Annotated in this window: 52 protein-coding genes (2 of these 52 running past the window's edge); 27 read left to right on the forward strand and 25 right to left on the reverse strand. The window is 69.6% G+C overall.

Translation table 11 applies throughout. The features are described 5' to 3' along the window. The 5 genes from AB0B61_RS13890 to AB0B61_RS13910 all read left to right on the forward strand — a co-directional run. Positions 1–258, forward strand: the 3' end of a protein-coding gene (locus AB0B61_RS13890; RefSeq protein ID WP_358431646.1) for an adenosine deaminase. The gene continues 816 nt to the left of window position 1, outside the view; the window shows 258 of its 1,074 coding nt (coding positions 817–1,074); its start codon lies off the left edge, out of view; its stop codon occupies positions 256–258. Next, the gene (locus AB0B61_RS13895; RefSeq protein WP_358431647.1) at positions 255–866 is read left to right on the forward strand and encodes a PH domain-containing protein; all 612 of its coding nucleotides are present in this window, start codon (positions 255–257) and stop codon (positions 864–866) included. Before AB0B61_RS13890 ends, AB0B61_RS13895 begins: the two co-directional genes overlap by 4 nt. An 84-nt stretch (positions 867–950) precedes the next feature. Next, positions 951–1,769, forward strand: a complete 819-nt coding sequence (locus AB0B61_RS13900; RefSeq protein WP_358431648.1) for a MerR family transcriptional regulator — start codon at positions 951–953, stop codon at positions 1,767–1,769. Continuing rightward, positions 1,730–2,749 carry a sigma-70 family RNA polymerase sigma factor gene (locus AB0B61_RS13905; protein ID WP_358431650.1) on the forward strand — a complete coding sequence of 340 codons (1,020 nt, stop codon included), beginning with the start codon at positions 1,730–1,732 and terminating at the stop codon, positions 2,747–2,749. Before AB0B61_RS13900 ends, AB0B61_RS13905 begins: the two co-directional genes overlap by 40 nt. A 14-nt stretch (positions 2,750–2,763) precedes the next feature. Further along, on the forward strand, positions 2,764–3,249 hold the full coding sequence (locus tag AB0B61_RS13910; protein ID WP_358431651.1) for a GyrI-like domain-containing protein: 486 nt from the start codon (positions 2,764–2,766) through the stop codon (positions 3,247–3,249). A 130-nt stretch (positions 3,250–3,379) separates the two neighbouring features. Here the strand turns inward: AB0B61_RS13910 and AB0B61_RS13915 are convergent, their stop codons facing one another. After that, entirely contained in the window at positions 3,380–5,032 is a 1,653-nt protein-coding gene (locus tag AB0B61_RS13915; RefSeq protein WP_358431653.1) for a phospho-sugar mutase, read from the reverse strand. Continuing rightward, entirely contained in the window at positions 5,029–5,832 is an 804-nt protein-coding gene (locus tag AB0B61_RS13920; RefSeq protein ID WP_358431918.1) for a purine-nucleoside phosphorylase, read from the reverse strand. The genes AB0B61_RS13915 and AB0B61_RS13920 overlap by 4 nt, the downstream gene beginning before the upstream one ends. A 110-nt stretch (positions 5,833–5,942) precedes the next feature. Between AB0B61_RS13920 and AB0B61_RS13925 the strand changes: the two genes are divergently transcribed. Beyond that, positions 5,943–7,139 (forward strand): transposase, encoded by a 1,197-nt coding sequence (locus tag AB0B61_RS13925; protein WP_358431919.1) that lies wholly within the window; start codon positions 5,943–5,945, stop codon positions 7,137–7,139. A gap of 44 nt (positions 7,140–7,183) precedes the next feature. Here AB0B61_RS13925 and AB0B61_RS13930 read toward each other — a convergent pair whose 3' ends face one another. Continuing rightward, the gene (locus AB0B61_RS13930; protein WP_358431655.1) at positions 7,184–8,488 is read right to left on the reverse strand and encodes a M20/M25/M40 family metallo-hydrolase; all 1,305 of its coding nucleotides are present in this window, start codon (positions 8,486–8,488) and stop codon (positions 7,184–7,186) included. Continuing rightward, positions 8,485–9,465, reverse strand: coding sequence for an Lrp/AsnC family transcriptional regulator (locus AB0B61_RS13935; protein ID WP_358431656.1), 981 nt, complete (start codon positions 9,463–9,465; stop codon positions 8,485–8,487). Before AB0B61_RS13935 ends, AB0B61_RS13930 begins: the two co-directional genes overlap by 4 nt. Positions 9,466–9,576: 111 nt before the next feature. Here AB0B61_RS13935 and AB0B61_RS13940 point away from each other — a divergent pair, with 111 nt between their 5' ends. Then, positions 9,577–10,881: an MFS transporter gene (locus AB0B61_RS13940; protein ID WP_358431658.1), complete on the forward strand. Its 1,305-nt coding sequence runs from the start codon at positions 9,577–9,579 to the stop codon at positions 10,879–10,881. On the opposite strand, the gene AB0B61_RS13945 is transcribed toward AB0B61_RS13940, so the two are convergent. Continuing rightward, positions 10,878–11,330 (reverse strand): gamma-glutamylcyclotransferase, encoded by a 453-nt coding sequence (locus tag AB0B61_RS13945; RefSeq protein ID WP_358431660.1) that lies wholly within the window; start codon positions 11,328–11,330, stop codon positions 10,878–10,880. The genes AB0B61_RS13940 and AB0B61_RS13945 overlap by 4 nt on opposite strands. 71 nt (positions 11,331–11,401) lie before the next feature. Between AB0B61_RS13945 and AB0B61_RS13950 the strand changes: the two genes are divergently transcribed. After that, on the forward strand, positions 11,402–12,796 hold the full coding sequence (locus AB0B61_RS13950; RefSeq protein ID WP_358431662.1) for an NAD(P)H-quinone dehydrogenase: 1,395 nt from the start codon (positions 11,402–11,404) through the stop codon (positions 12,794–12,796). A 136-nt stretch (positions 12,797–12,932) separates the two neighbouring features. Here the strand turns inward: AB0B61_RS13950 and AB0B61_RS13955 are convergent, their stop codons facing one another. From AB0B61_RS13955 to AB0B61_RS13965, 3 genes are all read right to left on the reverse strand, one after another. Continuing rightward, complete coding sequence (locus tag AB0B61_RS13955) at positions 12,933–14,318, reverse strand: hypothetical protein (RefSeq protein ID WP_358431664.1); 1,386 nt, start codon at positions 14,316–14,318, stop codon at positions 12,933–12,935. A gap of 138 nt (positions 14,319–14,456) precedes the next feature. Continuing rightward, complete coding sequence (locus AB0B61_RS13960; protein ID WP_358431665.1) at positions 14,457–16,202, reverse strand: biotin carboxylase N-terminal domain-containing protein; 1,746 nt, start codon at positions 16,200–16,202, stop codon at positions 14,457–14,459. A 64-nt stretch (positions 16,203–16,266) separates the two neighbouring features. Further along, the gene (locus tag AB0B61_RS13965; RefSeq protein ID WP_358431666.1) at positions 16,267–16,986 is read right to left on the reverse strand and encodes an SDR family oxidoreductase; all 720 of its coding nucleotides are present in this window, start codon (positions 16,984–16,986) and stop codon (positions 16,267–16,269) included. 122 nt (positions 16,987–17,108) lie between these two features. Between AB0B61_RS13965 and AB0B61_RS13970 the strand changes: the two genes are divergently transcribed. The 3 genes from AB0B61_RS13970 (at position 17,109) to AB0B61_RS13980 (ending at position 20,828) form a co-directional block, all read left to right on the forward strand. Continuing rightward, positions 17,109–17,381 (forward strand): WXG100 family type VII secretion target, encoded by a 273-nt coding sequence (locus AB0B61_RS13970; RefSeq protein ID WP_214633406.1) that lies wholly within the window; start codon positions 17,109–17,111, stop codon positions 17,379–17,381. Between the two features lie 97 nt (positions 17,382–17,478). After that, a complete protein-coding gene (locus tag AB0B61_RS13975) occupies positions 17,479–18,648 on the forward strand; it encodes a S8 family serine peptidase (protein ID WP_358431667.1) in 1,170 nt (389 codons plus the stop codon). Between the two features lie 104 nt (positions 18,649–18,752). After that, complete coding sequence (locus AB0B61_RS13980) at positions 18,753–20,828, forward strand: hypothetical protein (RefSeq protein ID WP_358431668.1); 2,076 nt, start codon at positions 18,753–18,755, stop codon at positions 20,826–20,828. Between the two features lie 62 nt (positions 20,829–20,890). Here AB0B61_RS13980 and AB0B61_RS13985 read toward each other — a convergent pair whose 3' ends face one another. After that, complete coding sequence (locus AB0B61_RS13985) at positions 20,891–21,319, reverse strand: YbaB/EbfC family nucleoid-associated protein (protein ID WP_358431669.1); 429 nt, start codon at positions 21,317–21,319, stop codon at positions 20,891–20,893. A 125-nt stretch (positions 21,320–21,444) separates the two neighbouring features. On the opposite strand from AB0B61_RS13985, the gene AB0B61_RS13990 reads away from it, so the two are divergent. Both AB0B61_RS13990 and AB0B61_RS13995 read left to right on the forward strand, forming a co-directional pair. Then, a complete protein-coding gene (locus tag AB0B61_RS13990; protein ID WP_358431670.1) occupies positions 21,445–21,771 on the forward strand; it encodes a hypothetical protein in 327 nt (108 codons plus the stop codon). Next, on the forward strand, positions 21,768–22,667 hold the full coding sequence (locus tag AB0B61_RS13995) for a hypothetical protein (protein ID WP_358431671.1): 900 nt from the start codon (positions 21,768–21,770) through the stop codon (positions 22,665–22,667). The genes AB0B61_RS13990 and AB0B61_RS13995 overlap by 4 nt, the downstream gene beginning before the upstream one ends. Here AB0B61_RS13995 and AB0B61_RS14000 read toward each other — a convergent pair. Both AB0B61_RS14000 and AB0B61_RS14005 read right to left on the reverse strand, forming a co-directional pair. Beyond that, positions 22,664–23,827, reverse strand: a complete 1,164-nt coding sequence (locus AB0B61_RS14000; RefSeq protein ID WP_358431672.1) for a WXG100 family type VII secretion target — start codon at positions 23,825–23,827, stop codon at positions 22,664–22,666. The genes AB0B61_RS13995 and AB0B61_RS14000 overlap by 4 nt on opposite strands. Continuing rightward, entirely contained in the window at positions 23,824–24,138 is a 315-nt protein-coding gene (locus tag AB0B61_RS14005) for a hypothetical protein (protein ID WP_358431673.1), read from the reverse strand. The genes AB0B61_RS14000 and AB0B61_RS14005 overlap by 4 nt, the downstream gene beginning before the upstream one ends. 87 nt (positions 24,139–24,225) lie before the next feature. Here AB0B61_RS14005 and AB0B61_RS14010 point away from each other — a divergent pair, with 87 nt between their 5' ends. Beyond that, positions 24,226–24,528: a hypothetical protein gene (locus AB0B61_RS14010; RefSeq protein ID WP_358431674.1), complete on the forward strand. Its 303-nt coding sequence runs from the start codon at positions 24,226–24,228 to the stop codon at positions 24,526–24,528. Positions 24,529–25,152: 624 nt separating this feature from the next. Here the strand turns inward: AB0B61_RS14010 and AB0B61_RS14015 are convergent. Together AB0B61_RS14015 and AB0B61_RS14020 are read right to left on the reverse strand one after the other, a co-directional pair. Beyond that, positions 25,153–27,429 carry a WD40 repeat domain-containing protein gene (locus AB0B61_RS14015; RefSeq protein WP_358431675.1) on the reverse strand — a complete coding sequence of 759 codons (2,277 nt, stop codon included), beginning with the start codon at positions 27,427–27,429 and terminating at the stop codon, positions 25,153–25,155. A 10-nt stretch (positions 27,430–27,439) separates the two neighbouring features. Next, entirely contained in the window at positions 27,440–27,622 is a 183-nt protein-coding gene (locus AB0B61_RS14020) for a hypothetical protein (RefSeq protein WP_358431676.1), read from the reverse strand. A gap of 458 nt (positions 27,623–28,080) precedes the next feature. On the opposite strand from AB0B61_RS14020, the gene AB0B61_RS14025 reads away from it, so the two are divergent. Then, positions 28,081–32,349 (forward strand): hypothetical protein, encoded by a 4,269-nt coding sequence (locus AB0B61_RS14025; RefSeq protein WP_358431677.1) that lies wholly within the window; start codon positions 28,081–28,083, stop codon positions 32,347–32,349. A 70-nt stretch (positions 32,350–32,419) separates the two neighbouring features. Here the strand turns inward: AB0B61_RS14025 and eccCa are convergent, their stop codons facing one another. Continuing rightward, a complete protein-coding gene (gene eccCa, locus AB0B61_RS14030; RefSeq protein WP_358431678.1) occupies positions 32,420–36,397 on the reverse strand; it encodes a type VII secretion protein EccCa in 3,978 nt (1,325 codons plus the stop codon). A 97-nt stretch (positions 36,398–36,494) separates the two neighbouring features. Here eccCa and eccD point away from each other — a divergent pair, with 97 nt between their 5' ends. Then, positions 36,495–38,012 carry a type VII secretion integral membrane protein EccD gene (gene eccD, locus AB0B61_RS14035; protein ID WP_358431679.1) on the forward strand — a complete coding sequence of 506 codons (1,518 nt, stop codon included), beginning with the start codon at positions 36,495–36,497 and terminating at the stop codon, positions 38,010–38,012. Between the two features lie 44 nt (positions 38,013–38,056). Next, complete coding sequence (locus tag AB0B61_RS14040) at positions 38,057–38,500, forward strand: YbaB/EbfC family nucleoid-associated protein (protein WP_357948728.1); 444 nt, start codon at positions 38,057–38,059, stop codon at positions 38,498–38,500. Between the two features lie 3 nt (positions 38,501–38,503). Here AB0B61_RS14040 and AB0B61_RS14045 read toward each other — a convergent pair whose 3' ends face one another. Beyond that, positions 38,504–39,241 (reverse strand): hypothetical protein, encoded by a 738-nt coding sequence (locus AB0B61_RS14045; protein WP_358431680.1) that lies wholly within the window; start codon positions 39,239–39,241, stop codon positions 38,504–38,506. A 13-nt stretch (positions 39,242–39,254) separates the two neighbouring features. Beyond that, positions 39,255–40,718 carry a hypothetical protein gene (locus tag AB0B61_RS14050; RefSeq protein WP_358431681.1) on the reverse strand — a complete coding sequence of 488 codons (1,464 nt, stop codon included), beginning with the start codon at positions 40,716–40,718 and terminating at the stop codon, positions 39,255–39,257. 312 nt (positions 40,719–41,030) lie between these two features. Here AB0B61_RS14050 and AB0B61_RS14055 point away from each other — a divergent pair, with 312 nt between their 5' ends. The 6 genes from AB0B61_RS14055 to AB0B61_RS14080 all read left to right on the forward strand — a co-directional run bounded on the left by AB0B61_RS14055 (position 41,031) and on the right by AB0B61_RS14080 (position 45,604). Next, positions 41,031–41,381 (forward strand): WXG100 family type VII secretion target, encoded by a 351-nt coding sequence (locus AB0B61_RS14055; protein ID WP_225293532.1) that lies wholly within the window; start codon positions 41,031–41,033, stop codon positions 41,379–41,381. A 34-nt stretch (positions 41,382–41,415) separates the two neighbouring features. Beyond that, the gene (locus AB0B61_RS14060; protein WP_225293530.1) at positions 41,416–41,730 is read left to right on the forward strand and encodes a WXG100 family type VII secretion target; all 315 of its coding nucleotides are present in this window, start codon (positions 41,416–41,418) and stop codon (positions 41,728–41,730) included. Between the two features lie 98 nt (positions 41,731–41,828). Beyond that, positions 41,829–42,212, forward strand: coding sequence for a hypothetical protein (locus AB0B61_RS14065; RefSeq protein WP_358431683.1), 384 nt, complete (start codon positions 41,829–41,831; stop codon positions 42,210–42,212). Further along, complete coding sequence (locus AB0B61_RS14070) at positions 42,212–43,624, forward strand: hypothetical protein (RefSeq protein WP_358431684.1); 1,413 nt, start codon at positions 42,212–42,214, stop codon at positions 43,622–43,624. The genes AB0B61_RS14065 and AB0B61_RS14070 overlap by 1 nt, the downstream gene beginning before the upstream one ends. A gap of 19 nt (positions 43,625–43,643) precedes the next feature. Then, complete coding sequence (locus tag AB0B61_RS14075) at positions 43,644–44,813, forward strand: type VII secretion target (protein WP_358431686.1); 1,170 nt, start codon at positions 43,644–43,646, stop codon at positions 44,811–44,813. Then, positions 44,810–45,604 carry a WXG100 family type VII secretion target gene (locus tag AB0B61_RS14080; RefSeq protein ID WP_358431687.1) on the forward strand — a complete coding sequence of 265 codons (795 nt, stop codon included), beginning with the start codon at positions 44,810–44,812 and terminating at the stop codon, positions 45,602–45,604. The genes AB0B61_RS14075 and AB0B61_RS14080 overlap by 4 nt, the downstream gene beginning before the upstream one ends. 1 nt (position 45,605) lies before the next feature. On the opposite strand, the gene AB0B61_RS14085 is transcribed toward AB0B61_RS14080, so the two are convergent. The 3 genes from AB0B61_RS14085 to eccB all read right to left on the reverse strand — a co-directional run bounded on the left by AB0B61_RS14085 (position 45,606) and on the right by eccB (position 48,910). After that, positions 45,606–47,057 carry a hypothetical protein gene (locus AB0B61_RS14085; RefSeq protein WP_358431688.1) on the reverse strand — a complete coding sequence of 484 codons (1,452 nt, stop codon included), beginning with the start codon at positions 47,055–47,057 and terminating at the stop codon, positions 45,606–45,608. Continuing rightward, positions 47,054–47,398, reverse strand: coding sequence for a hypothetical protein (locus AB0B61_RS14090; protein WP_358431689.1), 345 nt, complete (start codon positions 47,396–47,398; stop codon positions 47,054–47,056). The genes AB0B61_RS14085 and AB0B61_RS14090 overlap by 4 nt, the downstream gene beginning before the upstream one ends. A gap of 81 nt (positions 47,399–47,479) precedes the next feature. Further along, entirely contained in the window at positions 47,480–48,910 is a 1,431-nt protein-coding gene (gene eccB, locus AB0B61_RS14095) for a type VII secretion protein EccB (protein WP_358431690.1), read from the reverse strand. Between the two features lie 131 nt (positions 48,911–49,041). Here eccB and AB0B61_RS14100 point away from each other — a divergent pair, with 131 nt between their 5' ends. Then, entirely contained in the window at positions 49,042–49,455 is a 414-nt protein-coding gene (locus tag AB0B61_RS14100) for a hypothetical protein (RefSeq protein ID WP_358431692.1), read from the forward strand. A gap of 8 nt (positions 49,456–49,463) precedes the next feature. After that, the gene (locus AB0B61_RS14105) at positions 49,464–50,834 is read left to right on the forward strand and encodes a hypothetical protein (RefSeq protein ID WP_358431693.1); all 1,371 of its coding nucleotides are present in this window, start codon (positions 49,464–49,466) and stop codon (positions 50,832–50,834) included. A 32-nt stretch (positions 50,835–50,866) separates the two neighbouring features. On the opposite strand, the gene AB0B61_RS14110 is transcribed toward AB0B61_RS14105, so the two are convergent. The 3 genes from AB0B61_RS14110 to AB0B61_RS14120 form a co-directional block, all read right to left on the reverse strand. Then, positions 50,867–52,069, reverse strand: a complete 1,203-nt coding sequence (locus AB0B61_RS14110) for a Cmx/CmrA family chloramphenicol efflux MFS transporter (RefSeq protein WP_358431694.1) — start codon at positions 52,067–52,069, stop codon at positions 50,867–50,869. 186 nt (positions 52,070–52,255) lie between these two features. Then, positions 52,256–52,831, reverse strand: a complete 576-nt coding sequence (locus AB0B61_RS14115) for a TetR/AcrR family transcriptional regulator (RefSeq protein ID WP_358431695.1) — start codon at positions 52,829–52,831, stop codon at positions 52,256–52,258. Positions 52,832–53,144: 313 nt separating this feature from the next. Beyond that, positions 53,145–53,336 (reverse strand): hypothetical protein, encoded by a 192-nt coding sequence (locus AB0B61_RS14120; protein WP_358431696.1) that lies wholly within the window; start codon positions 53,334–53,336, stop codon positions 53,145–53,147. On the opposite strand from AB0B61_RS14120, the gene AB0B61_RS14125 reads away from it, so the two are divergent. Then, positions 53,326–53,766, forward strand: a complete 441-nt coding sequence (locus AB0B61_RS14125; RefSeq protein WP_358431697.1) for a hypothetical protein — start codon at positions 53,326–53,328, stop codon at positions 53,764–53,766. The two genes, AB0B61_RS14120 and AB0B61_RS14125, sit on opposite strands and share 11 nt — an antisense overlap. A 395-nt stretch (positions 53,767–54,161) precedes the next feature. Here AB0B61_RS14125 and AB0B61_RS14130 read toward each other — a convergent pair whose 3' ends face one another. Then, positions 54,162–54,785 (reverse strand): NAD(P)-binding domain-containing protein, encoded by a 624-nt coding sequence (locus tag AB0B61_RS14130; RefSeq protein ID WP_358431698.1) that lies wholly within the window; start codon positions 54,783–54,785, stop codon positions 54,162–54,164. Positions 54,786–54,818: 33 nt separating this feature from the next. Continuing rightward, complete coding sequence (locus tag AB0B61_RS14135; protein ID WP_358431699.1) at positions 54,819–55,553, reverse strand: SDR family oxidoreductase; 735 nt, start codon at positions 55,551–55,553, stop codon at positions 54,819–54,821. A 144-nt stretch (positions 55,554–55,697) separates the two neighbouring features. Between AB0B61_RS14135 and AB0B61_RS14140 the strand changes: the two genes are divergently transcribed. Next, entirely contained in the window at positions 55,698–56,309 is a 612-nt protein-coding gene (locus tag AB0B61_RS14140) for a helix-turn-helix domain-containing protein (RefSeq protein WP_358431701.1), read from the forward strand. A gap of 140 nt (positions 56,310–56,449) precedes the next feature. Here AB0B61_RS14140 and AB0B61_RS14145 read toward each other — a convergent pair whose 3' ends face one another. After that, positions 56,450–56,610, reverse strand: the 3' portion of a protein-coding gene (locus AB0B61_RS14145; protein ID WP_358431703.1) for an FtsK/SpoIIIE domain-containing protein. Its footprint extends 4,984 nt past the window's final position; the window shows 161 of its 5,145 coding nt (coding positions 4,985–5,145); the start codon falls outside the window, past its right edge; it ends in the stop codon at positions 56,450–56,452.

The following is a 56,610-nucleotide window of genomic DNA, read 5'->3' on the forward strand; positions in this document are numbered from 1 at the left end:
ATCGCCGAGCACCCGATCGGGCTGCTGCGCCGCCTGCACTTCAGGGTGACGGTCAACACCGACAACCGGCTGATGAGCGGCACCAGCGTGTCGCTGGAGTTCGACAAGCTGGTGGAGGCGTTCGGCTATGGCTGGGATGATCTGCAGTGGTTCACGGTCAATGCGATGAAGTCGGCGTTCATCCCGTTCGATGAGCGGCTGGCGCTGATCAACGGTGTGATCAAGCCTGGATTCGCGCGGATGAAGTGGCAGTCGTGAAAGAGACCTACCGTTCCAAGACCGCCTTCGTGCTCGGCTGGGTGTGGCTGGCGTTCGTCGCCTTCAACATCTGGGATCTGACCGCCCGCTACAACGGCAAGCCCTCGCTGGTGGCGGGCGCCGTGCTGGGCGCGCTGACCGCCGTGGTCTACCTGGTCGCGCTCCGCCCCGCGACCGTGGTGACCGAGGAGGGGCTGGTGGGGCGCAACCCGCTCCGCTCGACGTTCGTGCCCTGGGCCTCGGTGAACGACGTGGTGGTCTCCCACACCATCAACGTCCGCTACGGCGCCGAGCAGGTGTTGCGGCTGTGGACGCCGATGAGCACGGCGCGCGAGCGGGCCAGGGCGCAGCGCCGGGCCGCGCCGAGGCAGGAACGCGGTCGCTTCAAGACCGAGCCAACGCTGAGCAAGGCGGAGCAGGCCGCCGCGGAGGCGTTCGCCGGGAAGACGCACGCCGACTGGGTGGGGCAGCAGATCACCGAGCGGGCGGAGTCGGCCCGCCGCCGCGATGTGGAGGCCCCGCCCGCCCGCGCCAGCTGGGCGATCGACTCGTTCGCGGTGCTGGCCGCGGCGATCGCGCTCGTGGTGATGGCGGTCGTGATCGGCTGACCCGGTCAAGCCACGGTCGTGATGGGCTGACCAGCCGAGGTTGTTGACCCTGACACCGTGTCAGGCCCTACACCTGGAGAGGTCATGTTCAGTATCGGAGACTTCGCCAGGCTCGGGCTCGTGTCCGTGCGCATGTTGCGCCACTACGACGCGATCGGGCTGCTGCGCCCCGCGCACGTGGACCCGGCCACCGGCTACCGCTCATACCAGGCGGCGCAGCTGTCCAGGCTCAACCGCATCGTCGCGATCAAGGACCTCGGCTTCACGCTGGAGCAGGTCAGGGCGATCCTCGACGACAAGGTCAGCACGGAAGAACTGCACGGCATGGTACGCCTGCGCCGCGCCCAGCTGGAGGCGCGGATCAGCGCCGACCTGGCCAGGCTGCGCGGCGTCGAGGCGAGGCTCCGGACCATCGAGACGGAGGGTCACATGCAGACGGATGAGGTCGTGCTCAAGGAGATCGCCGCGACCAGGGTCGCCGAACTCAGCGCGCGGGCCGCCAGCTACGAGGGCGAGGACATCGGACCGGTCATCAAGCCGCTGTTCGTCGAGCTCTGCCGGCGGCTGGAGACGGCGCGGGTGGCCATAGCGGGTCCCGGCATCGCGTACTACATCCCCGAGGACGACGGCGCGGTCATGGTGCACGTCGCGTTCCCCTTCACGGCAGAAGAGCGGGACGGGTACGACGTCCAGTTCGTCACTTTGCCGCGCATCGAGACGGCGGCGACGATCATCCATCACGGCCCGATGGAGGAGGTGGGCCCGACGTTCCAGGCGCTGGCGCACTGGATCGAGGCGAACGGCTACCGGTCGAGCGGCCTGGCCAGGGAGATCTCCCTGCACTGCCCGGACGACCTGGCCGAATGGGTGACGGAGCTCCAGATCGAGGTGGCCCCGGTCTAGTGGAGGAGCTGGAGCGGCACCGTGCCGAGCTGACCGGTTACTGCTACCGGATGCTCGGCTCCGGGTTCGAGGCCGAGGACGCGGTGCAGGAGGCGCTGGTCAAGGCATGGCGCGCCCTCGACCGCTACGACCCTGACCGGGCGCCGCTCCGCTCGTGGCTCTTCCACATCGCCACCAACGTCTGCCTCGACATGCTGCGGGGCGCTCAGCGGCGGGCGCGGGCCATGGACCTCGGCCCCGCCGGGTCACCGGGCCCCGACCTGGGCCCGCCGCTGACCGGCCAGGCCTGGCTCCTGCCGATCCCCGACAGCCGGGTGCTCACCGCCGATCCGGCCGAGCTCGCCGTCGAGAGGGAGACGGTACGGCTGGCGTTCGTGGCCGCGCTGCAGCGCCTCCCACCACGGCAGCGGGCGGTGCTGATCCTGCGCGACGTGCTGCGCTGGAGCGCGGCCGAGGTGGCGGAGCTGCTGGAGGGCAGCGTCGCCTCGGTCAACAGCGCTTTGCAGCGGGCCAGAGCGACGCTTTCCGAGGTGCCCGCCCGCGGTGGTCTTTCCGGGGTGCCCGCCCGCGGTGGTCTTTCCGGGGTGCCCGCCCGCGGTGGCGAGGTGGACCGGCGGTTGCTGGAGCGGTATGTGGACGCGTTCGAGCGGTATGACGTGTCGGGGCTCGTCGCGCTGCTGCACGAGGACGCCACGATGTCGATGCCGCCGTTCGCGTGGTGGCTGCGGGGCAGAGAGGACATCCGCAAGGCCATGCTCGCGGCGGACGCGCCCTGCGGCGGCTCACGCCTGGTGCCGGCGGGCACGGCCAACGGCTCCCCGGCGTTCGGGCAGTATCTGGGGGGCGAGCCGTTCGCGCTGCTGGTCGTCGAGGTCTCGGGAGAGCGGGTCAGGGCGACGACCACGTACCTGGACACGCGGCTGTTCCCGCTCTTCGGCCTGCCGATGAGTTTCGCGGGCCCGCCTCGTACAGGTGAGTGAAGGAGGGCAGAACAATGCCGAACATCATTGACCACCCCGACCGCCCCTACGTGGGGGTCCGCGGGACCATCAGTATGACCACCTTCGGCCTGGTGGCCGACCGCATCGGCGAGCTGATCGGGTGGCTGGCCGAGCGCGGGGTGGCACCCGCCGGGGCGCCGTTCCTCAGGTACCTCGCCATCGACATGCCGGCCGACCGGCTGGAGGTCGAGGCGGGCGTGCCGGTGGCGGCCCCGGTGGCCGGCGAGCGGGACATCTTCGCCGCTCACCTGCCGGCCGGACGCTACGCGACGGTACGCCATCACGGCCACCCCGACCAGCTCAGAGGCGTCATCGAGAACCTCCTGACCTGGGGCGCCGAGCAGGGCCTCAAGTGGGACATGACGCGAGACGGCGACACCGAGCACTGGGGCTGCCGCCTGGAGCTCTACCAGACGGATCCCCGCGTCGAGCCCGACCTCAACAACTGGGACACCGACCTGGAGTTCCGCCTGACCTGACCTCTCCGGCGCCCCCTCTCCGGCGCCCGAGGGGACGGGTGCCGGAGCGGGCGGTGCCTGGAGGGGGCGGCGCCGGAGGGTCGGTGCGTAAGGGGGCGGGTGCCTGGAGGCCGAGCGCCTGAAGCGGTGCCTAGAGGCCGAGTGCGGCGCCGACGTCCGTTTTCAGGGCGTCAAGCTCTCGTACGGCCAGCGTTCGGGCATCCCCCACCGGGCCGATGACCGGAACGACCACCTCCAGGTAGCACTTGAGTTTGGGCTCGGTCCCCGAAGGCCGGACCACCACCCGGGCGTCGCCGGACAGCACGTACCGCAGCCCGTCGGTGGGCGGCAGCCCGCCGTCACCCAGGCTCAGGTCGTCGGCCCGTTCGACCGCCCGGCCGCCCAGCGCGGCCGGGGGGTCGGCGCGCAGCCGGGCCATGGCCCCGGCGATGAGCGACAGGTCCTCGACCCGGACGGACAGCTGCGCGGTGGCGTGCAGCCCGTAGCGTCGGGCCTGGTCGTCGAGCAGGTCGAGCAGGGTACGCCCGGCGCGCTTGGCCGCCGCGGCGATGCCGGCCACGGTCAGGGCGGCGCCGATGCCGTCCTTGTCGTGGACCGGCAGCCCGGCGTCGGAGCCGACGCTGTAGCCGATCGCCTCCTCGTAGCCGAAGACCAGCCCGGGGCCCGCCTTGATGATCCACTTGAAGCCGGTCAGCGTCTCGCCGTAGCGGACGCCGTGGGCGGCGGCGATCTTGCTCAGCAGCGTCGAGGAGACGATCGTGGTGGCCACCAGGCGATCGCCGGACGTGTGCGTGATCACGTGCTCGGCCAGCAGGCCGCCCACCTCGTCACCGGTCAGCATGCGCCAGGAGCCGTCGCCCAGCGGCACGGCCACGGCGCATCGGTCGGCGTCGGGGTCGTTCGCCAGGACGAGATCGGCGTTGATCTTCTTGGCCAGTGCCACGGCCAGGTCGATCGCGCCAGGTTCCTCCGGATTGGGGAACGCCACCGTCGGGAAGTCGGGGTCGGGGTTGCGCTGTTCCTCGACGGCCATCGGCGTCTCGAACCCGGCGGCCAGGAACGCGCCGGTCAGCGTGCCCGACCCGACGCCGTGCAGCGGCGTGTAGGCGACCCGCAGCTCGCGGGCGTCGCCGAGCGGCAGCGCGAGCACCGCGTCGATGTAGTCGTCGATGATGCTCTCGCCCAGGTCTGTGAGTGTGCCGGGCGCGTTGAGCGGCAACTGGTCGACGCGGCCCACTGCCGCGATGGCGGCGGAGATCTCGGCGTCGATCGGCGGCACGATCTGGGAGCCGTCGCCCCAGTAGACCTTGTAGCCGTTGTCACGGGGCGGGTTGTGGCTGGCGGTGACCGTCACACCGGCGTCGGCGCCGAGGTGGCGGACGGCGTAGGCGAGGATGGGCGTCGGCAGCGGGCAGGGCAGCAGCGAGGCGTGCAGCCGGGCGCCGGTCAGCACGGCCGCGGTGTCGCGGGCGAACACGTCGGACTTGTGGCGGGCGTCGTAGCCGATGACGACGTGCCTGCCGGGGCCGAGCACCTGGGCCAGACCGGCCGCGGCCCGCATGACGGTCACCCGGTTCATCCGGTTGGGGCCCGCGCCCAGCTCACCGCGCAGACCGGCCGTACCGAACTCGAGCCCGGCGCCGAAGCGGTCACGCAGCGCCTCGACGTCGCCGGAGTCGAGCAGCGCGGACAGCTCGGCCCGGGTCTCGGGATCCGGATCCTGCGCCAGCCAGAGCCGGGCCGCCTGGACCAGGTCGGCGGCTGTGCGAGCAGTGGTGGTCACAGACGGTCCACGATCTTGGCCAGGAGGGTGCCCATGCGGGCGGCCGTCGCGCGGCCGACCTGGAGGACCTCTTCGTGGTCGAGCGGCGCGTCCGCCAGCCCCGCCCCCGGGTTGGTGACCAGGGAGACGCCCAGCACCTCGAGACCGGCCTCACGGGCCGCGATGGCCTCCAGGACGGTGGACATGCCGATCATGTCGCCGCCCAGCGTGCGCAGCATGCGGATCTCGGCGGGTGTCTCGTAGGTGGGGCCGCGGAAGGCCACGTAGACGCCCTCGGCGATGGTCGGGTCCACCTCCTGGACGAGCGCGCGCAGCCGTCGCGAGTAGACCTCGGTGAGGTCGATGAACGTGGTGCCGGTGATCGGGTTGGCCCCGGTCATGTTGATGTGGTCGCTGATCAGCACCGGGTCGCCGACCTGCTGCGTCTCGGGGCGCAGACCGCCGGCCGCGTTGGTCAGCACGATCGTGCCGACCCCCGCGGCGGCGGCGGTGCGTACGCCGTGGACGACGGAGTCGACACCGCGCCCCTCATAGAGGTGGCTGCGACCGAGGAAGACGAGCGCGTGCCGCCCACCGGGGGTGCGGAGGATCCGGATCTTGCCGCCGTGCCCGGCCACGGCCGGAGCGGAGAAGCCGGGCAGGTCGGTGAAGGGGATCTCCGTGACCGTCTCGCCGATCGCGTCCGCGGCCGGCACCCAGCCGGACCCCATGACGAGGGCGACGTCGAAGGTGTCGAGGCCGGAGGCGCCCTTCAGCGCCTCGGCGGCGGCTCTGGCCAGGGTGTACGGGTTGTTGGTCACCATGCACCTCCTGCGTGGATGCCTCGTCCGTCCGGGTAGCGAGGAAATGTAGAACGGTCGGGCACGATGGTCTCCTGGTTTTGTCGGTGACAGTCGGTAGTTTGATCGGCGTGTCCCGTTACCGCCTCCAGCCGTCGCCTGGCCAAGAGAGAGCGTTGCTGGAGCACTGCGCGCATGCCCGATTCGTCTGGAATCTGGCGGTGGAGCAGCACGCCCATTGGAAGGCAGGCCGCGTGTCCGCTCCGGGGTTCGCCGAGCACTGCCGCCAGTTGACCGAAGCGAGGGCGGCCTTCGAGTGGCTGCGTGCCGGGTCGATCATCGTGCAGCAGCAGGCGTTGAAAGACTTCGCCCAAGCGATGGCGAATTTCTTCGGCAAGACGCACCGCCGCCCGACCTGGCGCAGGCGCGGCCGCGATGAGGGCTTTCGGATCGTCGCGGTGAAGACGAGTGAGGTGCGTCGCCTGTCGCGGCGGGTGGGCGAGTTGCGAGTGCCGAAGATCGGCTGGGTCCGCTTTCGCTGGTCGCGGGCTGTGCCGGAGGGGGTGAGGTCCTACCGGGTCACCCGTGATGCGCTGGGCCGCTGGCATGTCGCGTTCGCCGCGATCCCTGACCCGATCCCAGCACCAGGGACGGGCGCCGTGGTAGGCGTGGACCGGGGCGTGACGGTGGCGGCGGCCTTGTCCACCGGCGAACTGCTGACTGTGCCAGCCCTGCGCGAGGCAGAGCAGACGCGCCTGCGGCGACTGCGGCGCAAGCTGGCCAAGGCGAAGCGCGGATCCAACCGGCGCGGCAGGGTCAAGCAGGCGATCGCCCGATTGAGAGCCCGCGAGAGCGACCGACGCAAGGATTGGGTGGAAAAGACCAGCACCGACCTGGGCCGCCGCTTCGATGTGATCGCAGTGGAAGACCTGAAGATCGCCGCCATGACGAGGTCGGCAAAGGGCAGCATGCAGGAGCCCGGCCGCAACGTCCGGCAGAAAGCCGGGCTGAATCGGGGCATCCTCGCCAACGGGTGGGGTGCTCTGGTGAAGCGGCTGGAGCAGAAGGCTCCGAGCCGCGTCCGAAAGGTTAACCCGCGCTACACATCGCAGACCTGCAACGGCTGTGGGCATCGCGCGGCGGAATCGAGAGAGAGCCAATCTCGCTTCTGCTGTGTCGCCTGCGGTTGGCGGGACAACGCCGACGTGAACGCGGCCAAGAATGTCCGAGATACCGCCGCAGGGCATGCGGTGGCTGCGCGGGGAGGCTTGCCGCTGGGCGAGCCTGCGAACCGTGAACCTCAGCGTGACCTCCTCCTCGTGGAGTAGACACCGTTGGAATCCCCCACTTTCAAGCGGGGGAGGATGCCAACTCAGTAGTTTAGGAGGAGCCTGTCGAGGACCCGTACCCCGAACTGGAGCGCGTCCACCGGCACCCGCTCGTCCACGCCGTGGAACATCGACGCGAAGTCCATGTCCCCGGGCAGCCGCAGCGGCACGAACCCGAACCCGCGCACGCCCAGGTCGGCGAAGAAGGTCTTGTTGTCGGTGCCGCCGGACATGCAGTACGGCACGGCCCGCGCGGTGGGGTCCTCGGCCTTCAGCGCCGCGATCATCGACTCGACCAGGGCGCCGTCGAACGTGGTCTCCAGCGCGATGTCGTGGTGCACGAACTCGCGGCGGACGTTCGGGCCGATCAGCGAGTCGATCGTCTTGAAGAACTCGTCCTCGTGGCCGGGCAGGAAGCGGCCGTCGATCACGGCGGTGGCCTGGCCGGGGATGACGTTCGACTTGTAGCCGGCGTTGAGCTGGGTCGGGTTGGCGGTGTGGCTCAGCGTGGCGCCGACGAAGCGGACCAGCGGCCCGATCTTGTCCAGGATGGGCGCCGGGTCGTCCTCGTCGAAGGGCAGGCCGAACGCGTCCGCGACCTCGGTGAGGAACTGGCGGACCGTCGGGGTGAGGGTGATCGGCCACTCGTGGGCGCCGACCCTGGCCACGGCCTTGGCCACCTCGGTGACCGCGTTGTCGGTGTTGAGCATCGAGCCGTGCCCGGCGGTGCCGTCGGCGATGAGCTTCATCCAGCCGAGGCCCTTCTGCGCGGTCTCGATCAGGTAGAGCCGCAGGGACGGGTCCACCTCCAGGGAGTAGCCGCCCACCTCGCTGATCGCCTCGGTGACGCCCTCGAACAGCTCCGGGTGGTGCGCGGTGAGGTGCTTGGCGCCGTAGTTGCCGCCCGCCTCCTCGTCGGCGACCCAGGCGAAGACGAGGTCGCGGCGCGGCTTGCGGCCCTCGCGGGTGAGCTGGCGGAGTACGGCCAGCATCATCGCGTCCATGTCCTTCATGTCCACCGCGCCCCGGCCCCAGATGTAGCCGTCGCGCACCTCGCCGCCGAACGGGTCGACGGACCAGTCGGCCGCGTTGGCGGGCACCACGTCGAGGTGGCCGTGGACCAGGAGCGCGGGCAGCGACGGGTCGGTGCCCTCGACGCGGGTGACGACGTTGCCCCGGCCCGGCTCGCTCTCGATGTAGGTGGCCTCGATGCCGACCTCGTCCAGCCTGGCCATGACGGCCTCGGCGGCGGCCCGCTCGCCGGGGCCGGTGCCGTCCCCGTAGTTGCTGCTGTCGACGCGGATGAGTTCGGCGCAGAGTTCGGCGACTTCGTTCTCGGCGGGCGTCATGGTGTCCTCTCCAGGGTGAGCAGGCCGGACTTGTGCAGGTGACCGCGTTTGTAGGCGCGGGTGATGAGGGTGACGTCCAGGTCGGTGACCTCGTCGAGCGGGCCGACGACGCCCGTCAGGAAACGGTAGAGGTCGGCCTCATGGGCCACCGCCACCTGGACGATCAGGGAATGGGTGCCCGAGGTGGCCGCGCAGTAACGCACGCTGGGGTGCGCCGCGAGCCGCTGGCCGACCAGGTCGAGCCCGTGCGGCCGGACCTTGAGCCAGAGCTTGCCCTCCACCTCCAGGCCGAGCAGCGCGGGCTCGACCTCGGCCCGCAGCAGCAGGAGCCGCCGTTCGAGCAGCGAGGACACCCGCCTGCGGGCGGTCGGCACCGAGATGTCGAGCCGCTCGGCGATCGCCGTGAACGCGATCCTGCCGTCACCGGCCAGCAGCTCGGCGATCTCCTGCTCCAGCGGCGAAAGACCGTCCTCGTCGGGAAGGACTTCGAGGACCGGGGGCGGACGCAGTTGGGCCGCCTCCTGCTCGCCGAGGTAGGGCGCGTGCCACTCGGCGACCGTCCTGAAGGTGTGCAGGACGACCTGCGTCTGCGTCTGCAGCACCCCGTCGATCTCGCTGATCTCCGCGGTGAGGATGTCGTGCAGCTCCTCCCGTGACCGGGCGACCAGCTCGCAGGCGAGGTCGGCCGCCCCGGTCAGCGAGTAGACCGAGCGCGTGTCGGGCCGGTCGGCCAGCGCTTTGGCGACCTGCGCCGACGTACCGGGGCGGACCTGGACATGCAGGTGCACGGGTCGGCCGTGGCCCGAACGCAGGTCGTCGTAGATCGCGGTGACGCGCACCATGCCGTCGGCGATCAGCCGCTGTAACCGGCGCGCGACCGTGCGTTCGTGCTCGCCGACGGCCCGGCCGATCTCGCCCCACGACGCGCGGGGACTGATCTGGAGGGCGGCGACCAGGCGCCGGTCGAGAACATCCACGGGGAGCCGTCTCTATGTCGGGTTTGTAAATATGTTGCCAGGCATTTGACTGTTTCGGTCGCCCGAATGCACAGTAGGCCATCATCGCAGTTGTCAGCAAAGGAGCCCCCCGTGGCGACCTCCCCCGTGGCGCCATCGCCACTCGGCATTCCCAAAAGCCGTGTCCGACAGCTCATGGCGGCCAGCATCGGCAACGTCGTCGAGTGGTTCGACTGGTACACCTACAGCTTCCTGACCGTCTACTTCGCCGAGCAGATCTTCCCCAAGTCCGGCACTAACAGTCTGGTCCCGGTGCTGAGCGCCTTCGCGGTGTTCGCGGTCGGCTTCTTCATGCGTCCGCTGGGCGGCCTGCTGGTGGGCGCGTTCGCCGACCGGTTCGGCCGCAAGTCTGCGATGACCTTCACGATCATCCTGATGGGCGGCGGCTCGCTGCTGCTGGCGATCACGCCGACGTACGAGGCGGCGGGCGTGCTCGCGCCGATCATCCTGACCCTGGCGCGGCTGATCCAGGGACTCTCGGTCGGCGGTGAGTTCGCCGCGGCGACCACGTTCCTGGTCGAGTCGGCCCCTCCCGGCCGTCGCGGGTTGTTCTCGAGCTTCCAGTACGTCAGCACCACCATCGGCCAGCTCTTCGCCTCCGGCCTGGCCGCCCTGCTGGCCGCCAACCTCGCCGAAGCCGACATGAGCTCCTACGGCTGGCGCATCCCGTTCGTGGTGGGCGCGGTGATCAGCCTCGTGGGTCTGTGGATCCGCAAGGGCGCCGAGGAGACCAGCGCGGTGGTCAGCGAGATCCAGGAGGGCAAGACCGAGCGTCCGGGCCTGTTCGAGTTCCTGGTCCGCTACCCGACCAAGGCCGCCATGATCGTCGGCATCACCGTGGCGGGCACGGTCGCCTACTACACCTGGACGACCTTCCTGCCGACCTACGCCCAGCAGAACGTGGGCTTCGACAAGGGCCAGTCGCTCACGGTCGGCACGATCTCGCTGGTCTTCTTCATGATCCTGCAGCCGCTGCTCGGCATGCTGTCGGACCGGGTCGGGCGCCGGCCCATGCTGATCACCTTCGGCCTGGCGTTCACGATCCTGCCGGTGCCGCTGCTCGGCATGCTGACGAACTCCTTCTCCAGCCTGCTGTTCATCCAGTGCCTCGGCATGATCTTCCTCGGCTGCTTCACCTCGGTCTCGGCCGCGGTCAACTCCGAGTTGTTCCCGACCCGGGTGCGGGCGGCGGGGGCGGGCTTCCCGTACTCGCTGACCGTCGCCATCTTCGGCGGCACCGCGCCGCTCATCGGCACGGCGCTGAAGGACGCGGGTAACGCGGGGCTCTTCCCGTGGTACATGTCGGCGCTCGCCCTGGTCTCCACGCTGGTGTACGTCTTCGCGCTCAAGGAGACCAAGGACCAGCCGCTCAGCTAGTCGCCGATCGATTTGCAGGGGCGTCCCCGCAGCTCCTTGACGTAGTCGTCGGGGGCGCCCGCCCGCTCGGCGGCGTCGGCCAGGATGCCCAGGTAGCGGGCGGAGGGCAGGCCGCCCTCATAGCCGTCGAGCACGTAGAACCAGGCCACCTGCTCGCCGTCGAGGGTCTGCACCCGCAGCCGCACCTTGTGGTAGAGGCCGCGGACCGCGCCCTCCCACTGGTCGAGGGAGTTGGCGTCCAACTCGGGCACGTCGTAGAGGACCACGAAGACGTGCTCGTCGGGGTCTTCGACGATGGTGGAGAGCGCGCCCTCCCAGCCGAAGTAGTCGCCGCCGAACGTCAGGCGCCAACCCTGCAGCCAGCCCACGCCCCGGATCGGGGAATGAGGGGCGCGCATGGCCATCTGTTCGGGGTCCATGTTGCTGCCGTAGGCCGCGTATACAGGCACAGCTGACAAGAGTAGCGCGCGACCGGCCGCCCCGTTCGTCGTCAGCGCGCGCCATGCGGGACAATAGGCACGTGACGAGGATCGTGATCATCGGTGGCGGACCAGGCGGCTACGAGGCGGCTCTGGTGGCGGCGCAGCTAGGCGCGCAGGTCACCATGGTCGAACAGGACGGGCCTGGCGGCGCCTGCGTGCTGACCGACTGCGTGCCGTCCAAGACGCTCATCGCCACCTCCGTGCGTAAACAGGCCCTCCTCGACGCCCCCTCGCTGGGCGTCGGATTCTCCGGCGGGCTCGATGGCGACGTCGGCGTGGCGAGCGTCGATCTGCCGCTGGTCAACAAGCGGGTCAAGGAGCTGGCGCAGGCCCAGTCGGCCGACATCGAGACCCGGGTCGCCGCCGAGGGCGTCGAGATCATCAAGGCCCGCGGGCGGCTGGTCGACCCGCAGCTGGTCAAGGCGGGCGACCGCGCGATCAAGGCCGACGTGGTCATCGTGGCGACCGGCGCGACCCCGCGCATCCTGCCGGGGGCCGAGCCCGACGGCGAGCGCGTGCTCACCTGGCGCCAGCTTTACGACCTCGACGCGCTGCCCGAGCACCTGATCGTGGTCGGCTCCGGGGTGACGGGCGCCGAGTTCGCGGGCGCCTACCGCTCGCTGGGCGCCGAGGTCACGCTGGTCTCCAGCCGCGACCGGATGATGCCCAACGAGGACGCCGACGGCGCCGAGGTGCTCGAAGAGGTCTACCGGCGCCGCGGCATGAACGTCATGGGCCGCTCACGCGCCGCCTCCGTCAAGCGGACCGCCGACGGTGTCGTGGTCACGCTCGAAGACGGCCGTACGGCTGAGGGCTCCCACGCGCTGATGACGGTCGGCATGGTGCCCAACACGGGCGGCATCGGCCTGGAGGAGGCCGGGGTCCAGCTCGACAGGAACGGCTTCATCAAGGTCGACAAGGTCTCGCGCACCTCCGCGCCGGGCGTCTACGCGGCGGGTGACTGCACCGGCGTGCTCATGCTCGCCTCGGTCGCCGCCATGCAGGGCCGCATCGGGGTCTGGCACGCGCTGGGCGAGGCCGTCCAGCCGCTGCGGCTGGCCACGGTGGCCTCCAACATCTTCACCGATCCGGAGATCGCCGCGGTCGGCGTGGCACAGCGCTCGATCGAGGCCGGCGAGATCGAGGCCAACGTGGTCAAGCTGCCGCTGGCCACCAATGCCCGGGCCAAGATGCAGGGGTTCAACGACGGCTTCGTCAAGCTGTTCTGCCGTCCGCACACCGGGATCGTGCTGGGCGGGGTCGTGGTGGCGCCGCGGGCCTCGGAGCTGATCCTGGCGCTCTCGGTGGCGGTGCAGCAGCGGCTCACGGTGGATCAGCTGGCCCACACTTTCGCGGTTTATCCGTCTTTGTCGGGATCTATCACCGAGGCGGCCCGCCGGTTGATGCAGCCTGAGGCGCAGATCGGGATCTGACCCGGCTTCCACGAAACCGGGCGCGCCCCGAAAGGGATCGCGCCCGGTCAGAAAACGGGCGCTCCGAGAGAGACGCGTCCGATACGAAACGGGCGCGCCCCCCGAAGGGAACGCGCCCGGTCATTCGCTGGTCGTTTTACCAGTCGCCGCCGCCGAAGTCGCCACCACCGAAGTCGCCGCCGCCGCCGAAGTCGCCCCAGCCGCCGCCACCTCCGCCGCCGAAGTCGCCGCCGCCGCTGAAGTCGCCACCGCCACCGCCGTCGGAGACGCCCTCGGCGTAACCGGCGCCGTAGCCGCCGAAGCCGCCGCCGAGCATGCTGCCCATCATGGTGCCGATGAACATGCCGGTCATGATGTCGCCGAAGCCGCCGTAGTAGCCGTAGGCGTAAGGCTGGTAGGCCGGGCCCGCGTCGTAGTAGGGACGCCGCTGACCGTCGACCATGACCTCCCGCATCTGCGGGTCGAAGCCGCGCTCCACGGCCTCCGCGTCGCTCGCGCAGGCGGGCACGTCGCGCACCGCGCCGCCGGGCGGCGCCCAGCGCACGTCACGTACGGACGGACCGTGCTGCGGGTTGAAGAAGCAGGGTGCCCGCCGCTCGGGGACCGGCTGGTTGCCGACCTTGGCCTTCACCACGGCCAGCGCGTAGCGGCCGTCCTCCAGCGTCTGGGTCACCTCGCGCACCTGGTCGGCCCGCTGCACCGCCGCGAGCTGCGTCTTGGCCTTCTCGTAGGAGTCGAGCGCCTGCTGCCACTCGGTGATGTGCTGCCCGCTCTGGCCGGAGAGCGCCACGTCGGTGTCCAGCGCGGTGATCTCCTCGCCGAGCTTGGTGACGTCCTCCTCCACGGTCTGCTTGACCGCGGCCAGGTCCTTGGCGTCCTGGATGGCCTGCTTCTTCTTCTTGTTCTTGGAGTAGACGAAGTAGCCGCCGCCGCCGACCACGACGAGCGCGCCCAGGGCGATCAGCGCGCCGCTGCCACCACCGCTGCCGCCCACCGGGCCGGAGTCGAGCGCGGCCTTCTTGCCCGCGGAGGCGAGGTTGACGCGTTCCACGAAGTCGTTCATGCCGGACACGACGTCGTCGTGGTTACGCACCGCGAGCTGAGACAGCTTGTTGGTGAGACCGGGCTTGCCGAAGTTGGACTCCGCGAACAGGGAGTTGCCGTCGAGCACCGCCACGGTGACCTGGCCCCCACCCTTCGCGGCCGCGGTGGCCTCGCCAAGGGAGGTGACGTACTGCTTGGCGTTGGCCGCCGTCAACGTGCCGTCGGGCAGAGCCGCGACGTAGATGTCACTCTTGGAACCCTTCAACGTGTCGCGGATCTCGGACTGCTGGTCCGAGGTCAGCGGCGATCCCGACTGCACGAATAGCGGATCCTTCTTGTCCTTCCAATAGGACACAACGCTCGATGCGTCAGGGGGTGCGGCCGCCGCGTTGGCGGCAGGGGACAGCGCAAGGACGACGAAAAGACCGGCGATCAGAGCCGCGATCGCGGCCCCTGCTCGGCGCAGCGAATGGGTCATTGGCAGCAAGCCTCCTTCGCCCAGGATGACGAACGGGCACTCGACAAAGTTCCTCTACAGCGCACGTTACCCGTATGGAGTCGGTCGAGCGCGGGGCGTGGTCAAGGATCTTCGAGACTCCGGCACGATCAAGCGAGCTCAAGCGTCCTTGATCTCGCAGATCGTCGCACCCGACGTGACGGTCTGCCCGGCCGCGGCGCTCAGCCCCGTGACGATGCCCGCCTTGTGCGCGGTCAGTGGCTGCTCCATCTTCATGGCCTCCAGCACCACGATCGCGTCGCCCTCGGCCACCGTGTCGCCGTCGGCCGCGACGACCTTGACGATGGTGCCCTGCATCGGGCTGACCAGCGCGTCGCCGCCCGCCGCGGGCTTGTGCGCGCCGCCGCGTCTGGGCTTCCTGGCCGCGGGCGGCGCGGAGCCTCTGGCGGTCGTACCGAGGCTGGAGGGGAGGATCACTTCGAGGCGCTTGCCGCCGACCTCGACCGTCACCGACTCCCGGGCGGCGGGCTCGTCGGCGGCGCCGTCGCCCGAGTACGGCGGGATCGTGTTGTCGAACTCGGTCTCGATCCACCGGGTGTGGACGGCGAACGGCTCGGCGGTGAAGGCCGGGTCCGACACGACCGCGCGGTGGAAGGGCAGCACGGTCGGCATGCCGTCGATCTCGAACTCGGCCAGCGCCCGGCGCGAGCGCTCCAGCGCCTCCGTACGCGTACGGCCGGTCACGATCAGCTTGGCCACCAGCGAGTCGAACGTCTGCGGCACGGTCATCCCGGCCTCGAAGCCCGAGTCGAGCCGCACCCCGGGACCCGACGGCGCTCGCATGACGGTGAGGGTGCCCGGGGCGGGCAGGAAGTTACGGCCGGCGTCCTCGGCGTTGACCCGGAACTCGATCGAGTGGCCGCGCGGCGGCGGGTCGGCGTAGCCGAGCGTCCCGCCGTCGGCGATGCGGAACATCTCGCGGACCAGGTCGAGCCCCGACACCTCCTCGCTCACCGGGTGCTCGACCTGAAGGCGGGTGTTGACCTCGAGGAAGGAGATCGTGCCGTCCTGGCCGACGAGGAACTCGCAGGTGCCCGCGCCGACGTAGCCGGCCTCGCGCAGGATCGCCTTGGAGCTGGTGTAGAGGGTCTCGACCTGCGACTCGGACAGGAACGGCGCGGGCGCCTCCTCCACCAGCTTCTGGTGGCGGCGCTGGAGCGAGCAGTCGCGGGTGCCGACCACGACCACGTTGCCGTCGCGGTCGGCCAGGCACTGGGTCTCGACGTGCCGGGGGCGGTCGAGGTAGCGCTCCACGAAGCACTCGCCGCGGCCGAAGGCGGCGGTCGCCTCGCGTACGGCCGAGTCGTACAGCTCGGCGACCTCCTCCAGCCGGCGGGCGACCTTGATGCCCCGGCCGCCGCCGCCATAGGCGGCCTTGATCGCGATGGGCAGGCCATGCTCCTCGGCGAAGGCGACCACCTCCGCCGCCCCCGACACCGGGTCCTTGGTGCCGGCGACCAGCGGCGCGCCGACCTTCTGCGCGATGTGCCTGGCCTGGACCTTGTCGCCGAGCGCGGCGATGGCGGCGGGCGGCGGGCCGATCCAGATCAGGCCCGCGTCGATGACGGCCTGGGCGAAGCCGGCGTTCTCGGCCAGGAAGCCGTAACCGGGGTGCACGGCGTCGGCGCCGGAGCGCCGGGCGATCTCCAGCAGCTTGCCGATGTCGAGGTAGGTCTCGGCGGGGGACCGGCCGCCCAGCGCGTACGCCTCATCGGCGATCTTCGCGTGCAGGGAGTCGAGGTCCTGGTCGGCGTAGACGGCCACGCTGCCGATCCCGGCGTCCTTGCATGCCCGGGCGATCCGGACGGCGATCTCACCCCGGTTGGCGATCAGAACCCTCTGCACCGACTTACGTCCTTCCCGACGCCCTTCTCCGACAGGAGTGTAAGTGCTCGTTGTCGGTCGCCCCTCAGCGACCCAAGTACGCCCCGCCGTTCACATGAAGCACCTGCCCCGTCAGGTGCCGCGCACCCGGAGAGGCGAGGAACACCACACTGTCGGCCACGTCAGATGGGGTGCCGGGGCGGCCGTTGCGGGTGTTCTCGACGCGGGCCCTGATGCCCTCCTCGGTCAGGCGGCCGCGGAAGAACTCGGTGTCGACCACCAGGCCGGGGGAGACCACGTTGGCGGTGACGCCCCGGGGGCCGAGCTGGGCGGCCAGATCGGCGGTCCACGCCTCGACGGCCGCCTTGGCCGCGCCGTACGAGCCGGAGCCCGTGCCGCGGGCGGCGATCGAGCCGATCGTGATGATCCGCCCGCCCTTGGCGAAGCGCGGCAGCAGCGCGGTCGTGACGAGCACGGCGGACAGCAGGTTGGCGTTGAGGTTGGCCAGCCACCCCTCGGCCACGTCCAGCAGGTCGTCGGACTGCCGCCGGTCGAGGTTGGTGTTGCCGCCCGCGTTGTTGACCAGGACGTCGACCCGCTCGGGCAGGCGGCTCGCCGCCACCTTCACGGCGGCGGGGCTCGCGGCGTCGAAGGGCAGGAAGTCGGCGCCGAGCCGGGACGCGGCCTCCTTCAGGACATGCTCGCGGCGCCCGGTGATCGTGACCCGGTCGCCCGCGGAGACGAACGCCGCCGCGACCGCGTAGCCGATCCCGGTGCCGCCGCCGGTGACCACAACCTCGCGCATGGCCGGCCGCTCCTTAGATCCGAATATTCCTCTGGAAGACCATAGCCGCTCGGCATAACAGGAGCGAGGCGTGAATGACGCGTCTATGTTGAGGGCGCTTTCAGTCGATCCAGGAGGTATGCATGAGCCAGAGCCTGCTCGGTGGCGACCCCGCGGAAATGCAGCAGATGGCCACCCAATTCACCCAGCAGTCCGAGGCGGTGCGCACCACGATGACCGCGCTGGACCGCGAGGCCGCCAAGGTCGGCACCGCTTGGACAGGCCCGGGAGCCGAGCGCTTCCAGGGGGCCTGGCAGAACTACCGGACGGCCTTCCAGCGCATGACGGAAGAGCTCCAGGAGGCCTCTCGGGTGATCAACACCTACCGGGGCAACATCGAGTCCGCGACCCGCTGAGTCTCGCGGAGGGGCCCCGGCCTGACCGCCGGGGCTTCTTTTCGTTCAGGACACCGGGGGTACTTTCGTTCAGGTTGGCAAGCTACGCTTTTCCGCCATGATCGGACGGACTCTCGCGGCGGGCGTGCTCGCCCTGCAGCTCACCTCGGCCCCCGCCCTCGCCGCGGTGCCGGCGGAGAGGTCAGCGCCCGTCGAGTGCAAGCCGCGCAAGGGGACGACGCAGCTGCCCGGCACCGAGCCGTGGGCGCAGCGAAGGCTCGACATCAAGAACGTGTGGCGCCTCACCCGGGGCGCGGGCGTGAAGGTCGCCGTCGTCGACAGCGGCGTCGACTACCAGCACCCGCAGATCCAGATCTCCAAGTTCATCGACATCACCCACACCGGCTACCGCGACTGCGTGGGGCACGGCACCGCCGTCGCGGGCATCATCGCCGGCCGCTACCTCGCCGGGGTCCCCTTCCACGGTGTCGCCCCCGAAGCCCAGCTCATCTCGGTGAAGCAGAGCAACAGCGAGGAGGGCGAGGTCGCCGACCTGGTCAAGGGGATCAAGGAGGCGGTGGACCGCAAGGCGGACGTGATCAACGTCTCGGTGCGGGCCGCCGACCATCCCGACCTGAGGGCGGTCATCCAGTACGCGCTGGCCAGGGACATCGTGGTCGTGGCCGCCGCCGGCAACATCACCAAGGAGGACGGGCCGCCCGAGCCCGCCTACCCCGCGGCCTACGACGGCGTGCTCGCCGTCGGCTCCGCCAACAGCAACGGCCAGCGCGCCGACTCCTCCAACACGGCCACGCCGGTCGGCGTGCTCGGGCCGGGCGTGGACATCACCGCCCCGTGGACGGGCAAGAGCTACATGCGCGGCCTGGAGGGCACCAGCTTCGCCGCGCCGTACGTGGCCGGCGTCGCCGCGCTCATCCGCGCCCGCTTCCCCAAGCTCGACCAGGAGCAGGTACGCCAGCGCATCACCGCCACGGCCGACGGCTCGGTGGGCACGGGCACCGGAGCCGGGATGGTCAACCCGCTGCTCGCCGTCACCGCGTCGCTGTCCTTCGACCCGGCCGGCGCCCCGGTGGTCGCCGCGCCCCCGCCCCCGCCGCTGCCCGCCGACGTGGTGGCCAAGGTCCCGGCGCCCGACGAGCACGCGACGAACGTCTCTCTCCTGGTGACGGTCGGCGCGCTGGCCATCGCCGCCGTGGGGGCGGCCTGCGCGCTGCTCGTCCCGCTGGGTCGCCGGCGCGGATGGCGTCCCGGTCGACCGGCGGCCTGATGTCCTGACGGTTAAATGTCAGGTTGCGTCCGAAACTACTGATGCAAAAGTGACAGGTTTGGTTGAATGTACTGCAGATCGCGTTTTGACTTGAAGGGATAGAGATGCACCCTCTGCGGCCGGGTGATCCAGAGCGTTTAGGCGCTTTCACCCTCTTTGGACGGCTGGACGAGGGGCCGCGCGGAGTCGCGTACCTCGGCAAGGAGTCTGAGGACGGACCCACCCGAGTGATCAAGCTGCTCCCGGCCGTTCCCGGCGCGGGGCCGCAGGACGCCGAGCGGTTCAAGGGCGTCCAGCGCATTTCGAGCGTGTACGTCGCCAGGACGCTGGACGCCGGTATGCACGGCGAGCAGCCGTACATCGTGCGCGAGCACATCGAGGGCCGCAGCCTGGCCGAAACGGTGGCGGCCGAGGGGCCGCTCGACGGCGACACCCTGGAGCGGGTGGCCGTGGGCGTGCTGACCGCCCTGACCGCCGTCCACCTCGCCGGGGTCACGCACCGCGGGCTCACGCCGCACAACGTACTTCTCGCCGCAGACGGCCCGCGCGTGACCGACATCGACCTCGGCGAGGCCGTCGGCGAGCTGGGTTACCGCTCGCCCGAGCAGCTCAGCGGACTGGGTTACGGTCCCTACGCCGACGTGTTCGCCTGGGCCGCCTCGATCGTCTTCGCCGCGACCGGACAGCCGCCCTTCGGGCACGACGCCCAGGCGGTGCTCAACGAGGAGCCCGAGGTCGGCACGCTGGCCGAGCCGCTGCGCCGGGTGGTCCTGTCCGCGCTGTCCAAGGACGTCGCGCAGCGGCCGACCACCTACACGGCGCTGCTGCAACTCCTCGGGGACAAGAGCGGGGCCGCCGCGCCGCGCGTCGGCGTCGTCGCCACCGTGCCGCCGCCGATCGCAGCGCCGGAGGACGAGCTCTTCCCGCCGCAGACCATCCAGCTCCCGCCGTTGCAGGTGCCGGTCGAGCAGCAGCAGCCGCTCGAGGGGGTGCCGGTCCCGCAGCAGACGTGGGGTCCGCCGCCCGTGCCGCAGCAGGGGGCCACGTGGGAAGGGGCGCCCGGTGGGCAGCCGCCCGCCCAGGTGTGGCAGGTACCGGCCCAGGGCGGCGCCGCCGCTCCCCGGCGCAAGTCGTTCCCCATCGGGCTGGCCGCGGCGGTCACGGCCGTCATGCTGCTGTCCGGTGTGGGGCTGTGGGGCGCAGGTCATTACGCCAAGCTGGAGCCCGTCTCCAACTCCGCGTCGGAGGCCACGAAGAGCGGCACCCTCGCGATCGGCGGTGGCGGCGGTGACTCCTCCACGCAGCAACAGCAGCTGCAGCCCGGCCAGCCCGATCCGCAGCAGTCGCAGCCTGACGTGACGGTGCCCTGGGCGTCGGCCAGCCCCGACCCGACCGACGTGGTCCCGCTGGTGCTGCCGACCGACTATCCCTCGCAGGCGCCCACGGCGCCGGAGTTCAGCACGGTCCCGACGCCGCAGCCGATCCTCACGCAGCCGGTGACCCAGCCGACGGTGACGCAGCCCGCCGCCCAGCCGACGGCGACGCAGAGCGCCTCGACCGAGCGCAAGGGCAGGAAGCGGCAGACGCCGACGCCGACGCCGACCGAGTCGAAGCAGGAGCCGACCCCGACACCGACTCCGACACCGACGAAGACCAAGGAGCCGGAGCCGACGCCGGAGCCGAGCAAGACCAAGGAGCCGGAGCCGGAGCCGACGAAGACGACTGAGGCGCCGAAGCCGAAGCCGACGCCGACGAAGACCACTCAGTCGCCCAAGCCGACGCCCACCAAGACCACCGCTAAGCCGACGCCGACGCCGACGAAGACCACGGCCAAGCCGACGCCTACGCCGCCCAAGACGAACCCCTACACGCCGACGCAGGTGTGCGGATCCGGGTTCAGCGTGCAGCGCAGCGGTTCGTTCGCGGGCGGGGTGACCTACCAGCTCTACAACAGCGGCAGCGGTGAGAACTGCGTGGTCACCATGAAGACCACGAACGTGGGTGTGAAGAGCCAGGTCAGCGCCACCCTCGACGTACAGGGCGGGGGGAGCAGGACCGACTCCGGCATGTACGACTACTACGCGGGCCCGGTCAAGCTGCCCGCCAAGGGCAAGTGCGTGAAGTACTCGGGCAGCACCGCCTCTGGCAACACCAGCGCCCCCTACGGCAACTGCGGCTGACACAGCGCGAAAAACGGGGCCGGTGAGGAGCGATCCTCACCGGCCCCGCTGCTGTCCGGGGGTCAGTCCTCCCAGGAGCGCTGGGTGCGGCGCATCCCTTCGAGCCGTTCGCCGGTCTCGCGGGCGTAGGAGTCCTGCAGCTCGTCCAGGTCGCGCTTGAAGGTGCCCAGCAAATCCTGCTCGCCGGGCACCATCCCGAGCCCGAGCAGGTCGCGGGCCTGCCGCTCATGGTCCTCCTGGGCCGCGCGTACGGCCTCGACCACGTCGCGGCCCAGCTCTTCCGGATCCAGCCGCATGGCCCGGTGGGTGATCTGCACGTCGACCAGCTTGCTGTCGGCGTCCACGCGCGCGGAGACCGTTCCGCCACGGCTCTCGCCCGAGCCGGTCAGCTGACGTAGCGCCTGCGTGGCCTGTTCGAGCTCGCGCATCGTCCGTTCGCTGGCCTGTACGAGCCGGTCTAGCTCCTCAAGGCGGGGGTCACTGGAATCCATGCGCCCCACGCCACCGGCAGCAGGTTAACGAACGCCAATCGGGAGCCGTCCAATCGTCTAACTGATCATTAAGACTGCCGCGAGAGCGAGAAGACAAGACCCGACATCGGGAAGAATTCGTACATATGACGATGAAAGCGGCTACGCCGGGACAGGAGATCTACGTCACCTCCACGTCCATCGGTCACCTGCGCGATCGGGTGGACGATGAGCTGAAGGTGGCCATGTCCTTCGTCAGGAGCCTGGTCGGCACGGTCGGGGTCGACTCCCCGGGCTTCGGCGTACTCGGAGAGATGGTGCTGGGCGGCACCTACGACGGCATCTGCCAGTGGGCCGACAAGACGCTGGGCGAGGCGGAGAAGACGATCGACAGCTGGTCGGGGGCGCTCACGCAGGCCGAGCGCAACTGGCACACCGCCGAGAAGGCCAGCGCCGTGAGGTACCGCAAATGAGCTACAACGAAACGAGCTACTACAACAACCTGCGGCACCCTGCCTACAACCCGCCCTCCACCGCGAACACCGGCTACTCGCCCTACAGGTACCCGGGCTACAACGCGCCCAACACGCCGGGCTACAACGCCTACAAGCCGCCCACCTTCGGGCCGCCTCCGCAGGTGCCGGAGCCGATCGGGCCCAAGGTACTGGAGTCGATCAAGCGGCTGGGCCGGATCTCGGCTTGGCTGGTTCCCGCCGTGATCGTCGCGGGTACGGCCATCGCCAACGAGCCGGGCATGGCGCAGGCGGCCGCGAACTGGAAGAACGGCATCTCCAACCGGCTCGATGACGGGGTCAAGCAACTGCTGCCCCAGCTCGTCGCCGCGTCGCGGAGCGGCTGGATCGCCCTCGACCAGCAGGAGTTCGAGCGGGTCGTGTGGATCTTCCACCGGGAGATCGGCTCGCTGCGCGGTGTGCTCGGCGACGTCGGCGGCATGGTCGACGAGGTGGCCGCCGGGTACCGGAGCTACTGGGTCAAGCTGGCCACGCTGGGCGTGACCACGCTCACCCTACTGATGTTCGCCAAGCAGTTGCAGGCGTTCCCGCACACCAAGCTGTACGGCGGGCTGCTGGAGAAGTTCATCGCCTCGGGCACCAACGGCGCGGTGGCCGTGATGACCTTGACGATGGTGTCGGGCCTGCGCGGGGCGGGCGACATCATGTCGACGGTGATCAAGAAGGAGCACCAGTTCGGCTACATCAAGCCGGGCAACGGCGCCGAGATCGACTTCGAGCAGGCGACCATCGACGCCGCGAAGTTCCCGCCGTTCCAGGCTCCGGCGAAGCCCGGTCAGCTGCCTCCGGGCGCCGACAAGTTCGACTGGGTGGAGCCCAACCAGGAGACCACTTAGTAGGGGCGGTACCCGCCGCCCTGCGCCATTGAGGCGAGGCCCGGGTGCCCGTCGAGCGATCCGTACCGCTTGTACGTGTACAGGACCCCGGCCACGATGTTGTCCACCGGCTCCAGGATCTGCTTGTGCCCCGGCAGGCTGTTGGCGGCGAACGTGGGCGGGATGGTCTGCATCAGTCCCTGCGATGGGATGCCGTTCTTGGCGTTGATGTCCCAGTTGTTGATGGCGCTCGGGTTGCCCCCGGACTCGTTGTAGATGATGGTCCAGATCTGCTGGACGACCTTGGGGTCGTTCGGGTCGAGGTCCTGGATCTTGTCCAGCAGCCCTCTTTTCCGCAGCTCGTCGGCCATCTCCGGTGACTTGATGACCCGGAGGGCCTCCTTGATCCACTCCACGACCTCGGCCTTGGGCGCCGGCGCGTTGCCGGCCGAGGAGACGCCGCCGCTGTAGGCGTAGCCGGCCCCGCCGCTCGCGCCGCCGCCGTCGCTGCCTCCGGCGGCGGCCGCCGACTCCAGCGAGGTGCGCTTGTCCTCGAACGGCGTCCTGACCCACTCGACCTTGTGGTCGCCCGGCTCGAAGTCGGCCCCGTCCGGCTGGGGGACCTTGGTGAAGAAGCCGAACTCGCCGTCCGCGCCGAGCTCCTTGGCCAGCGCCTTCTTGGCGTCTTCCAGGTCGCCTTCGGCCTTCTCGACCAGCTTCTCGGCCTTGGTGACGTTGCCGCTGACGATCGTCGTCTTGGCCAGAGCGTCCTCGGCGTCCTGGGCGCTGGCTTTCGGGTTCAGCTTCGCGTACTGGGTCTTGTACTCCGCCGCGCGTTCGACCGCGTCCTGGCAGAGGGCGTTCACCTTGCCGTGGGCGTCCTCCAGCGAGGTGGCCGCCTTGTCGAGGGCGTCGGCGCAGGCCGACAGCGCGTCATTGAGACCGGTGCTCGCCCGCGGGTAGGCGGCCATGTGCTTGGTGAACGCGTCGGCCGAGCCGCCCTGCCAGGCCTTGTCCACCTCGCCGACCGACTTGGTCAGGGAGTTGGTCGACCTGGCGACGTGACCGGCCGCCGTCCGCCACGCGTTCGCGGTGCTCCTGATCGCCTGCGGATTGCCGGTCACCTTGGCGAGGAGCGCGGCCAGCCGGCCGCCACCGGGCAGGTCGCCGACGCCGCTCATCCGCCGGAGGCCTTCGACGCCTTGCGCAGGTTGGTCTCCACCTGGTCGATGGCCTTCTCGACGTTGTTCAGGCGGCTCTTGCCCGCCTGCAGCTCGTCCTTGAGCGCCCGCCAGACCTTGTCGACGTCCGTGGCCAGGTCACCGGAGTCCTTGAGGTCACCGAAGGTCTTCGACGAGGTCCCCCCGGTCGGCGCGGTGGACTTGGTGCCCTCGAACGCGCCGTCCAGGTCGAACATGTTCGCCACTTTGCGGGCCCGTCTCCCACATTCTTCGAGCGCCTGGTAGTGCACGTCGACCCAGCCGCCGCTCATGGGACCCCCAGACTTATTGCTGCGAAGTGCACGAAACATGAGCATAGTGGACAGTTATCGAGGATGTCCCTGAGGAAGGAGAAACTATTGGGGCAGCAAGACGGCTACTCCGCGCACTGGAGAAACATCCGGCACGGGGCCGAAATGGCGCGGGAGGAGGCCGAGCACGTGCGTGAGGTGCGTGAGGAGCTGCGCCAGGTGTTCGTCGCCGAGGGCCGGCCCATGGGTGACGACCAGTACGGCGCGGAGTTCGAGAAGACCTTCCCCAATCGGACGAAGGCCATTTTCAAGGACTTCGACGACTACATCGACGAGCTGGAAGGTGTACGGGACGGGATGCACGTCTCCGCCAACAGGTACGAGGCTGCCGAGATCGATACTCGGGGCTGACGTTCGTGCTGCTCGATGGGATACCCGTGCCTGCTTGGGTCCGTCCGTGGGCGGGCTGGGTGCTGGGGACGGATTGGCCCAAAGGCGATGAGGGCGGTTTGTTCCGGCTCGCCGACGCGCTGGTGAAGGCGGCCCGGGGCGTGGCCGGCGGGGCCGACGGGGACGGCATCCGGCTGTACGCCGACGGGTGGGCTCCTATGCCCTGTTCGGCGACCGGGTCACCCAGGACCGCCTTGACTACACCCGCACGCTCTACGGCACCGCCCGCTCGTTCTATGGCCACGGCCCGGGCGTCCTTTCCGCCAACGACCTGCGCCGCCTGCACGGCCTGGTCGAATTTCTCGGCAGGGGGCCGGACTCGGGATTGCCCGACGCGGCGTGGCTCAAGGCGGAGACCGAGGCGGTCCTGGGCGGCCACGCCGACCCGAGGACCGTCGAGGGTTTGTCAAGACTCGGGGAGTGGTTCGCCCACACCGGCGGACGGTCGTATCCCGGCGAGACCGGAGCGACGGTCTTGCACAGGGCGGCCGGAGAGTTCCTCGGCGAGCCCCCGAACGAGGCCGCCGTCCGGCGCGCCGCGGTCGCGTTCAGCGACGCGGCGGAGTACTCGCCCCCCACCCTGGGTCAGTACGGTCGCGGGGGCGTGAGACGGCTCAGCCCGTGCTGGGTCGCCGCGAACAGATCGCCGGACAGGGCCAGCGGGACGCCGCCCAGGCGGGTCTCGCCGGCCTGCTCGCCGTCCGGCAGGCGCCATAGCCGTACGGTGCCGTCGTCGCAGCCCACGGCCAGCACATCGGGACCGAGGAAACGCAGGCACCGGACCGTGCCCGGGTTGCCGCCGAGTACCACGACGTCCTCGCCCGTCTCGGCGTCACGCACGGGCACCAGCCCGTCATAGCTGCCGGCGGCGAGTACGGCCCGGCCGCCGACCGTGCCGAATGCCAGCGCGTACACCGGCAGCGGGTGCCCGTGCACCACCGACAGCGGCCGGCCCGTCGCCGCGTCCCAGGTCCTGACCGCCCGGTCGTACCCGCTCGACGCGATCGCTACCCGGCCGCCGATCCGGCCCGTTGCCAGGCATGTAACGCCCGCCGTATGGCCGGTCAGGCGGCGCAGCGGCCGGCCCGAGACCGCGTCCCAGGTCCTGACCGTGCCGTCCATGCCACCTGAGACCAGCAGATCGCCGTCGAGGGCGAGCGCGAGCACCTGACCGGTGTGCGGCGTCGGCACCGCGACCACGCCGTCCACCGGATGATGCACGCGGACGGTGCCGCTGTCGGTGCCGCAGACCAGGCCGCCGCCGTCGAAGGCCAGACTTGTGATGCCGCCGTCTCCGGACGCGCCGGGGAGGCCGTCTCCGGGGGCGGCGGTGCCGTCGTCCGCGGACACTATGGACAGGAACTCGCCGCCGGCCGGCCGCCAAAACCGCAGTGTGCCGTCGGGGGACCCGGCTGCCAGAAGCGTCCCGTCGGTGGTGATCGCGTCCGTGGCGGCGTCGGTGAGCTCCCCCAGCAGCGTGCCGTCGGCCGCCCAGACACGGACCCCGTCACCTGCGGTGACCAGCCGCTCCGACGCTGCACTGACCCCGCAGGTCGCCTGTTCTTCGGTCCCGGCGGTCGTCGTCGGCGGCTTCGGCACGGTGGTGATGCCGGCGGCCCAGTCGCCGGACCGCCATCCCGCCAGGAGCGTTCCGGTGTGCGGGTCGTGGACGGCGACCCGGCCGTCGAGCGCGCAGGACGCCAGCGCCGGGCGCCCCGCCACGCTGAGAAAGGCCAGCCCGGTCACGCTCGCCTCGTGTCCCTCCAGTACGCGCATCTCCTGCCCGGTGGCCGCGTCCCAGAACCGGATCAACCGGTCAGAGCCCGCCGACGCGACGAGCCCGTCAGCGGCGGCGACCGCGTTCACCCAGCCCGCGTGGCCGGGCAGCGAGTACAGGGTGCGGCCGTTCGACAGGTCGCTGAGCCGTACCACCCCGTCGTCGGAACCGGCGACCAGGAGCGTGCCATCGACGCACACCGCGTTGATCGAGCCCTCGTGCCGGTCGGCCAGCTCGCCCAGCGATCCCGCGGCGTCCCAGACGCGCAGCACGCCGTCGGCGCCGCCGGTGTAGATCAGCCCGCCGGACGCGGCCAGCGCCAGGACCGGGCCGCCGTGGCCGGCCGTGGCGTGGAGCTGCTGCCCGGTGCCGGTGTCCCAGGCCCTGATGACCAGGTCGTCGGCGCCGGTGGCGACGATGTCCCGGCCACCGGCCGTGCCGAGCGCGATCGCCCGGGTGGGCGCGTCGGTGACGGTGGCGGTGCCTAGTTCCTCCTCGTACGGCAGGCCGTACAGGGCGAAGGTGAGGCCGGGGCGGGACAGCGCGTAGGCGGGCCGCCCGCCCACGGTGCCGAAGGCGGCGGCAGCCGGAGAGCCGGGATCGGGCGGTGGCAGCGTGGGGTCCGGCGCGGAGCGGTGGGCCAGCCTCGGCAGCTCGTTCGCCGTCTCCCTGACGGCACCGTCGCTGACCTGGAGCACCAGCGCGTCGAGTATCCGCAGGACCGGCTCCAGCCCCAGCTCGCCGTCATCACGCCACCCGAACAGGAGCGACCCTGCCAGGTCGCCGTCCCCGCGTTCCCTGGCGCCACGGCTGTCTCCGCCCTCCCCGGTGCCTTCAGTGACGACCATGCTCAGTTCGCGCAGTGTGGAGCCCGGCACCGGCGGGGGCGCCGCCACATCAGGGAAGCCTGAAGCGCGCAGGGCGTCCAGCAGCCACGGCCACACGGCCGGGTCCAGTTCGGCCGTCCAGGCCCGGACGCCGCTCGCGCGCGAGTGCTCCAGCCTGGCCCGCCCGTCGGACAGGACCGTCAGGTCCACGGTGCCGGGGAAGGACATGCCGGTCAGCCGATAGCGCACTCCAGACACGGCTGACAACCTACGGGGTATCCAGGAACGCTGTCTGGATCAGGCGCGCGCCCGATCTCCGGTCCACGGAGAAGCCGCAGTCCTGCGGCTGGATGGTCTTGGGGTCGTCCAGGTCGAGCATGTTGGCCACTTTGCGGGCCTGTTTTCCGCATTCTTCGAGCGCCTGGTAGTGCACGTCGACCCAGCCGCTCATCGGACCCCCAGACGTATTGCTGCGAAGTGCACGAAACATGAGCATAGTGGACAGTTATCTGAGATGTGCTTGAGGAAGGAGAAACTGTTGGGGCAGCAAGACGGCTACTCCGCCAACAGGTACGAGGCTGCCGAGATCGATACTCGGGGCTGACGTTCGTGCTGCTCGATGGGATACCCGTACCCGCTTGGGTCCGTCCGTGGGCGGGCTGGGTGCTGGGGACGGACTGGCCCAAAGGCGATGAGGGCGGTTTGTTCCGGCTCGCCGACGCGCTGGTGAAGGCGGCGCGGCGGGTGGCTGCCGGGGCTGATGGGGATGGTATCCGGCTGCACGCGGATGGGTGGGACGGGCCCGCGCTGCGGGCGTTCACCCGAAAGGTGTCCCAGGAGGTGGGTGGTCGCCGGGCGGCTTTGGTGCGGTCTTTGGTGGATTTGGCGTTGGCGTGCAATGAGCTGGGGGTGCAGCTGCAGTTCACCAAGCGGATGATGCGGTTGGCCGTGCTGTTGCTGGTGGTGCAGTTGGCGTGGTTGACGTGGGCGTTGGTGTCGCCCGCGGGTGGTCTGGCGTTGCGGTTGATCGGGGTTCGTGCGCAGGCGGCGCGGTGGACGGTGCGTCAGTTCGCCCGCCGGTTGTTGATCAACATTGCGTTGTTCGGTGGGTTGCTGGGTGGGATGGATCTGCTGGTTCAGTTGACGCAGTCGCGTCGGGAGGGGGTGGATTGGCGGCAGGTGGGGTCGTCGGCGGCCACGGGGGCGTTGACCGGCGGGTTGCTGACGGGGTTGGCGTGGGCGTTTCCGACGCGGTCGCTGTGGATGTTGATGGGCCAGTCGGGGGTGGCGAACGCGGGTGCTGTGCTGGGTTCGGAGTTGTGGAGCGGTGACGGGTCGGTCGATTGGCTGATGGTGTTGAAGGGCCTGTCGTCGGGGGTGGCGGGCGGCGCTGACGCGCATTGGGCGAGTTGGAGCCCGGATGGCGGTCATCCCGGGCCCAGGCCGCTGGAGGAGCACGCGCGCTTCGACGACCCGGGCGACCACGGCGGCCGGAACGGCGGCGGGCCGGATGACGCAGACGGGAACGGGCGCACCAGGCTGGCCGACGCTGGTGATCCCCGTCCGCTGGCCGACGGGGAGCACGCCCGGCCGCAACCGGTCGAGGAGCGGAACATCTTCCGTCGCAGCGTCGACCAGTTGATCAACTGGGCGCGCTCAAGCGAGACCAGACCCGTCCAGCTCAGGGATCACGCGACGTTCAGTGAGAGCGCCCGGCGCGGCGTGGTGGCGCGCGAACCGCTGGCCGGGGCCGGCGGCGAGACGGTGAAGGTGGAGAAGGTCCGGCTGGCCGACGGCAGCCACGCCGTCGACAAGGAGTTCTCCGGGACGGATCGGCGGGACCGCGACCATCTCAACTCGCGGCTCGGCCGCGCGGTCGGCGCCGACGTCGCCGCGACCCACATCGTCGGCGAGCGGCGGTTGCTGATCGACTGGATCGACGGCAAGCAGGTGCCGGTCCAGCGCGGCCTCGACGGCAAGTGGCATCTGGCGCGGCTGCACAACACCCGCGAGGGGATCCTCCTCGGCCTGCTCGACGCGCTGACCGGTAACCACGATCGTTTCTCCCCGGAGCGCGTCCAGCATGACTTCTTGGAGGGCACCGACGGCAGGGTCAAGGGCTTCGACGGGGACAAGGCTTTCTCGGGGCGGTTACCCGACACGAACAGCCCTTTCAGCCGTCACTTCTTCCGTGACAAGGGTGAGCTGGCCGACTGGGCGCCCAACCCGCTCAGCAAGGCCGACATCGAGGCGCTCCGGCCGCGCGTGGAGGCGCTGCGGCAGGAGTTCCGGGCGCTCGGGCACAGCGACTGGTACAACAGCGTCGGGTTCGCCTTCGAGCAGATCGCGAAGAACGCCAGCGGCACGGTCTCGGTGCTGGACGCGCCCCCCGGCTCCGTGATCGTGGAGCCACGGGCGGCGGGCCCGGCGTTCGGTGAGCGGCCTCGGACCTTCGAGGGAACCGCCCCGCCGCGGGCCGTGGAGCCCTTGCCGCAGGACAGTCCCGGCGAGCTGAGGGCGCACCCGGCACGCAGTCAGGAGCTCAACCCGGAGTATCGGACGCCGCTCCTGCCCGTCCACGGCGACAGCGTCAACAGCGGTGTGATGGCCAACGTCATCGACCCGAGGCAGGCGGTCAGGGCGAGCGAGTGGGCCCACCTCAGGAGCAGAGCGACTGCCCACCTGATCGAGAACCGCGTGGGGTACCCGGATCTCGACGCCAGTGCCCGCGTGGAAGCGCGCCGCTTCGCGATCCGGGGCGACGGTGGCGAGGTTCGGCGAGTCACCGAGTTCACGATCAAAATCCGGTACGTCGCCAAGGAAGGCATGACGGCCGAGCAGGTGATGCGGCTCAAGTCCAACGCCCTCGACGGCATGGACCTGTACTACAACCACCAGCACCGGCTTTCCGACGGCAGCCAGTTGCATGTCCGGCTCACATTCGAGAAGGCGAACAACGCACGGCCCGGCGACGAAGGCGTGGTGACCTTCCGCCCCAGCGGCCATCCCGACATAGTGAACTGGTGCGCCAACACCGACGCGCACCTCCACGCCCACGAGATCGGACACCATCTCGGGCTTCCGGACGAGTATCGCGAACACCAGACTCACGGCCGCAGGACGCTCACCGACCGGGGCCTCAAACCAGGCGCCAACCTGATGGGTGACGCGTCCCGCGTGCGCACGGCCGGGAGGGTCCTGATAGATCACGCGGGCCACGAGGTCCCGCCACGGGCAACGCTGCTTGACCACCACCTGGCGCACTTCTCTGACCTGCTGCCCCGCTCCGACCGCTCCGTCGAGGGCGACGCGGGGTTCCGGCAGCCGGCCGACGAATGGACCCGGCCGGTCCACACCCCCGAGACGCTGCGTCTTCCCCGGTACCTGCGCGACCTGCTCGTCCAGTTCCCCCATAGAGGAGGTGACCTGCTCGACCATGTGCAGGTGCTGGATCGCGCCCACTCTCTGTTCGGCGATCGGGTCACCCAGCGCCATGTCGACTACACCGCCAAACTCTTCGACGCCGCCCACTCGCTCTACGGTGCCGTCACGGACACCCCGACCGTACGAGACCTGCGCCGCCTGCACAGCCTGGTCAAGTTCCTCGGCAGGGGGCCGGACTCGGGGTTGCCCGACGCGGCGTGGCTCAAGGCGGAGACCGAGGCGGTCCTGGGCGGCCACGCCGACCCGAGGACCGTCGAGGGCCTGTCGAGGCTCGCGGAATGGTCCGCCTACACCGGCGGACGGCCGCATCCCGGCGAGACCGGAGCGACGGCCCTGCGCAGGGCGGCCGGAGAGTTCCTCGGCGAGCCCCCGAGCGAGGCCGCCGTCCGCCGCGCCTCGGCCGTGTTCAGCTACGCGGCGGAGCAGTCGCCCGTACTGGCCCAGGGAGCCGTGGACTTCGGCCGCGTCACCACCGAACTGCGGGCCAAGCAGGCGGGGGAGTGGCACGGCCGGTCGTTCGATGGTGCGGACTTCGCCCACCTCGTGGAACGACTGTACGACGACCCGAAATCCGGGCAGCCAGCCGGGCCGCCCAAGGCTCTTGGGGAGTCCCCGCATCCGGGCTCGCACAACAAAGGGCCGGCATGGGACGCGCGAAGGGTGGGCGAGGCGGTCACCGACTGGGGGGCCAGGCCGCACGGGGGGAAGCCGCACACCTTCAGCTCGGCCGATCTGGTGGCCGCGCGCAAGCGGGCCCAGCCGGTGAACATGGGGGCACGTGACCCGGGGGTCGCGGCCATCGAGCGTCGCGACATGACCGTCAAGGCACGTGACGGAGTGATGCGGCCCGTCACGGAGTACACCGTCAAGTTCGCCTACCGTTCCGATACGGCGCCGCTGGGCCACCTTGGCACGCGCGTGCGGGCAGGTCTCGACCGGTTCGTCAACGGCAGATTCGTGCTGCCGGACGGCTCGGCGCTGCTCGTCCAGGCGGAGTTCGTGCCTGCGGAACACCGCAGTGTGACGATCGGACACCGCGGCGAGGCACCTGGCAGTAGGCCGTTCGACTTCCCCCACGAGGCGTCACACGTCGAGCTGGCGCTCAAGGTCCTCGATCAGCTGGGCGTGGACGACGCGCTCGGCCCACCGCCGACGGCCGAGGCCGCCTCGACCGAAGCGGCTCCCAAGCCGGACGCCGTAGCCGCGCGCAAGCAGGCGGCATGGGACGCGCGAAGGGTGAGCGAGGCGGTCACCGACTGGGGGGCCACGCCGCACGGGGAGAAACCGCACACCTTCCGACCGGCCGAGCTGGTGACCGCGGGCAGGCAGGTCCAGCCGGTGAACATGGGGGCACGTGACCCGAGGGTCGCGGCCATCGAGCGTCGCTACCTGACCCTCAAACCAAAAGACGGAGTGGTGCGACGCGTTACCGAGTACACCGTCAAGTTCGCCTACCGTTCCGACATGTCGCGGGCGGACGTGGGCTACTTCCGCAGGCGCGTGCGGGCGGCTCTCGGCCGGTTCGTCGACGGCAGGTACGTGCTGCCGGACGGCTCGGCGCTGCTCGTCCGGGCGGAGTTCGTGCCTTTGGGACACCGCGGTGTGACGATCGGACACCGCGACGAGGCCCCTGGCAGTAGGCCGTTCGACTTCCACTATGAGGCGTCATACGTCGAGCTGGCGCTCAAGGTCCTCGATCAGCTGGGCATGGACGACGTTCTCGGCCCACCGTAGACGGCCGAGGCCGCCTCGACCGAACAAGCGGGCCGTCAGCCGGTAGTGGACGTGTGACACGGGGGACAACCTACGGCGTGTCCAGGAAGGCGGTCTGGATCAGGCGCGCGCCCGACCTCCGGTCCACGTAGAAGCCGCGCCCCTGCGGGAGCGGCTGCGGCCGTACGTTGCCGAACAGCGCGCCCTCGTCCTTGTTGCCCGACATGATCAGCGCCGGGCTGGCCATCTCCTTGAGCCGCTGGACGGCCGGGTCGAACATGGACCGGCTCGCGCCACCCATCTGCCGGGAGATGATCAGGTGCAGACCGATGTCGCGGGCCTGCGGCAACAGCTCGGCCAGGGGCGCCAGCGGGTTGTTCGAGGTGGCGACGAGGTCGTAGTCGTCCACGATGATGTACAGGTCGGAGCCCTGCCACCAGCTGCGCTCCCTGAGCTGCTCCGGCGTGAGGTCCGCCGGGGGCAGCCGCTTGAGCAGCGCGGTGCGGGCGTCCTGGATCAGCTCCGCCGCCGCGGTGCTGGAGGCCGCGTACCCGATGCGGTGGTCGGTGACGGCGGTGTCGAGCAGGGCGCGCCGGTAGTCGAGCACGATCATCATGCATTCCTTGGGCGTCTTCCTGGCGACCAGGCCCTCCATGATGAGCTTGAGCACGTTCGACTTGCCGCACTCGGTGTCGCCGAACACGATGAAGTGCGGGTCCACGTCGAAGTCGATCGCGACCGGCGCCAGGGCGGCCTCGTCGATGCCGATGGCGATCCGGTTCGGCCCGGTAAGGGCGGGTTCGGGGAGCGCCGTGGCGGGCAGCAGCGACGGCAGCAGCCGTACGGGGCGGGCGGCGGGACCCTGCCAGGAGGCCCGTACGACCTCCACCAGCGACCGCACACCGGCGGAGAGGTCGTCGGCGCCGCGCACTCCGTCGATGCGCGGCAGCGCGGACAGGAAGTGCATGCCCTCCTTGGTCAGCCCGCGCCCGGGCACGCCTTCCGGTACGGCCAGCGCCGCCTTGCGGCTGACCTCAGACTCGTAGGCGTCACCGAGCTTGAACTCCAGCCGGGTGCCGAACAGGTCCCTGATCCCCGCGCGGAACTCCGACCACTTGTTGGTGGAGGCGACGATGTGGATGCCGTAGCCGAGCCCTCGGGCCGCGAGGTCGGTGATGACCCCTTCCAGGGCCTCGAACTCCTGCCGGATGGTCAGCCAGCCGTCGATCAGCAGGAAGATGTCCCCCCAGCCGTCGCCCTCGTACTCTCCGGCGGCCACGACACGGCGGTAGGTGGCGATCGAGTCGATGCCGCTCGCGGCGAAGTCGCGCTCGCGCTGCTGCAGGATGGTGGCGATCTCGGCGACGGTCCGGCGTACCCGGTCGGCGTCCATGCGGGTGGCCACGCCGCCGACGTGCGGCAGGCCGTCCAGGGCGGCCAGCGCGCCACCGCCGAAGTCCAGGCAGTAGAACTGCACCTCGCGCGGCGTGTGCGTGAGCGCCATGCTGGTCACCAGCGTACGCAGCACGTTGCTCTTACCGCTCTGGGTGCCGCCCGCGACGCCGACGTGGCCGGCCGCGCCCGACAGGTCCAGCCAGTACGGGTCGCGACGCTGCTCGAACGGCTTGTCGATGATGCCCACGACCCCCGCGAGGCGGCCTCTGCCGTCCCAGCCGGGCGTGGACAGGCCGAGCTCCGGGGTCACCGACAGCGGAGGCAGCAGGTGCGCGAGGGTAGGCGGCTCGCCGAGCGGCGGCAGCCAGATCCGGTGCGCGGCGGGGCCCTGACCGGCCAGACGCTGTACGACGATGTCGAGCAGGCTGCTCCGCGGCCCGCGTTCGTCGTCCGGCTTGGCGACCTCCTTGGCCGGCTCCTCCACGACCGGGAGTGGCGCGTAGGCCGGGCCGTACTCGACGACCTGGCGGATCGTCTTGTCATCGCCCTCGGCGGTCGCGCTGCGGGGGTCGCTCTGGTGGGGGCCGGAGACGTAGGCGGCCTTGAACCGGGTCATGCCGGTGGTGTCGAACTTGAGGAAGCCGTTGCCCGGCGCGGACGGCAGCTCGTAGGCGTCGGCCACACCGAGCACGACGCGGCTCTCCATGGCCGAGAAGGTCCGCAGGCCGATCCGGTAGGACAGGTGCGTGTCCAGGCCGCGCAGCCGGCCCTCCTCCAGCCGCTGGGAGGCCAGCAGCAGGTGCACGCCGAGGGAGCGGCCGAGCCGGCCGATCATCACGAACAGCTCGATGAACTCCGGCTTGGCCGACAGCAGCTCGCTGAACTCGTCCAGCACGACGAAGAGCGTCGGCATCGGCGCCAGCGCGGCGCCCTGCTCGCGGGCCCGCTCGTAGTCGCGCAGCGAGGCGTAGTTGCCGGCCGAGCGCAGCAGTTCCTGGCGGCGCACCATCTCGCCGTGCAGCGCGTCGTACATGCGGTCGACCAGCGGGAGCTCGTCCTCCAGGTTGGTGATGACCGCGGAGACGTGGGTGAGCGTGTCGAGCCCGAGGAAGGTGGCGCCACCCTTGAAGTCGACCAGGACGAAGTTGAGTATCTCCGACGAGTGGGTGACGGCCAGGCCGAGCACCAGCGTGCGCAGCAGCTCGCTCTTGCCGGAGCCGGTGGCGCCGATGACCAGGCCGTGCGGGCCCATGCCGCCCTGCGCCGACTCCTTGATGTCCAGCTCGACCATCCGGCCGTCGGCGCCCAGGCCGATCGGCACCCGCAGCCGGTTGCGGCCCGCCCGTGGCCGCCAGGTCAGCGCCGTGTCCAGCCGGGTCGGGTCGCCGATGCCGAGCAGGTCGGTCAGCGTGGTGTTGGCCGCCAGCACGTCCTCGACCTCGCCGCCGCTGGTGGCCGAGGCGCGCAGCGGCGCGAGCTGTCGGGCCAGCCCCTCCGCCCGCAGGTAGTCGAGCTTGTCGGGGTTGCCGAGCCGGGTCTTCTGCTCCTTGCCGGCGTGGTCCAGCTTGATCATGTGGAAGCCGTCGGGCTGGATCTCCAGCCGCAGCATGGCCTTCTCCTCTACCGGCCCCGTGGCCGCGGACAGGTCGATCACCGTGACGCCCTGGATGGCGTCCGTGCCGAGCTGCGAGTCGTGGGGCACGTGCCCGCCGTCGACGATGAGCACGTGGTACGGCAGGGCGTCCGCGGGCGAGCCCGGCCGGAACCTGGCCCGCTCCTTGAGCTCGGCGCCCACCAGGCGGTCCAGCTCGCTCATGTTCTCGGCCATCAGCCGCACCGGTCCGGCGGCGTCGACCTCGTCGGGATGCAGCGCGTGGGGCAGCCACTTGACCCAGTCCCAGTGGCCCATCCACTCCTGGCCGGCGCACACCATGATCCGCAGGTCGTCCGGCGAGTGGAACACCGCCATCTGGCCGATCATGGCCCGCACCAGCTCCCGCATGGCCGCCGGGTCGCCGCTGAGCTTGATGCGAGCGAACGAGCCCAGCGCCACGGCCACGGGCAGCTCCGACACCGTCGCGTGCGCCCTGACGAACCTGCGCAGCGCGCCGGCCGACAGCGCGTCCAGGTCCTCCACCGGCTTGGAGTCCGGGGGGATGAGCTGGATGGCCAGCTTCTGTACGCCGGTGCCGAGCCGTACCGTGCTGAAGTCGTCGTCGCGCGGCCGGCGCTCCCACAGGCGGGGGCCCATCGCGATCCACCAGAGCGCGTCGGGCTCGGGGCCGCTCCACTCCAGCGCCTCGCGCTGCTGCTTGGCCGCCCGCCTGACCTTCTTGCGTACCTGCGACAGGTAGCGGAAGTAGTCGCGGCGGGCGCCGTTGAGCTTGTGCTTGCGCTCGCCCGACTGGCGGCCCATCTGTCCGAGCGTCATGCCGAGCATGGAGACCGCGAACATGCCGCTCGCCACGTACATGATCGGGTTGGAGTTGCCGCCCGCGGTGAACATCAGGGCCATCGCCGCGGCGCCCGCCACCATGGGCAGGTACGTGAGCACCAGCATGAAGCCCTGCCCCTGGACCTCGGGGATCTCAGGGGGCGATTCGAGCAGGATCTCCCCGCGCGGCGGCTTGGGGCTGGGACGGCGTTCGGGTCGCCGGACAACGACAATGCTCACCGTGGGATGGTCCTCCGTATCGGTTGCTGACCTTCTTACCAGAAGCGACCCGATATGTTCTCTCTTGTCCATGATGCTTGTGGGACGGAGTCCAGCCATGGGATCGATGGTCCACGGACCGGCCGTTCAGGGGCCGTATCCGCAGGGTCCCCCGCGCCTGCCAGGCCCGCCGCACCTGCAGGGACCCCCGCATCCGCAGGGACCCATGCAGGTGAGCTCGCTCGCCCAGGTGCACGTGCCGCTGCCCGCGCTGTGCCACGTGACGATCGTGGGACCGCGGCGCAAGGCCGACCTGGCGCTGCCCGCCGACATCCCGCTGCCGCACGTGCTGCCCGGCCTGCTGCGCGCCCTGGACGAGCTGGGCGGCGAGTCCGCCGCCGCGCCCGGCTGGACGCTGCAGCGGCTCGGCGGCTCCCCGCTCGACCTGGGCCAGAGCCTCGGAGCGCTGGGCATACTCGACGGCGAGGTGCTCTACCTGAGGCCGCGCGAGGCGATGCTGCCGCCCGCGCTGTACGACGACGTGGCCGACGTGGTCGCGACCGGCGTCAAGAATTCCACCGGCACCTGGGAGGCCAGGCACACCCGGATGATGGGCGCGAGCGGCGCGCTCGGACTGCTGGTCCTGGGCGCGATCGCCCTGGCGCTGTCCGGAGCGCCCGCGCTGGTCGTCACGGTCGTGGCCGGGCTGATGGCGCTCGTGGTCGTGGCCACCGGCGCGGCCCTGTCGAGAGCGGTGGGCGACTCCCTGGCGGGCGCCCTGGTCGGGCACGGGGCGCTGCCGTACGGCTTCATCGCGGGCCTGTTCGCGCCGGCCAGCGGTGGCATCCTGGCCGGTATCGGCGCTCCCCACCTGCTCGCCGCGCTCGCCTGCACGGCGCTGGTGGCCACCATCGCGGGCGCGCTGATCTCCGACGGCGTGCCGGGATTCCTCGGTACGGCCATCGCCACGACGTTCGGGGCGATAGGCGCGGCCGTGGTCATGGTGTGGGGGCCGTCACCCGCGGGAGTGGCCGCGGTGACGGTGTCGATCCTGCTGGCGTTGAGCCCGCTGGTCCCCACATTGTCCTTCCGCCTGGCCAAGGTGCCGCTCCCGGCCATGCCCACCACCGCGGAGGAGCTGCGGGCCGACAACCAGCGCCTGAACAGCGCGGCCATCCAGGAGCGGACCGTTATCGCCCAGCGTTACGCCACCGGGATGATCATCGCGGTCGGTCTGGTCGCGCTGGTCTCCGAGGTGCTGCTGGCCACGTACGGCGGCTGGATCGCCTCCCTCATGACCGGGACGCTCGGGCTGACGCTGATGATGCGGGCCCGGGTCTTCCAGGGGGTACGCCAGCGGCTGTGGCTGATCACCGTCGGTCTGGCCGCGTTCGGCCTGCTCGCGGTGACCCTCGGCCCGAAATCCGGCGTCATCGGCGCTGTGGCCGTGGCGATCGTCATGCTGTGGCTGGCACTGACCGCCGTCGGCATCGGCCTCTGGCTGCCCACGGGCAAGCCGTCGCCGTTCTGGGGCCGCGCGGCGGACATCGTGGACGTCATCCTGATCGTCGAGCTCTTCCCGCTCGCGCTGGGCGTTCTCGAGGTCTATTCCTGGGTGCGCGGTTTGTCCGGGTGATAGGTTGCTGCGCGATTTAACAGTGTTGTGAGAGTGGAGTGAAGATGCAGGAGTTTGGGGACTTCGCGAACATCGACATCGAGAAGCTTCTCAAGGGCGCGGACGAGCAGTTCGCGCGCATCGAAGAGCTCCAGAAGAACATGACCGACCTCGTCGGGCGGGCCCAGGACGACGACGGCCTGGTCACGATCGAGTACGGCAGCGAGGGGCTGCGCGAGCTCCAGCTGCATCCCAAGGCGATGCGGCTGAGCTCGGGCGAGCTCGCCGAGCTCATCAAGGAGCAGCTCCAGGCCGCGACCGCGGACCTGCAGCACCAGGTCACCGAGGCCATGGGCCAGGCGTTCGGCGACGAGGACAACCCGATGAAGTACGTCGAGGACCCCGACGCCGCCCTGAGCAAGATCAAGGAGGCCGAGTCCGCCTACAACCGGACGTTCGAGGACGTCATGGGCGAGCTCGACCGCATCCGCCGCCGCCTGGACCTCTGACCTTCAGGCGTCCTTCTTCATGCCCAGGGGCTGGCCGTCCTTGTCGAACGTCGGCAGGTTGGGGATGTAGACCTGCTCGAACGCCGGCACCGACTTGGGGTCCGTGGGCGTGACGGCCTTGCTCATGTTCTGCGAGGCGCTCTGGCCCAGGTACATGGCCGCCGCTCCGGCGACGCCCGCAGCCGCCATGTAGACCTTCAGGCCGCTGCTCGCGATCGTCCTCAGCGTGGCGAGCGCCGTCCCGCCAGAGAGGGTGGTGGCGAGCTCCGTCGCCACGGTGGTGGGAGGGAAGAGCTTGCCCGCAGCGCTGGCATGGGAGAGGGCGACCAGGATTGTGGCTACGGACAAGCTGGCCACGGACATCTGGAAGGAATGCTTGGCGAGCTGGTCGAGCGCTCCCGCGAGCCCTTCGTAGGACTGCGAGCTGTTCTTGGCCTCGGCGGTGAACTTCTTCACCGCGCTGTCGACGTCCGGACGCGCCATCTTCTCCCAGTCGTCATGATCGATGGTGTCCAGGGCCGAGTCGATGGAGGCCGCGGCGTTGTTGACCGTCGTGGTCATGCCGCGGGTGTTCCTGGCCGCTTCGCGGATGTCGCTGGGGCTGGAGTACATCGTGCCGATTATCGTCCCGGTGAACTTGCAGATCGTTTTCAGCGCGGGATTGGACGGCAGGACCGCGCCATAGAGGCACAAACCCATCGCCACGGTGTAGTAGGTCGACCCGTTCGAGTAGTAGTCCATGTCGCCCCTGAGATCATTTCTTCGCGGTGCTCTTGTCGTTGGCCTGACGGACGATGCCGGCTCCCTGCTGGAGCTGCTCGTCCCAGACGCCCAGTTGGTTCTTGGCGCTCTTGAGATAGTCGGCGGCCGACGTGCGGGCCGAGTGGTAGGCGGGGGTGAATGCCATCGCGCCCATCAGGCCGAACCCCGGGAAGCCGATGTCGATGTTCCGGGCGGTGTTCTCCGCGGCGCCCATGTGGTCGCCTGGGGTGTCGCCGTCGCCGCCTTTGCTGGGGCCGATCTTCTTGCCGAGCTTCTCCATGACCTCGGGGCGGGCCTTGCGCCAGCCGCCGCCGAGCTCGCTTCCGGCGAACTTGTCGTCCTTCGCGGTGCCGCCGGTGTCCTTGCCGCCTGTCTTGCCGTCCTTGCCGCCCTTGCCATCGGACTTGCCGTTGCCCTGGCCGCCTCCGCCACCGCCGCCTCCGGAGGAGTCGGGAGAGGGGACGGACGGCGTGTCGGCGCCTCCGGCGCCGGGGGTCTCAGCGCTGGGCGTTTCCGGGGTCGGGGTAGCCGGCATGTCAGTGCTCGGCGTTTCGGGGGTGGGCGTTTCGGTGCTCGGCGTCTCGGGAGTGGGTGTTTCCGGGAGGCTGGAGCTGGGGTCTTCGGCGCCGCCGTCGGCCGGTGGGTCCGTCGAGGGAGTCTCGGGGACGGTCGTGTCGTCCTGGCCGCCGGGCTGGCTGGGGTCGGTCTGGCCGGGATCGGTCTGGCTCGGGTCGGTCTGTGGGTCCGCGGGGTCTTGCTGGCCGTTCGGGTCCGTCTGGCCTTGGGGGTCGGTCTCGGAGCCGGAGGGGTCCTGCTGGCCGTCGGAGGAGCCGGGGTCGGTCTGCGGGTCCGAGGAGTCGCCCTGGTCACCGGTGTTCGACTGGTCGCCGCTGTCCGTGTTGTCCTGGTCGCTGGGATTGTCCGGGTTCCCGGTGTCGTCCTGGCTCTGCGGGTCGTCCGGGTCCTCGGTCGCGTCGTCCGACGCGTCGGAGTCGTCCGGGTTCCCGCTCCCGTCGGCGTCCGAGGGCTCCCACGCCGGGTCACCTTCGGCGGCCTGCGGATCGACCGAGCCGGGCTCGCCGTCGGCCATGTCGCCCACCGACTCGGGCCCGAAGCTCAGCTGGTCGGACTGGATCTCGGTCACCGCCGGGTCCCCCTGGCCGTCGGCCGGCCCCACCTGATCCGGCGGGATCTGTCCGTCGGTGGCCCCTACCTGGTCGTTGGCAGGCCCAACCTGGTCGGGCGGGATCGACGAATCGTCGACGGGACCAGCCTGATCCGCCCGCGGAGATTCCCCGCCACTGCCACCCGCGGTAAGGACGGTCGTCGAGCCGTCGACCGAGCCGGGGAGCGATGTGCCTATCTGAATCTCGCCCGGGCCCTCCTGCGGTGGGGGAGAGCTCCAGTTGAGCAGGCTGTCGATGCTCGGCCGCCCCGTACTCCCGAATTCGGCCACTCTGTCGCCCTCCCAGCAATCAACACAGAAGCGACAAAAGCGTAGCCGTGCGGCTGCTGAGCCGTACAGGTTGTGAGCTTTACGACCAGCTGCGACCTCAGGCCAGCGGTGGGTGTCAGAAATCTCCAGGCCGCCTACCTGCGCGTTTACCTAAAAGTCCCCTAACGGTGACCTAGCCGTTATGTTAAGTATCTGTTATTTCTGGGGCAGATGGGGGCTAGCATGCCGTTTGATGTTGTTTGCGGGGGTACCCGGGTTGACCGGACCTACGGCGCCGCCGTACAGAACCAGACCTTTTGACCTGGAGGTCCAATGGCAACACTTATGGGTACCGCGCCCACGAAGCTCATCAAGGCCGCGGGCCAGTGTGAGACCACAGCCCAGTACATCGAGGGCATGCGCCAGCGGGTGCAGACCATCAAGGGCGACCTGATGGCCGCGGGCTGGAAGGGCGGCGCCTCTCAGCAGTTCGGCAAGGCGCTCGACGCGTGGGATGTCGACTTCCAGCAAGTCATCAAGATCCTTGAGAGCATCTACGACAAGCTGAACATGGGCGCCGGCGTGTACTCCACCGCCGCGCAGCAGAACATGGACATCTCCAGCGGGCTCAACTCCGCGGGCGCCGGCGGTCGCATCGACTCGCTGATCAACGCGTCGAGCTAAGCCCCCTTAGTACGCAGGTAGGACGGAGACACTCATGGCCGACACGTTCACCCCAGAGGACTACACCTACGCCCACTTCCCCAACATGGAAGCGGCGTACGAGCAGCTGAAGTCGATCGTCACCGAGCTGGACCGGGTGACGGACGACCTCTACAACGACGTCAGGACCACCCTCGGCACCGACTGGGAGGGCGAGGCGAAGACGTTCTTCGACGGCAAGAAGGCCCAGTGGGACGCCCTTGAGGTGGAGATGGGCAAGCAGCTGTTCGAAGCGGCCAAGGCCGTCAGCATCGCCAAGGGCAACTACGAGAACGCTGAGCGGCGCAACATCAGCATCTGGACCGACTAGAAGTCCGTTGCGGCGATCGTGCCTCCCTCGGCCGGTGCCTCGAAGCGCCGGCCGGGTTCCTTTTTCTATGGGGGATGGGGATGACCCAGAAGGACGCAATGGAGGGCCAAGACCCTCTGCACATCGATCCTGATCTGTTCGACTCGGGAGCGGGGCGGGAGCATTCCCCCACCCAGATGCGGGCGATCGCCGAAGAGCTCAAGTCGTACCTCGGCGGTATGACGGGACCCGGCTCGGCGGAGGGCTACACCAACGGCTCCGTGAACGGCATCCTGGACCACTGCCAGCTGTCCGAGGCGCAGATCGGTACGTGGCACGACGCCAGTGCTTTCAGCAGGACCGTCGGCGCCAACAGCGGCGGCAAGAAGTTCGCACAGGTTTATAAGGAATTCGTCGACGCCTACAAGGACGTGATCGCCGCCGTCGAGGCGAGCGCCGCCAACCATGGCGCCGGCGACAAGGCCAACGAGGGCAAGGGCTGATGGCCGAGGGCAAGGGCGGCCGGCAGGTCGTCGTCATCCTGTCGTTCGACAAGATGCCAGAGGGCGGGACGGTGAACGCATCCAAGGACGAGATCCTGACGATGCTGAACAACACCCAGCCCAGCCAGATCGAGGATGCCGGGTTCGCGTACGACAAGGCGTCGAGCGCGATCGAGTCGGCCGTCAACGCGCTGGAAGAGCACGCGGGCAAGATCCTCACTGTGTGGAAGGGCCCCGACGCCAGCAAGGCACGCCACGCGCTGCAGATGCTGCACGCCTCCGGCGGCGAGCTGTCCACCAAGCTGGAGATGATGGGCTCCGCCCTGCGTCAGTACGCGGGCTACCTCCCCGAGACGATCGCCAAGGTCGAGGGCATCTCGACCAACAAGAGCTCCGGGAACGACGTCCCCAGCTCCGAGATCATGGTGGACGAGGCCGCCAACGCGAAGGCCGCGAAGGCCGCCGCGGACCGCGAAGCCCAGCAGGCGATGCAGGAGCTCAACAAGAAGATCGTTGATCTCTACAACGTGCAGGTCCCGCACGATGTGTCCTACGAACTGCCCGCCGTCTCGATTCCGGGTGGTACGGGTACGTACCGCGACCCCGGATATCCGACTGGCAAGGGCATCAACGCCGGAGGGAACGGGAACGGCTCGTCGGACGGCTACGGCGGTTCTTCCGGAGGTACCGGCTCCACGGGCAGCGGTGGTACGGGCTCTGACGGCTCGCGCGGCGGCAGCACGGGCGGCTCGGGCACCGGCGACCACAGCGGCTCCGACTCGGGCGGCAAGCCTGGCTCGGACACCGGCAACGGTCAGAACGGCAGCGACCAGAACGGTAACGACCAGAACGGTAACGGCCAGAACGGTGGCGACCAGAGCGGTAACGGCACCGGCGACCAGAGCGGCACCACGCCGGGCGACGGCACCGGCAGCCAGGACCCCTCGCAGACCGGCGACTCCGGCAAGCAGGACCAGACGGTCCCGCCGGTGCTCGGCCAGGACGACAAGACCAGCAGCGACAACCCCAAGGGCGGCCTGGACCCGAACGGGACGGAAGTGTCGTCCTACTCGCCGACCACGCCGGTCATCACCCCGACCGGCATCGGCCCGACCGGCAATCCGGTGAGCACCATCGCCCCCAACCCGGTGGGTGTCCTCTCACCCACTGGCACGCCGCCCAGCGTCCCCTCGGTGCTCGGCTCGCCGAACGGCGCCATGGGCGCCCCGGGCCAAAGCCTCGCGGCGGGCATGCGTACCTCGGGGAATGGCATGTCCGGCATGCCGTTCATGCCGATGTCCGGTGCCGGCGCGGGCCAGGACCAGGGGGACTTCGAGCGGATGACCTGGCTCCCCGCGGACAAGGACGACTGGAACTCAGCGCACGACGTGACCGACCCGGTCATCTGCTGACCAGGTTAGAGGGAGTGGGATGGGCGACTCGACGCAGAACCCCAGCCAGGCGGCTGCGCTGGCGCAGCTGCAGAACGGTGGGAAACTGCCGTCGATGTCGTCCGGCGTCTCGTTCAAGGCCACCGCGCTCGACACCAACAGCCATTCGATAGACGAACACGCCGGGGTCATCTCCAAGCTAGAGGGCAAGACGGAGAACCTGCGCGTCCAGTGGCCGCACTTCGGCGTGATCGGCATCGGCGTCAGCAGCGTCCACGACAAGGCGATAGAACGGCAGGCGGACGCGCTGGCCAAGGGGCGCAAGGCGCTGCAGAGCTGGAAGACCGCGCTCCAGCAGGCCGCCAAGAACTACCAGACGGCCGATGATGCCAACGGCGACGGGATCAAGAACATCGGCTTCGACCCGAACAGCCTTGGCGGCGGGCCCAACGGCCTCGGCAATCTCGGGAACCTCGGCAACTCCGGCCTGCCGAACACCGGCGCCGGGCTGCCTGACATGTCCGGCGGAGGCAAGCCGCCGGGGATCGATACCGGTCTGCCCAAGACGGACCTTCCCTCGACCGACCTTCCGAAGACCGACCTTCCGAAGACCGACCTTCCGAAGACCGGCCTCCCGAAGACTGATTTGCCGTCGAGCGACCTCCCTTCGACGAACCTGCCCAAGACGGACCTGCCGTCGGCTTCCCTGGGGAACCAGCCCGACATGAAGGTGCCGAGTATCGACTCGGCGCTCAACGGCCAGCCGCAAATCCCCGACCCGAAGCTGCCCGACGTCGACAGCAAGCTCCCCGACGGGACGCAGCTGTCCCAGTTCGACCCCAATTCGCTGAACACCCCGCAGGTCAAGAACCCGGACCTCAGTACCCTGTCCCCGGACCTGAACGGTTCCGCCACCAGGACCGGCCCCGGCTCGGGCGTCGGCAGTGGCGGCGGCACCGGCACTGGCACCGGATTCGGCACGGGCATCGGCGGAGGCGTGGGTGCGGGTGCGGGTGCCGTACCGGCTGGTCTGCGAGGTGTGAACGGTACGAACGGCATGCCCATGATGCCGATGATGCCGATGAGCGGCGCCGGGACCGGGGGCGACAAGGAGAACGAGCGCCAGAACGCGCTGCTCGGCGAGGACGAGGGCGTCTGGGGCGGCGACGATGAGATCGCACCTGAAGTGATCGGGCGGGATTCCAGGTGAGTTACGAGTCAGACGCGTCGCTCTACAAGCTGGCGGCGAGCACGGCCTCCGCCGCGGCCGTCGCGATCCTGCAGCCCTGGGCCTTCTATGTCGCCGCCGGCATCGGCGTGCTGGTGTCGAACCCCGGCGCGATGTCGGACGCCGCCAAAGCCTGGCAGAGCATCGACCATGCCGGCCTGATGTCGGAGCTGGACGAACTGGCCGACGGGCTGGACCACCTCAAGAAGCAGCTGAAGACCTCGGGCAAGTGGGATGGCGCGGCCTTCGACACCTTCGAGGGCATCCACACGGCCTTCAAGAATGGCGTGAAGTCCCTCAAGGACACCCGTAACGACACCGGGGACGCTGTCGACTCGGCGGCCAAGGCTTACCACTACGGCGCCATCGTGGTCATGGCGGTGGCCACCAGCATGCTCGTCATGGGTATATGGAAGCTGGCCATGGGTGCCACCCCGTGGACCAAGATCATGGCCGAGGGGCTGTCGGCCGTGCGGGGCTCCATCACCCTTCAGGCGGTCAAGAAGCTGCTCATCAAGCAGGGCTTGATCGTGGCAACCCTCGGCGGGGTCCTCTACATGTCCGCCCAGCAGACCGAGATGACCGGGAAGCTCTTCCCCATGCTGGAGGCTTCCATCCCCACCGAGATGAGCGCGATGAAGTCAGGTGGCATGCCGCCCTTCTCCGACGCCGGCATGACGTACGACGAGAAGATGGGCGGCCTCTCCGTGAAGATGGACGACTCCCTGACCGGGAAGCTGCCCGGCGGCTCCGGCACGACGGCCGAGGTCTGACTCACTCGTCCAGCGGGATCCGCAGCACCTGTCCGGGCTTCAGCTTGCGCGGGTCGTCACCGATGATGTCCCGGTTGGCGTTGTAGATCTCCTGCCACCGGCCCGGGTCGCCGTACACCTTTTGGGCGATGTCGTACAGCGAGCCGTTGTCGACCGGCCAATAGCCGACCTTCGCCGTGCCGACCCGCGCGGGCGGAGTCGCGTGGCCGTTGGCGACGGGCACATTCGACTGGGGCAGCTCGCCGAAGTCGGGGTTGGTCTGCAGGGGCCGCCACACCCGGAAGAAGGACGTCGGGATGCCACTCCAGAACTGCTTGTGAATGTTGCCCGGTTTCCCGGCGACCCTGGCTCCGGGCAGCTTGAGCTTGATCTGCTCGTAGGCCCAGTTACGCATCCCGACGAAGCCGCCGAAGGCCATGCCGGACTCGCCGACGGCGGCGCCTGTCTTGGTCAGGGTCGCCGCCCAGCTCGCCGCAGTACCGCCCTGGAGGATCCCCTTGCCGAAGAATCCGCCTATGGGGGCGAAGGTGCCCACCAGCGTGGCGCCTGTGGTGATGCGGGCCGCCTGGGTGAAGGTCAGGGGGGCGAGGTTGAAGAGGCTGTGGCCGCTGATGCCCTGGGCCACCATCTGCGTGCCGATGACGCCCGCGTACACGCTGCCGGAGGTCTTGGCGTACGCCTTGAAGTTCGCCGCGCCGAACTTCTCGGCGTAGGCCGAGTACTTCTTGAACTTCGCGACCTTCAGTTCCGTCTTCGTCATGGCCGCGGCGGTGCGCGTCGCGCTGCCGAGCTTGGCCACCCACTTCAGCCGACCGACCACGGGCAGGACCTTGAGGGCGCCGGCGCAGATCCTGAGGACGGACGCGAACCTGGTGAGGACCTGGGCCGCCAGAAGCACGATCTTCGTCGTCCGCATGTAGGCGGCCCCCGCGGCCAGCCATCCGCCCCACATGCCGGCTGCCCACCGAAGGGCGTAGAAGGCGACGTACCAGATGATCGCCGTCTCGAGCAGCTCGATGATGGCCTTCCTGGTGTGGGCGGCCGAGTCGGCGACCATCCTCAGGATGTTGGCGATCTCCGTGCAGCTTTTCATGAGCGCGACGCGGTTGTCGTGCCTCAGTACGAGGCCCCAGACCTTCCTGAAGTCGTCGGCGGCCTTGCCCTTCCACTCCTTCACGATCTTGTCGACGTAGCCCTCGTGCTGGCCATGGGCGCGCGCGTCGAGGACCTCGAAGACTTTGTTCAGGTTGGTGGCGAGGTTGTCGTGCGCCGCGGCGGCGGCCTTGAGACGTCCTTCGGTCTCGTCTCCGCCGATGAGGGTGGGGAGCGCGCGCCACATGGACTTGATCGTGTCGAGCAGTGGGGCGGGGTTGAGCAGCGAGCCCCAGTTGATCTCGAAGTGCCAGGCCGTCCAGTCCCATTCGAGCGGGTTGATGCTGCCGTGTTGGCTCATCTGGGGCCTCCGACGTCGCTGGCCTGGTGAGCGGCCTTGTAGTTGTACGCCGAGACCTCAAGGGCCGTGCTGATGAACTCCAGGGCATCGGCCAGGTCGCCGAGGTAGCCGTAGACCGACTCGTACCGCTTGTCCCGGTGATCGTTCTCCGCCGTGCCGTCGACGTACGCCGCGCCCAGCTCGTCGGCGCCGGGCGCGAGGCCGAAGTCGCTCTTGCTCAGCTTCGCGGGCGCGAAGGCGATCATGGCGTTGCGGACGATCGGGGCCTGCAGGGCGCAGGTCTCCATGGCCTTCTTCAGGTCGGGCGGTATGACCTCATATCCCTCCGCCATGTCCCCCATGTGCCCCCCACGTATCACAAAGCCCCATCTACCCCTTTGATACTAATGTTTACAAGTATTTGCGTCCAGGAAACCTGCTGTTTAGGAGCCTGTCGGGCGGATGGCCGGGGTGTCCGATACCGGAGTCCTGGCGGCCGCCGGGTCGAGCGTCGGCCCCTCGGGGATCAGGCGCAGGAGGTGGGCGGGCAGCGGCGCCACATTCGAGGCGTCATAGCCCAGCTTGGTCAGCACGTCGGGCGAGGCCAGCCGGTACTTCTTCCCCTGGTCGGTGACCAGGTAGAACTGCTGCACGTTGGAGAGCTGGTTCTCACCGGGCAGCAGCCCCACCAGGGCCGCCGCGCCCGGGGGCAACAACACCTGGTCGAACCGCTCCGGGTTGCCGCTCGACCCCGGCGTCGGGATGCCGATCCGGCTGCCGACCGTGAGCGTGCCCTTCACGGACCCCTTCACGGTGTTGGCGTAGACCATGCACAGCGGTGCCGAGCCGGCGGGCACCTGGAAGCGCGGCATCGTCGCCGGCATGCCGCCGCCGGTGATCCGCTGGGCCGAGACCTTCGCGGCGTTGGCGTTCGCCGCGTCGATCGAGATCTCCCGTACGTGCTGCTTGCCGTACGCCGTCTGGCTGGCCGGATCCTGGATCAGCAGCGTGGCCTGCGTCTGGGTGATCGGCGCGAGGCCGTCGGCGAGCATGACGTACCAGCGCGCGGGGGCGCCCGCGACCGCCGCGGCCTTGAAGACCTGCCCGACCTTGAACGTCCTGCCGCCGGGGCCGTGGATGTTGCGGCCGCGCTGGGGGATCGGCGGGGCGGCGAAGTCCGACCCCTCGGCGATGGCGTTGATCCACGAGGTCGGCACCCGCCGGGGCGTCTGGTCGGTGAGCCGGTCCACGTTCCGCAGGGCCATGCGCTGGTTGCCCCAGAGCGCCCAGTTCTGCCGCCCGTCGCTGACGACCAGCGCGTCGTTTCCGGCGGGTTTGCCGCCGACGTCGGTCCCGCCCACCAGCGTCACGTACGACTTGCGCCCCCCGGAGGGGTCGGTCGCCTCCACCACGCAGGCGGACCAGGGCGACTTGATGAGCCGCTCGGGCTTGGGCAGCGAGTCGGGAGCGCCCGCGATGCCCACCTGCCCGCCGCGCGCGAACCCGGCCAGCGACTCCGCGGACACCGTCTTGACCTTGATGGAGTCACTGTCCAGCAGGAGCCGGGCGGAGACGTAGTTGGCCACGGGCAGCAGCCGGCCGGTCTGCTGGCTGTAGACGTAGGCCGCGCCGGTCTCCTCCTCGACGATGAGCTGACCGGCGTCCCTCAGGTTGGTCGCTCCGCCTGGCTTGAGCATGCCCCAGATGCCGAACCCCGCGATGATGAGAACGCCGACCATGATCCCGGCGAACGTCGCCACGTTGTGCCGCCGCATCGGCGACTCGGGCAGGTCTGGCTCGCCCTGCAACAGGGCCATACCCAGGCGCTGGGTCATGAGCCGATGTGCCTGGTAGAGATCCTTGCGGGTCTGCATGCCACTCCGTTTCGGTCCGGCCTGAGGACAGCATAGGAGTATGAAAGCAGCGGGGGGTTATGTCCCAAATGGGGCATGAGATCGTGATATACGAGTAAAGTTTGTGGCCAGTGGTGTTCGGGGAGGTTGCTGTGTCAGATCCCGATAAGTTGAGTCCGCCGCCGGCCCAGGGCTGGCGTCTGGAGTCGGATTGGGCCGGGCTCGATCCCGAGCGCGAGGGCGTCACATACAGCGCCAGCAAGCTCAAGAAGCTCGCCGAGCAGCTCGCCGAGGAATTCGCCAAGTTCGCCGGGGACAAGCCCGGGTCCGTCAACGACCTGGACGTGAAGGCCAACCTCGTCGGCATGAAGGTGGCCGTCGAGCAGATCAAGCGCTGGGAAGGCGGCCAGACCTTCGTCGCCACGCTCCAGAACGGCCACAAGGAATTCACCGAGGCGTACCGCGAGGTCGCTGAGAAGACGCGGATCGCCATCGAGCTGATCAACGCGGGCGCGGGCAACTACGAGCGTGTGGACATCGCCAACGTCGGCACGAAGGACGTGTAGGAGCCCCCATGGCCGAGGACAAGAAGCTCAAGGTCCAGAAGAAGACGCACATGATCAAGACGTCGTGCCCGCCTCTTGCGGTGGACGACGACGGCAGGAGCGTCGCCGAGGTCAAGAACTTCGTCAAGTCCCTGGACGCGACGGCCGTCAAGCAGGCGGGTAACGCCTACCTCGACGCCTGCTCGACCCTGGCCGGCGCTCAGAAGGTCATCGAGCAGATCAACGTCGAGATGGCCAAGTGCTGGGAGGGCAAGGCGTCGGTCGAGGCGCAGGAGGCCCTCCGGGTGTTGCACGCGACGGTCCGCGAGCTGTCGGACAAGCTCAACTGGATGGGCCGCCCGCTGCAGTCCCTCGGTGACCGGCTCGTCGAGCACCAGGAGTTCATGGACAAGTCGGGCCTGGCCTGGAGCGACAACACCTTCACCTTCGACGACTCCAGCCCCGGCTGGTATCGCACCATGGACAAAGGTGTCGAGTGGGGTTCCCAGGACGAACTCGCCGGCAAGCACCTGCGCCTCCTGAACGACGACCTCACGCTGACCTACCAGCAACTGCCGGACTCCTTCCACAAAGAGGTCCCGGACATCAAGGACCCCGCCGCGGCACCCCCTCCCGTCACACCCCTGAACACGGACTTCACCAACCCCGGGGGCCCGGGCAGCGGATCGGGGAACGGCTACAACGGCACCGGCGGCTACAGCGGCACGGGTGACAACGGCAGCCTGGGCGACAACGGCGGCATCGGCTCTGACGACTCGAACCGGAACGGCGTCGACACCCCCACCACACCCAGGATCCCGACCGACACGCAGACCCCCGACCAGACCGGCAACGGCACCACGGACCCGACCAAGGGCACCACGGACCCAGGGGCGACAGATCCAACAAAGGGGGCAAACGTCCCCACTGGCGGCGGCGTCACGGACCCCACCAAGGGCATGACAGACCCGACGAAGGGCATGACGGACCCCACGTCCGGCCTGACCGACCCCACCAAGGGCCTGAACACCCCCACCTCCACCAAACTGGAGGACTTCCAGCCCCCCTCGGACTGGAACCCCACCAACACCTCCACTCCCACGACCACCAACCCCACGACCACCAGCCCCAACGCCAACTTCCCGAACTCCTCCTCTCCTTCGTCGGGTCCCCTCACAAGTGCCGGGGGCAGTGGCGGCATGGCCTCAGCCCTGCCGAACGCCCAGACCGGACTCAAGGCAGCCGCGGGGAACGGAATGGGCGGCATGCCGTTCATGCCCATGTCCGGCGCCGGCGCCGGAACCGAGGAGCGGACCAATGAGGGCGGCACCTGGCTGACCGAGGACGACGACGTGTGGGGCGGCGAAACCGACGGCGTAGTAACTGACCGCATCGGCTGACGGCTTCCGTGGCGAGACGACGGAAGGCGGCATCAGCCACCTGTTCGGATGACGGCTTCGCGAGCGCCCGGGGCACCCGTACGCATCAGCCTCTTGTCCAGGGCGGCGGACAACCCCACGGTCCCGAGCGCGGCGACCCCAAGCCCGGCCCCGATCCAGGCCACCACGGGATAGCCGAACCCCGCCCCGATCGCCAGGCCACCCACCCACGGCCCCACGGTGATCCCGACGTTGAAGGCCGAGAAGTTGGTGGCAGCGGCCAGCGTCGGAGCGTCCTTGCCCACGGTGAACACCCGCGTGTTCAGGGCCGGATTCGTGGAGAACCCGAACGCCCCCAGCAGGAAGATCAACCCGATCGCCACCCCCGGCATCCCGGCGAAAACCCCCAAGCCTGCCGAGATAACAACAACTCCCGCTATGCCCACGTACAGCGTCGTAAAAGGCCGCGCGTCAGCATGGCGTCCACCCAGGCCGATGCCGATCAGCGACCCCACCCCGTACAAACCCAGCACCACAGGAACCCACCCCGCTGTCAGCCCGGTGGTGTCGATGAGCATCGCGCCGAGATAGCTGAACGTGACCAGCACCGCGCCGGTCGCCAGCGCCGTCGTCCCGTACGAGAGCCAGAGCCGCGAGTTGAACATGTTCCGTAGCTCCTGCCCCAGTTGCGGCACGCTCCCCGGCTCGGGCCGCCCGCCGGGAATGGTGGCCACCACTCCGATCGCCGCCAGGCCCGACAGCACCGTGACCGCCCAGAACGCCGCCCGCCATCCGAACTGCTGCCCGATGACCGTCCCCGCGGGCAGCCCCACGATGGTGGCCACGGTAAGTCCGCCCGCCACGATGCTCATGGCCTTTCCCCGCGCTCCTTCCGGAACGAGCCCCACGGCTGTCACCGCGGCCACCGCCCAGAAGCCCGCGTACACGAACGCTCCCACCACCCGCGTCCCGAACAGCACCCCATAGCTCGGTGTCAACGCCCCTACGACATGCGTAAGGGCAAAGATCGCCAGAAACGTCAGCAACGCCGTACGACGCGGCCACCGCAGGGTCACCACGGCCAGCACCGGCGACCCCACCAGCATCCCGAGCGCGAACCCGGAGATCAGCAACCCCGCCTGGGGGACGGACACCCCCAGGTCAGCCGCCATTTCGGGCAACAGCCCGGCAAGCAAGAGCTCGGAAGTGCCCTGGGCGAATATCGACAACCCAAGGATGTACACGGCCAACGGCATGGAAACTCCTCCTAGTTTTGGATAGAACAGTGCAAAATTAAGAGACGCGAAACGACGCGTGCTCATCTGGAGCGGTCCCGGGCTGCCCGCGCAAGGCCGCAGCAGCTCGCGCGTAACTGCGTCAGGCGCTGCGTTGTGGGGGGCGTCCGGGGGCGTCAACTGCTCGTGTGGTGCGTGTCCGGGAAGTCAGAGAAGCGCATCGAGCGTGGTCTTCGCGACCGACTCCAGCGCCCCCCGATCCGAACCCCCGCGCGCCATCACCCGCATGCCACTGATGGCCGCGACCACGAAATGCGCCAGCGCGGCCGGATCCTTACCGGCTTGCAACTCGCCCCGGCTCTGCCCGAGCTCAAACGCCGCCCGAAGCGCCGCCAGTCGCCGCTCACCGTCCCGCCGAAGCTGCTCGGCCACCTCCGGATCCCGCGGCGCCAACTCCACCAGCGAGTTGACCACCAGACACCCGATCGGATCCCCGACCTCAACATCGACGGCCTGCCACAACAGAGTCCGCACCTTCTCCCGAACTGGAAGATCGCCTTCGAGCAACTCCATCAGCCAGGCGGTCTTGCTGTCCATGTAGCGCCGCAGGGCCTGGTCGAACAGATCATGCTTGCTCTTGAACGTGTTGTAGATGCTGCTCCGCCCCAGTCCGGTGGCCTCACACAGGTCCTGGGTCGAGGTTCCTTCGTAGCCCGCGCTCCAGAATGCCCGCATGGCCGCCTCGATCGCCCGCTCCTCCTCAAACTCCCTCGGTCGCGCCATACCGCGACGGTAGCACGTTTTGGACAGATCAGTGCAATATGGCCTGCGCACCGGTCGTCGAGGCCGGACGCAATGTAGCTCTGCGGACCCTCCTGGACTTCACATGGGGCGGGGGCGGTGTTCCGTTAGGGGTTGGCGGGAGCGGCAGCGCCGGAGAGGATCGGCTTCGGCGGAGATGCGGGCGGAGGTCTCCTGGTCGTTTCGAGCCTGGACCGGGGTACGGCCGCTCCCTGGCCGGGCATGCCCGATGGGCCGGGCCAGCTCGTTCTTCGTGGACCGGGGCTGAAGCGGATTGGAGCGAGCGGGTTTCCGCTCAGGGGGTGGGCTGGGGCTTGAGTCCGTCCATCAGCAGATCGAGGAGCCGCTGCGCCTGGGCGCGGTGTCCGCGTTTGTCGCAGGCGGCGAGAATGCCGAGGAGAGCGGTGGCGATGTCCTCGGCGCTGGTGTCGGTGCGGATCTCGGCGGCGGCGGCTCCGGCGTCGAGGATGGTGGTGATGGCGGACAAGAGCTCGCGGCGGCTATGGGCGAGGGAGATCTCCCCGGGTATCGACCATGGCGAGCAGCGTGTCGGTCATCCCGTGCTTGGTGGCCAACCAGTCGGCGAACACTGGTTCGCCGTCCCCGAAGGACTGGATCTGACCCAGGCCGCCGCGCTTCCCATGGCACTGAGCACTGCCCACTGGCACCTCGCACGGCTCGGCCTGTCCGCCGGCAGCACCATACTGATCAACGGGGCCGGAACCACCGGCGGTTACGCGGCTGTGCAGATCGCCCTGATCCGCGGCATGCGGGTGATCGCCACCGCCGAAGAGACGTACGCCGGCCAACTGACATACCTCGGGGCCGCCGTGACCGCTTACGGTGACGGCCTTACGGAGCGGATCAAGGCCGTTGGTGAGGGCCCGGTTGATCTCGTATTCGACACCGCGCTCTAGCCCCAGTACCTGGGCCTATCCGCTGGTGCTCCGGCTTCTTCGGGTGTTGATGAGATCTCGGGGATTCTGAAGGTCTATCGTCCTGGTCGTTCGTCTTGCTGTGAGGGTGAAGGCGAGGGGGCCGGAGTTGGCAGGTGGGCCGGTTGTTCGCCGGGTGGCGGCAGGAACTGGCGAGCTGTCGGAAGTTCGCCCCGACCGCCCGCAACTACACCGCATGCCGGCTGATGTCCGAGGTCGGGCTGCGCGTGAACGAGGCGTGCAAGCTGGACCCGGCCGACCTCAAGTGGGACCTGGGCCGCTTCGGCAAGCTGCACGCCCGTCACGGCAAGGGCGCCCGCGGGTGTGAAACCAAGCTTCATTGGCGAGTCCTTTTCGGTGATCCGTCAACCGTTTGCTCAGACGGGAAGTTCGGTGATGCTGAGGGCGAAGTCCAAGTTCCCCACCCCGTGGTTGGCGAGGCCCACCGTGACCATGCCCGCTCCTTCCAGCCAGTGCGCCATTTTCAGGCTGCCGACGTCCAGCGGGCGCAGCCCGAGGCTCTCGATGAACGCCTCCACACTTGCCTTGGCCTGTGCATTGTCGCCAGCGATGAAGACGTCGGGCCGACCCTTGTCCAGGACATGACGGAAGATGGTGTTGAACGCCTTCACCACGCTGGCGCTGGCCGGGGCCGCCTTGGCGACTTCCTGCGCGATCGAGGTCTCCTCGCGGTGGGCTAGCCCGTCGGACGTGGAATTGAAGGGATTGCTGATGTCGACGATAACCTTGCCCGCGAGAGCGTCTCCGTACTGGGCGACGACCGGCACGACACCGTCGTACAACAGGGCCACGATGACGATGTCCCCGGCCGGGGCGGTGCCCCATTCTCCCGTCGTGGCGCCGCCGCCGAGAGCCTTGGCCAGGTCAGCGGCCTTGGACTGATCGCGGCCCATGACCTCGACGGTGTTGCCGCCCGCTATCGCCCGTGCTCCGATGGTGCGAGCCATGTTCCCGGTGCCGATGATGCTGACGTTGCTCATGAGATGTCCTGCCCTGGTTGTGTGTTGTTCGGTTCAGATGGCGGTGGTGCCGCCGTCGGCGACGAGTTCCATGCCGTTGACGTAGCTGGAGTCGTCGGAGGCGAGGAAGAGGGCGGCGGTGGCGATTTCGTCGGGGCGGCCCATCTGGCCGCGGGGGATGAGGGACTCGAACTGGCGCTTGGTGGCCTCGTCGAAGAGTTCTTCCTGCTTGGCGGTAGCGACCTGGCCGGGGGTCAGGACGTTGACGCGGATGCGGCGGTCCTTGAGCTCGTTGAGCCAGACACGGGCCCAGGCCTGCTGGACGGCCTTGCTGCCGGCGTAGACGCTCCAGCCGGGGAAGGCGCCGAGGGAGGCGTTGGAGCCGGTCATGAGGATGGAGCCGCCGTCGTTGAAGAGCGGGAGGGCCTTCTGGACGGTGAACAGGGTGCCGCGGGCATTGAGCCCGAACCAGGTGTCGAACTGGGCCTCGGTGATCTCGCCGAGCGGGGCGGGCTCGCCCCCGCCTGCGCTGGCCCACAGCACGTCGAGGCTGCCCTTCTCCCGCTTGACGGTGTCGTACAGGCGGTCCAGGTCGTCCAGGTCGGCGGCGTCGCCCTGGACGCCGGTGACGTTGCGGCCGATCTGCTTCACGGCCTCGTCCAGGGCGCCCTGGCGGCGGCCGGTGATGAAGACGTGCGCTCCCTCGTCGACGAACAGCTTCGCGCCGGCCAGCGCCATGCCGGTGGTGCCGCCGGTGATGACCGCTACCTTGCCGTCAAGCTTTCCCATGGTCTCTCCTTTGGGTCGGTGGTGCCGTGCGCACCTGGGGTGACGGCGTTATGTACACCGCCCTGTGTTCTTAAGGTACGGGGCGGGCGGCCGGGGCGCAAACTATGTACACCGGTCATTACCGAGCTGGGGTACCATGGACCCATGACGGAGTGGGAAAAGGGCCCCACGGGCCGCCGCCGCGGCCGGGGCGCCCGCGAGCGCATCCTCAGCGCGTCCCAGCAGCTGTTCCGCGAGCAGGGCATCAACCGCACCGGCATGGACCAGCTTTGCGCGGCTGCCGAGGTGTCCAAGCGCACGGCCTACCAGCACTTCACCGGCAAGGACGAACTCGTCGCCGAGTACCTGCGCCGGTTCGACCCCTCCGTTCTGTCCGGCGTGTTCGACCGCACCGACCTCACGCCCCGCGAACGGCTCCTCGCCGCCTTCGACGTCCCCCCCACCACCCCCCTGTGCCCCTACATCGCCGCCGCCGTCGAACTCCACGACCCCCAGCACCCCGCATCCCAGTACGCACGCGACTATAAGAAAGCCGTCGCCGTGCGGCTCGCCGACACCGCCCGCGAAGCCGGCGCCGCCGACCCTGAACAGCTCGGCGAGCAGCTCGCGCTGCTCATCGACGGCGCCGCGGCCCGCACCCGCGTCCTCAACGCCGACGCCTTCCCCGCCGCCGCCGCCATCGCCGCCGTCCTCATCGACAACGCCATCCCCGCCACAGCCGGCGATGACCGGCGACGGGAGGAAGTGTCAAGTTAACTTGGCACTTCGCGGCCGGGCTGGACGCGCTGCCGGTCGCGTGCCGGATCGCCGAGGTCTGGTCCGTCTGGTTCCATGGCGGGTCGAGGTCTGGTCCGCTTGGCTCACGGCGGGCCGGTGTCCGAGATGGCCGCTTGGCTCTACGGCGGGCCGGTGTCCGAGATGGCCGCTTGGATGGGGGTTGTGTTGCCCATGGTGATCAGCAGGCCGCGTCCTGGTGGGCCTCCGACGGCGCCGCGCGGCAGGCGGACCGTGAACAGGTCGCCGTCGGCCGGGCTCTGCACCGACAGGAGTACGCCGG

It is taken from the genome of Nonomuraea sp. NPDC049158, assembly GCF_040648335.1.
Taxonomy (GTDB): Bacteria; Actinomycetota; Actinomycetes; order Streptosporangiales; family Streptosporangiaceae; genus Nonomuraea.

Coding starts and splice junctions, on each gene's coding strand:
- AB0B61_RS14125 (WP_358431697.1), top strand. CDS start 53,326: ATGGCGGACAAGAGCTCGCGGCGGCTATGGGCGAGGGAGATCTCCCCG.
- AB0B61_RS13985 (WP_358431669.1), bottom strand. CDS start 21,319: ATGGATTCCAGTGACCCCCGCCTTGAGGAGCTAGACCGGCTCGTACAG.
- AB0B61_RS13975 (WP_358431667.1), top strand. CDS start 17,479: ATGATCGGACGGACTCTCGCGGCGGGCGTGCTCGCCCTGCAGCTCACC.
- AB0B61_RS13970 (WP_214633406.1), top strand. CDS start 17,109: ATGAGCCAGAGCCTGCTCGGTGGCGACCCCGCGGAAATGCAGCAGATG.
- AB0B61_RS14045 (WP_358431680.1), bottom strand. CDS start 39,241: ATGGACTACTACTCGAACGGGTCGACCTACTACACCGTGGCGATGGGT.
- AB0B61_RS14065 (WP_358431683.1), top strand. CDS start 41,829: ATGGAGGGCCAAGACCCTCTGCACATCGATCCTGATCTGTTCGACTCG.
- eccB (WP_358431690.1), bottom strand. CDS start 48,910: ATGCAGACCCGCAAGGATCTCTACCAGGCACATCGGCTCATGACCCAG.
- AB0B61_RS13905 (WP_358431650.1), top strand. CDS start 1,730: ATGGGTGACGGAGCTCCAGATCGAGGTGGCCCCGGTCTAGTGGAGGAG.
- AB0B61_RS14005 (WP_358431673.1), bottom strand. CDS start 24,138: ATGAGCGGCGGCTGGGTCGACGTGCACTACCAGGCGCTCGAAGAATGT.
- AB0B61_RS14115 (WP_358431695.1), bottom strand. CDS start 52,831: ATGGCGCGACCGAGGGAGTTTGAGGAGGAGCGGGCGATCGAGGCGGCC.
- AB0B61_RS14040 (WP_357948728.1), top strand. CDS start 38,057: ATGCAGGAGTTTGGGGACTTCGCGAACATCGACATCGAGAAGCTTCTC.
- AB0B61_RS14090 (WP_358431689.1), bottom strand. CDS start 47,398: ATGGGGGACATGGCGGAGGGATATGAGGTCATACCGCCCGACCTGAAG.
- AB0B61_RS14140 (WP_358431701.1), top strand. CDS start 55,698: ATGACGGAGTGGGAAAAGGGCCCCACGGGCCGCCGCCGCGGCCGGGGC.
- AB0B61_RS14055 (WP_225293532.1), top strand. CDS start 41,031: ATGGCAACACTTATGGGTACCGCGCCCACGAAGCTCATCAAGGCCGCG.
- AB0B61_RS13990 (WP_358431670.1), top strand. CDS start 21,445: ATGACGATGAAAGCGGCTACGCCGGGACAGGAGATCTACGTCACCTCC.
- AB0B61_RS14070 (WP_358431684.1), top strand. CDS start 42,212: ATGGCCGAGGGCAAGGGCGGCCGGCAGGTCGTCGTCATCCTGTCGTTC.
- AB0B61_RS14105 (WP_358431693.1), top strand. CDS start 49,464: ATGGCCGAGGACAAGAAGCTCAAGGTCCAGAAGAAGACGCACATGATC.
- AB0B61_RS14135 (WP_358431699.1), bottom strand. CDS start 55,553: ATGGGAAAGCTTGACGGCAAGGTAGCGGTCATCACCGGCGGCACCACC.
- AB0B61_RS14130 (WP_358431698.1), bottom strand. CDS start 54,785: ATGAGCAACGTCAGCATCATCGGCACCGGGAACATGGCTCGCACCATC.
- AB0B61_RS14020 (WP_358431676.1), bottom strand. CDS start 27,622: ATGAGCGGCTGGGTCGACGTGCACTACCAGGCGCTCGAAGAATGCGGA.
- AB0B61_RS13900 (WP_358431648.1), top strand. CDS start 951: ATGTTCAGTATCGGAGACTTCGCCAGGCTCGGGCTCGTGTCCGTGCGC.
- AB0B61_RS14085 (WP_358431688.1), bottom strand. CDS start 47,057: ATGAGCCAACACGGCAGCATCAACCCGCTCGAATGGGACTGGACGGCC.
- AB0B61_RS13910 (WP_358431651.1), top strand. CDS start 2,764: ATGCCGAACATCATTGACCACCCCGACCGCCCCTACGTGGGGGTCCGC.
- AB0B61_RS14060 (WP_225293530.1), top strand. CDS start 41,416: ATGGCCGACACGTTCACCCCAGAGGACTACACCTACGCCCACTTCCCC.
- AB0B61_RS13980 (WP_358431668.1), top strand. CDS start 18,753: ATGCACCCTCTGCGGCCGGGTGATCCAGAGCGTTTAGGCGCTTTCACC.
- AB0B61_RS14075 (WP_358431686.1), top strand. CDS start 43,644: ATGGGCGACTCGACGCAGAACCCCAGCCAGGCGGCTGCGCTGGCGCAG.
- AB0B61_RS14110 (WP_358431694.1), bottom strand. CDS start 52,069: ATGCCGTTGGCCGTGTACATCCTTGGGTTGTCGATATTCGCCCAGGGC.
- eccD (WP_358431679.1), top strand. CDS start 36,495: ATGGGATCGATGGTCCACGGACCGGCCGTTCAGGGGCCGTATCCGCAG.
- AB0B61_RS13955 (WP_358431664.1), bottom strand. CDS start 14,318: ATGACCCATTCGCTGCGCCGAGCAGGGGCCGCGATCGCGGCTCTGATC.
- AB0B61_RS13930 (WP_358431655.1), bottom strand. CDS start 8,488: ATGACGCCCGCCGAGAACGAAGTCGCCGAACTCTGCGCCGAACTCATC.
- AB0B61_RS14000 (WP_358431672.1), bottom strand. CDS start 23,827: ATGAGCGGCGTCGGCGACCTGCCCGGTGGCGGCCGGCTGGCCGCGCTC.
- AB0B61_RS13995 (WP_358431671.1), top strand. CDS start 21,768: ATGAGCTACAACGAAACGAGCTACTACAACAACCTGCGGCACCCTGCC.
- AB0B61_RS13965 (WP_358431666.1), bottom strand. CDS start 16,986: ATGCGCGAGGTTGTGGTCACCGGCGGCGGCACCGGGATCGGCTACGCG.